Genomic DNA, 56,835 nt, shown 5'->3' with positions numbered 1-56,835 from the left:
GAGACTTGGAATCACGCACCGGCACCACACCGGCCCCCGCGAACGAACGGGACACCTCCACGCACTGCCCGCCGTCGCCACCGCTGTAGGACGACTTGCCCCACTCCCCCTCCTTGACGGCATCGACGAACGACGACCAGCCGCCCGCCCGGAAGACGAGCACGCCCGCGGGGGACTTGGAATCACGCACCGGCACCACACCCGACCCGGCGAACGAACGGGACACCTCCACGCACTGCCCGCCGTCGCCGTCGCTGTAGGAGGACTTGACCCACTCCCCCTCCTTGACGGCGTCGACGAACGACGACCAGCCGCCGGGGCGGAACAGAAGTATGCCGACGGGGGACTTGGAGTCGCGCACCGGCACCGCACCGGAGCCCGCGAACGAAGGGGACACCTCGACGCACTCCCCGCCGTCGCCGTCGCTGTAGGACGACTTGACCCACTCGGCTGCGGAAAGACCGGGCACCTGATCAGCTTTCATGAGCGGTACTCCTTCAACAGGGACTTCACGAAGGCCGCCGAGTCGTCCGGGGACGACGCGTGCGCCCGCAGCCGATCATAGATTTCGGTCGCCGGACCCACCATGGCCGCCGCGTCGTAGACACGGCCGCCGCCGTGCGGCGCGTCCCGGAAGAGCAGCGTGGCGGCGTCCGGCATCCCCAGCAGGGTGAACGGCCGCAGCCGCCCGTCGGGCGCCCCGGAGGCGAAGCGCACGACCTGCAAGTCCACATGCGGCCGCTCCATGGCGCCCAGAAGCTGTTCGAGCTGGGCGGCCATGACGGCCGAACCGCCGACCGCGGTGCGCAGCGCGGCCTCGTGCAGGACGACCCACAGCGCGGGCGGGTCCTCCCGCTTGAAGATCTCCCGCCGCCGCAGCCGGGCCGCGACCTTGCCCTCGATGACGTCCTCCGCGGCACGCGGGTGGGCGGCGCGGAAGATGGCACGCGCGTAGTCCTCGGTCTGGAGCAGTCCCATGACGAGGCTCGGCGAGAAGTCCAGTATCCGCTCGGCCTTCTCCTCCAGCTGGACGTACGGCACGAACCACAGCGGGTGATCGCTCTCTTCGAGCCGCCGCCGCAGCCGCTCGAAGACCCCGTGGGTGCCGAAGACGACATCGCAGCCGCGCGCGAACCGTTCGCTCGGCACCAACTGCCCCTTCTCCACCCTGCTCACGTACGCCTCGGAGTAACCCGAGCCCTTCGCCAGATGCTTCTGAGTCAGCTTCCGCCCCAGACGCACCGCCCTGACCTCGAACCCGAAGCCGTGCAGCGGACTCAAGCTCCCCGAGGGGATGTCCTCCTCCACCCCGATGACCTCCCGATTCCCTCGCGCTCTGCGCCAACTCAGGGCGCAGCGCATTTACTTCGCGAGCTAAAGCACGGTTTCACCCTACATCCTGAGTGACCATCCAGTCACAGTGCGGGTACATCCCGAAAATACTTGCTGATCGGCAGGTGACCCCATGACCACACCAGAGCCGGACCCGACCGTTCCCGAGCCCACCGCGGACACGGACACGGATACGGACACGGACCCGACCGCGGCCCGCACGGCCGAACTCCTGCGGGAGGCCACGCAGCTCGCCGAGGCGGTCCGCGCCCACCTCACAGAGACGGCCGAGACGGAGAGGAGCCCCCGATGAGCCCGGCACCCGGCGTCCGCGTGGCCATAGAGGTCGACGCCGCCACGGTAAGGCGCGGCGACCAACTGATGATCGGCGGCCAGTCGTTCACGGTCCACGACCTCACCACCGTTCAACGCGGCGGCAAACGTCTGCACTTCGCCTCCGGCGAGACGTTCACGATGCAGCGCACCACCGTGCTGTGGGCCGCCCGCCTGGTCGACCCCCGCCTGCGCCGGGGCCGCCCGTGACCGTCAGGGCGGCCAGGGCTCGCGCCGGTGCGGGAAGTGCCGCCGCGCCGCCGCGTAGAGGCAGCAGGCCCCCACCAGGGCGGCGAGGAAGCGCGGGAACCCGGAGAGCACATCGGTGAACAGCAGCCCGCTGCACACCAGCACCACCGCGTAGCAGGCGAGCGCGCCGAACGACACGGTCAGCGGCCACAGCGTCCACGGCGCCCACGGCCGCACCCGCCGCGCCTCTTCGGGCCGCGCCCGCGCCTCCCCGGCCGGGACGCCCGCCGCGGCCGGGTCCTCGGCCGGGGCGAAGCGGACCTCGCCGTGCACCGCCCAGCCGTCGTCAAGGACCAGCACGGCAACCGCGTCCGCGCGCCGGGACTTGGGGTACTCCCGTGCCTTCGCCACGTCCCACAGCACCCAGGCCGCGCGGCCGTCGAGCGCCGGGGAGACGTTGCCGAGCGCCGGGCCGTGCGGGTGGAAGGCGATACTGCCGCCGTCCCCCGTGACCCGGCCCCGCGTGAACGTGCCGCGCAGCGCCCGGACGGTGTCCGAAGGCCCGGTCACCGGCCGGGAGTTGCCGAGCCCGAACCAACTCCCGGCCATGAGGGCGCAGAGAAGGGCCCACGGCACGGCCCAGATCAGCAGCTCGTAGCCGGAGAGCGTCCGGCCGTCGGCCAGCCGGGGCAGATCGGCCTGATAGCCCTCGAAGTTGACGTGGAAGCTCCGGGTGAAGACGCGCGAGTCGTCGCCGATGTAGGCGCCGAGCCCGGTGTCCGAGGGCGCGTAGACGACCTTGATGGTGTCGCCCGCCTGCCTGAGGTGGGAGCTGCGCGTCCTGATGTCCACGCGTTCGGCACGGCCCGCCTCGTCGGTCAGCTCGACCTCCAGCGTCTGGGTCCAGGAGTCCATCCACCGGCTGCGGTTCCCGCGGCCCTGCCCCTCGTTGAGGTCGGTGTCGGCGACGCCGGTGATCGGCACGTCGGCGACGACGCCGCCCGCCCGGTGGATCTCCGCGAGCTTCCCGGGCGGCACCGGATCACCCCAGGCGAGGAAGAAGAAGCCGAAGCCCCAGCCGGACAGGGCGAGCGTGGCCGCTCCCGTCCACAGCCGCAGGCGGCGGCCGGACGGCACCGCGGCGGGCAGCGCGCTCGACCGCGCGCCGCCGCCGGGACCGTCCAGCACGGCCCGCGCCGCATCGGCCGGGTCGACCCTGCCGACGGCCAGCCGGTGGCCGAGGAGCACGAGGAGAGCGGCGGCGGCCAGGCCGAGGCAGCCCGCCAGCAGCCGCAGCCGCTGCCCGGGGTCGCCCCAGACGGCCCACAGCAGCAGCCCCGCCACGGCCGCCACCGGACCGACGGCCGCGATCCGCAGCAGCACGGGTATGCGCCGCACGGCCCTGAGGACCGCGTGGTCACCGTCGTTCGTCAACGCGCCCTCCCTGCCGGAACACCACCGCCCGAAGGGTACGTGCCGGGCAAAACCGTCACCCGTTCGGCCCACCGGGTGCGGCTCTCCGGAACGGGCCAATGGCCCGCGGCGGCAAAGCGGGGGAAGCTGCTGTCAGGAGGAGCGCGGAACGTGCGGCCCGGACGCGAGGAGGACGCAGCCATGATCAGCGAGGGCGGCCACGGGCCTGCCGGGCGCCCCCCGGCCGTGGCGGCGGAGTGGCTGCGCCACCTGCCGGACTTCCCCGACCTGGGGAGCTACGTGGTCGACGACCGGGGGCGGATCATCGAGGTCACCGACCGCGCCGCCCAGCTGCTCGGCCGGGCTCCGGCGGAGCTGCTCGGCCAGGACGCCCACGACCTGCTGCACCGGGGACGCAACGGGGAGCCCGTGCCGGGGACCCGATGCCTGATGAAGCAGGTACTCCTCGCCGGCCGGGCCGCCCAGGGGGACCACGAGTGGTTCGAACGCGGGGACGGCTCGCTGATGCCGGTGGCCTGGGTGGTCGCCCCGTGCCGGGTCGGCGAAGGGCGGACCGGCGCGGTGATGTTCTTCCACGAGCTCGACGAGAGCCAACAGGAATCCTCGGCGGATTCGATGCCGGAGGTCGACCGGCTGGCCTTGCTGGCCGAGACCACCACCACCCTCACCTCGACGCTGAACACCGGCGAGACGTTGCAGCAGCTGGTGCGGCTCGTGGTCCCCCAGCTGGCGGACTGGGCCGTGGTGGACCTCTTCACCGAGGAGGGGAACGTGTCGCGCGCCGCCGTGGTGCACCGCGAGCAGCACACGCTGGTGCACCGGGAGGACCTGGAAGGGCCGCTGCCGCCGGTGCCGCAGGCGTCCCTCATGCCCCTGTCACGAGCGCTGCGCGGGGTGACCGCGACCCTCGCGGGCCCGGAGGACTACCAGGGCCCCCCGGACTCCGGCGTGGCGGTGGTCCAGCGGCAGCTGTTCCGGGCGACGGGCATGCACTCCGCGAGCATCGCGCCGATCCGCGGCGTGCGCGACGTGCTCGGCGCCCTGACCCTGGGGCGTTCCGACCGGCCCGGCTCCTTCACCACGGCGGATCTCCTGCTGGTCGAGGACATCGCCCGCCGGGCCGGGCTCGCCCTGGACAACGCACGCCTGTACGAACGCCAGCGACGCGTCGCCGAGACCATGCAGCGCCATCTCCTGCCGCAACTGCCGCACGTGGCGGGTCTTGAGATGAGCGCCTGCTACGTACCCGCCCTCGACGCCTCGCAGGTCGGCGGCGACTGGTACGACGCGTTCCTCCTCGCCGACGAGACGCCGGCCCTGGTGATCGGCGACGTCGTCGGCCACGACCTCGACGCCGCGGCCGGGATGGCGCAGGTGTGCAACATGCTGCGCGCCTACGCCTGGGACCGCCAGGAGCCGCCGAGCGCCATCGTCAACCGCCTCGACGAGGCCGTGGCGCGCGTGATCGGCACCTCGCTGGCCACCGTGATCTTCGCCCGGGTGGAGCGCACGGCGGGCCCGGGGTGGCGGCTGCGGTGGAGCAACGCCGGGCACCCGCCGCCGCTGCTGATCGAGCACGACGGGCGGGCCCGCTTCCTGGAGGACAGGCAGGGCATGCTGCTGGGGACCGGCCTCGCCCTCGACCGCACCGACGCCGTCACCGAACTGCCGCCGGGCGCCACCCTGGTGCTCTACACGGACGGACTGATCGAGTCCCGCGGCCACTCCCTCGACGAGGGCATGGACCTGCTGAGGCGGCATGCCGGCAGTCTCGCCCGCCGCCCGCTGGCCGGTCTGTGCGACGAGCTGCTCAGCCGCGTGCGCCCGGCCGACAACGATGACGATGTCGCCATGCTCGGGCTGCGCCTCCCCCGGTGACACGCCCTACGCTGGCGGGCGTCATGGAGTTCCGGCTGCTCGGCCCGTTCGAGGCACGTCATGAGGGGCGCCAGGTCCTGACGGGGGCCAGGCGCCAGGAGCGGTGTCTGCTGGCGGTGCTGCTGCTGCGCGCGGGGCGCGTCGTGACGACCGGGCACCTCATCGACCTGCTGTGGTCGGGCGGCGCGCCCGCGAACGCCCGCGGCACCGTGCACACCTACATCGGCCGACTGCGCGCGGCGCTGCGCCCGTTCGGCGGGCCCGAGCTGGCCACCCGGGAGGACGGCTACCGCGTCGTGCCGGGGACGTATCGCCTCGACACGGCCGAGTTCACGGCGCTGGTGCGGCAGGCCGGGGCCGCGCGCGACCCGGGGACGCGCGCCGACCTGTACGACCGGGCGCTCGGCCTGTGGCGCGGCCCGCTGCTGGACGGCACCGCCGACGGCGTGCTGCGGGAACGTCTCGGCGGCGAGCTGGCGGAACTGCGGCTGTCCGCGCTGGAACGACGGGCCGAGGCGCAGCTCGCGATGGGCAGGCACGACCGGGTCGCCGCGGATCTGGCGCCGCACGCCGGGGAGCACCCGGAACGCGAACAGCTGGTCGCCGCGCAGATGACCGCGCTCTACCGCGGCGGCAGGCAGGCAGAGGCGCTGCGGCTGTACCGCGGCACGCGGCGGGCGCTGGTGGACGGGCTCGGCATCGAACCGGGCGCCGCGCTGGCCTCGTTGCACGACCGCATCCTGCGCGGCGACCCGCAGCTGAACCAGCCGCAGGCGCCCGCGCCGGTGTACGCGGTCCGGGTCGGCGAGGAGTGGCTGCCGTGGAGCGCGGGCGGCCACCCCGCGCTCGAACTGTGCAACACCTACGCGGGCTGGGGCGGCCAGGCGCTGCCGGGCGGGGAGTGGCTGCGCCGCTACGCGACGCTCGCGGTGTGGGCCGGGCACCACGATCTGGCGGCGGAACGGCTCGTCGCGCAGTTGCTGGCGCGGGCGGGGCGCGAGCCGGCGGCGGCCGCCGCCGTGCTGGCGGAGGCCCAGGCGTTCCGGGCGCGGCTGTACGCGTGCCTGACCGACCCGGCGGACGCCGCGTCGTTCGCCGCGGTCGCGGCGGTCGTGGAACGGGCCGCGGCCGTCTCGTCGTTCACGCGCGACGAGGACGGTCTCGGGCACTGGCGCCTGACGCCCGCGGCGGGCCTGCGGCTCCCGCTGTACGCGGCGGCGCGCGCCGCGGGCGAACTCCTGGCCGACCCGCGCCGGTTCACGATCCGCGCCTGTCCGGGCGAGAACTGCGGCTGGCTGTTCCTCGACGCGAGCGGACGCCGCAGATGGTGCAGCCTGGCGACCTGCGGCGCCGGCTGCACCGCCCCCTGACGGCGCACGCGCCGCCCGCACCGCGTTGCCATGCCCGGCGCGTCCACCCGCGGGTCAGTCGCGCGACACCTGCCAGTAGGACTCGACCACGCGGTTGCCCGGGTCCCACACGAACGGCTTCCTGCGGTCGCCGTCCTCGTGGTACGCACTCGCGTAGAGCCAGCCCGGGTAATGCGTGTTGTTGAGCCCGATCCGGTCCCCGTCGGCGACGACCGTACTACCGCCGCGCTCCAGGTGACCGGAGACACGGAGGGCGTCGTGGATGCTGACGTCGCAGCCGGACAGCACGTCGACGGAGCTGTTGACGGACAGGTGCGAGCCGTACGGGCCACGCAGCTCACGAATGCGGAAGATCTTGTCGTCGTCGACGGCGGAGACGTTGCCGTGGGCGGTCAGATCGCCGGCGACGGTCAGGTCGCCGGCGACGTTCAGATCGCTGTTGGCGGACAGCACCCCCGAGACGGTCAGGTCCTCGTTCGCCGACAGCGTCCCGGCCACCTCGACCCGCGCCCGCGCGGACAGGAGTCCGGAGACGGTCAGATCCTCGTTCGCCGACAGCGTCCCGGCCACCTCGACGCCCGCTCGCGCGGACAGGTCCCCGGAGACGGTCAGCCGGTCGAGGGTGGGGTCGGTGACGGTGACGGTGAGGGTGGCGTACTGGTAGATCGGTTCGAAGCCGTTGCCGTTCCCCTGGGTTTCGGGGGACATGGACGCCTCAAGGGTGAAGGTGGTGTCGTTGGTGACGCCGTTTTCGAGGGTGAAGAAGGTCTCGGGTCCCTGGTGGACGATGTGGCCGTCGCCGTCGTACAGCCGGAAGAAGGCGCCGTTGCTCTCCCACGAGAGGTGGACAGGGCTGCCGCCGGTGAACTTCGTCCGCGGGGCGGTGGCCTCGGCGCCGCGTGCCAGGAAGCCCTGGAGGTAGAAGACGGGCTCCGTGACCACGAGGGTCAGCTCGGCCTTCTTGTTCGTGTGGCTGCTGCGGTCGGTCGTCGTGCCCGAGTGTTCGAGGATCAGGTAGGTGAGCGAGCCGGTGGACGTGCTGAGTGTGCCGCTGAGCCCGAAGTCCACGGGGTCGCGGATCAGGTCGTACTCCTCCGCCACGGGATGGAAGATGGCGCGCCACCACGTGGTGCCCGCTTCGAGGCCCAGCTCCTGTCCGGCTATCTGGGCGAAGGTCGTGGTGATCCACTTGTCGCTGCTCGTCGAGAAGACCGGCTGTTCGGTGAAGAACGCGCCGCCGCCCTGCTCGTTGGCCGGGACGGCGACCTTGATCTGGTCGCAGTAGACGTCCTGTCCGCCGGGGGGAGGGGCGACCGCGAGGTTGATGGTGCCCTTGACGGGGGTTCCGGGGCTGCTCGCCTGGAGCGGCGCCGGCCTGGTGGCTGTGCGATAGCTGAGCAGGGGATCGGACATGGGCCAAGCCTCCTCGGGTGGAACGGGAAAGGTCTCGGCTACTGCTCCGGCTCGGTGAGGAAGCCGAGCAGGCCGTCTTGGAGCGTCGTGGGGCGGTCCTGGAACGGTGCGTCAGGCAGCGCCTGGATCAGCTCGTACGGGGTCCATGGGCCGGGCACCGGCGCGGGGCGCAGCCACGACCAGGTGCCGTGCTTCTCGGCCGGCCGGGGGAAGGTGACGGTGCGGCCGTGTTCGCTCGTGAGGACGGGGCCAAAGCGGAAGGCGGCCTGAAGGCGGCGGAGGGCGTCGTCCACGTGCCGTGCCGGGACGGTGGCCTTGACGGCCGGGGTGATGCCGCAGGTGGCGTGGACGGCGGCGCGCGGGTCGAGGAGCAGGAGCAGCCCGGTGGGTGCGGTGTCGCCGAAGGTCAGGGGCAGGTAGTTGGCGTCCTGCGGGGCGTTCTCGGCACCGGGCGCGCCGATTCGGGTGATGTAGTCCTGCTCGTCGTCGGGCGCGGTGACGCTGTCGAAGCGGTCGAAATCGTAGCCGCCGCCCGCGGCGGTGCGGTAGAAGCCGACGAGGCCGTCGTCGCGGGCGGGCTGGTCGCCGAGGCGGACCGCGAACTCGTGGGCGGTGAAGGCGGGGGGCGGGGGGTTCAGGGTGGCCGCCCAGCCGGTGTCGCGGATGGGCGGCCCCTGGAGCGTCAGCCGCAGCTGCGCGGGCACCAGTGCCAGGGGCCGCCCGATCAGAACGGACAGGTCCTGGTCGGCGCGGCGGCCGAGGGGGTCGGTGGTCCACAGGGTGGAGTCGATGACGTCGAGGAAGGCGGTGAGGTTGGCCTCGGTGGCGAGCCCAGGGGAACGGAGGAGGCCGGCGATCACCGGGGCGAGGGCCTCGACCTCGTCGAGGGTGGTGAGGGTGCCGTCGGGCGGGGGCTCCCACTGGCCGGTGCGGCGGCCGTCGGTGCCGGTGAGCAGGCGGTAGGTGCCCAGGAGGCGGCCCGTCGGGTGGTACAGCAGCAGGCTGTGGTCGAGGTGGTTGGGCAGGAGCCAGCCGGCGATCGGGCTGGGGTCGGCGGCGGTGCCCACGACGCGGGTGCCGGTGGCGCCGTCGAGGAGGTCGAAGTCGAGCCGGGCGGGCTGGAGGGGGCGCGGCGGCAGTTGGGCGACGGCGGCGACGGTCGGGGTGAACGAGGTGTCGGGGGCGAGGGCGTCGTCGATGACGAGCGGGAAGGAACGGTAGTCGTGCAGGCCGCCGTACTTCGGGTCGGGGCTGACGACGTCGAGGACGCGGCCGAACTTGTCGTACAGGAAGACCTGTTCGAGGTGGATCTGGCCCTGCCGGGTTTCGTGGAAGGGGGCGCTCTCGCCGCCGGGCAGGGCGGGGACGCTGGTGACCCGGCCCCGGTAGCGGGCGGGCAGCCCGTCCTCGGTGGCGGCGTCGGGGTAGCCGGCGAGGCCGGCGATCTCGGGGTGGTCGGTGTCGTCGGGGGTGGGCCGGCGGAAGGCGCCGGTGTCGCGGGCGGCGAGCCGGTCGTTGAAGCCGGTCAGCTCCTGGGCGAGGAAACCCCAGTCGCCGATGGCCGTCAGCCAGGTGTCGAGTTGTTCGCGGTGTCCGGCGGTGCCGTGGTGGGAGACGAACTCCTTCAGCCGGGCGGCGAACAGGGCGCGGGGGTGCGGGCCGAGCGGGGACGTGCCCTTGATGGTGACCGGCTCCGGGTCGATGGCCGCGCCCGGTGCGCAGCGGTAGTCGGTGCCGTCGAAGGTCCAGCAGCGCCGCCCGCCGACGGTGTGGGGGATGTGGTGGTAGGCGGCCTTCCACTCCATGACCAGGGGTTCCCAGGGCTGCGCCCAGGGGTCGAGGCCCAGCGCGGGCAGGGCCCAGCCGTAGTCGGCGGGGCGGTGGGCGGCGAGGGTGGCGGCGATGTCGTCGGCCGGCAGCCCGGTGGCGGCGGCCAGCGCGGGGGCGTTGCCCGGGTCCAGCAGGAAGTACTCCGTCAGCAGCCGCGGCACCTCCGCCGGGAGCGCGTCGAGGCCCGGGAGCACGGGCACCGGACCCTGGCCCGGCGTCGCGGTGACCGCCGTTCCCCCGACCGTGACGGCGGCGGCGGCCGGCCAGGCCGCGTCGGTGAGGGGCCGGACGGGCAGGGGCTCGTCGGAGACGGTGGCGTCGGCCGGGGGCCGGACCCCGGACAGACTCACCACGGGGTTGCCGCTCTGCCAGAACGGCTGTGCGGGCATGGCCTTGAGCCTCGCGCCCCCGGCCAGCCCTCTGGCCCTGGCGAACGCGTCGATCCCGGCGAGCAGCGCGTCGTGCGCGTCGGCGTGGCGCCCGGTGCTCGCCGGCTGGGGGACTTCGGCCGCCAGGGCGAGCGCCTCGGCGGTCTTCGCGCTCACCGTGTGCGCGAGTGAGCCCGGCCGGTCCTGGTCCAGCTCCGCCTGCATCAGCTCCTGGTCAGGCGCGTCGTCGGGGGGCGGGAACAGCACGTCGGCGAGACCGTTCTTCAGCCACAGGGCGTTCAGCTGCCACTGGAGGGCGTGCAGTTCACCGAGGTGCCGGTCGAGCCGGTGCTGGTCGTCGTTGAGGGTGGTCAGCCAGCTCGGCGGGGTGAAGGGCCGCGGCGCCGTTCCCTCGCCCGCCGTGTCGTCGGGCGGTGTGTCGTCGGGCGGCGGTGTCACCGTCCAGCGGTGTCCGCCGGACGAGGCGCCGAAGGCCGCGCCGTGGATGCTGCGGCGTACCCGCGCGTCGCCGCCCTTCTCGTCGGCGAGCGTGAGCAGGTTGTGCAGGAACGCGCGGATCAGTCCCATGTCGGAGCCCGAGGGTTCGCCGCCGCCGGCCCGCAGCGCGTGGCCGACGAGCGCGGTGAAGGAATCCTCCGTGGTGGTGCCGACTGCGACGTTGAGAGCGCCGCTGTCCCGGGTGGCGTGCAGCGGGTCAGGGGCGGGGGCCGCGGTGGCGGCCGGGTCCCAGGGAACGGTCAGGGCCAGGCCGTTGTACAGGCTGCGGGCGGCCGGGACGACCGCGGCGTCGGCGGCGGGGTCGCCGGTCAGGCGCGGGTCCTGCCAGCCGAGGTGCGCGAGCTGGTCGGCGTAGGCGGTGCCGGGCGGACGGGCGGCGAGGATGTCGGCGTCCGGGTCGGAGTACCACCCGATGACCTGGTAGCCGAGCGTGTCCGCCGAGGCGATGTCGGAGAGGTCGTCGAAGAAGGAGAAGACGTTGCTGTTGTGCGGGGCGTAGGTGGCGAAGTACGGGTTCCCGGTGTTCATGGCGGTGAGGAACAGCGGGTCCCGTCCGGCCCGTTCCGTCCAGGGGGTGGCGTCGGTGTGCGGGAAGGCGAGCCCGATGTGGACCTGGTGGGCGTTCGACGTCCTGGCGTTGCGGTGGGGATCGGCGCTGGCGCGCCAGGCGCGGAGGGTGTCGCCGGAGACCAGGTAGGGGCTGGAGCGCTCGACGGGATGGCCGGCCCGGAGGGCGTAGGGCGTGTGCGGGCAGTCGCTCTCGATCACCCAGGCCCTGGCACGGCGCGCGGTGGCGCCGCTGAAGCGGACCACGAGCCACCGGTTGGGCACCAGCGGGTAGGTGGTCTCTCCGGTGTCCTGGTCCTGGACGCCGTGGCGCAGGCCCCTGGGCAGCGTCCAGTGCAGGTGCACGCCGGGGGCGCTGTGGACCGGGTCGTCGCTCTGCCGGTCCCCCTCGCCCGGCTCCGGGCCGGCGAAGTCGTCCAGGGCCAGGTAGTTCTGGCGCCAGATGCGGAAGCCGTCCTGGCGCCGGAGGGCCTCGTTCACGACGAGGGCGTCCAGGGCGACGGGGACGACGAGTGCGGGACGGGCGGTCATCCGCGGTCTCCTTCGGGGCCGTTGAAGCGGATGGCCTCGGGGACCCTGACCAATTGCATGGCCAGGTCGGCGGGGCCGATCGGGCCGACCGCGGTGCCGTGCGCGGCGTTCAGGGCGGCTGCCAGCGCGGGGATGAGCGAGCCGATGTCGAGGGTCCTGACGTTCGGGTCGGGGGTGCGGCGGAGGTGGTCGAGGACGGGGAAGTCGAGGCCGGGGGCGATCTGTTCGCCGAGCGGCAGGCCCCGCGGGGAGCGCGGGGGCCGCAGCACGTTCCGCAGCGGGATCAGGCCGTGGTCCTCGACGCCGAACCGGAAGCCCTCCTGGGGCTCGCTGATTTCGACCGCCGCGGGCAGACCGTTGAACAGGCACAGCAGCACGGTGGGCGAGAGGTGGTCCATCCGCAGGACCGGCAGGAGTTCGCCGGCCGGGTCGTAGGCGCGTACGGCGAGGTTCGGCCAGCCGGAGACGAGTGCCGAGCGCAGCAGCAGGCCGCTGCCGGGCCCGAGGCCGGGAGCCGCGTCCGCCGCGGCACCGCCGCGCCGCGCTTCGCGGTGCCCCGCCGCCGCGTCGGCCGCCGCCGTCCGGATGGCAGCGGTCACGGTCCGGTCCTGAAGGGTGTCGCGGCTGGACTGGGTGCCGATGGCCAGGGCGCCGGAGACCAGGGCGGCCAGCCAGTTGGGGTCGGTGTGGAAGAAGCGCAGCGATTCCTGCGGCAGCATCCGCTGATCGGGCACCAGGTGGCTGAACGGCACGGGTTCGAGCAGCAGAAGCTGTCCGAGCCAGTCGGCGACCCGGCCGAAGTGCTCCCGGAGGCCGTCGTCCCCGGCCAGTGCCGCCGTGAGGGCGGCCCGGGTCGCCTCGGAGCGCAGGAAGGTGTCGAGTTCCCCGGCGGGGTCGGCCGGCGGCGCGGCGGGCGCGGGCGGGGTCCACGGGTCGCGGGGCCTGCCCGGTGGGGCGCCGAGGGCGGTCAGCAGGTGGCCGTCGAGGAGGGTGCCGAACGCCGCGGGCGCGGTCCCCGGCCGCTGCCGCCCGTCGCCGCCCGGGGACAGGTGGGTGCTGGTGGCCTGGTGGTGGAGGGTGTCGACCACCTGCCGGACGGCATGTCTGAAGGCGAGCAGGTGCTGCGCGAAGGCCGCGTCGGCCAGGGCGATGGCCCGCCCGGTTTCGAACGCGGTGGCCAGCGAGGCATCGAAGCTGCCCCGGGCGGGGTCGTAGGCGAGGAGCGCGTCGGCGGTGGTGGCCTGCGCCGCCCGGTCGGTGCGCGGGGGCACGACCGGGGTGAACGGGCCCCGGTACCAGCCGTAGGTGGTCTCGCCCGACCGGATGCGGTAAGGCAGCGGCACGTAACCGTCGTTGAGCCTTCGGGCCACGTGCCGCCGGGGGGCAGGAACGGCGTCGGTGTCCTCGTAGGGGGAGGGCAGCCGCAGCCACATCTCCTCGCGCCCGGCCCGGGAGCCGTCCGGGGTGCGGGTGAGTCCATCGGCGAGGCCGGTGAAGTCGGCCTGCCGGTCGGGGTGGGCCAGGAACGACCAGCTGCACAGGGACAGCAGCGCCACCGACGTGCGGCCCCGGAGGTCAGGGTCGGCCACCAGGACCTTTTCGTGGCCCTCCAGGGAGACCAGGTGCACGACGTTCCTGATCCCGCTGTCGGCGTCGGAGCCGCGCGGGGGCGCGGCCGGGAAGCGGCCCGCGACGACGACGGAGAACAGCCCGTCCTCCTGGATGCCCAGGATGGGCCGGTCCCCGGTGTTGGCGCCCCGGCAGTGCGCCAGGAACCGCAGCTCGTCCAGGCGCGGCGCCACCGCGGGGAACGCCGCGGCCGCGACCTGTATGTACGCGCAAGGGTCGCCGGGCCCGATGTCGCTCTCCACGGTCAGCTCGGGTTTGAGCACGTCGGCGTCGTCGGCCAGGAAGTCCTGGACGGTGGCGGAGATGGTGCGGGTCGGGGCGGCGGTGCCGCCGACCAGCTGGTCGTCTGTGAGGACCAGCAGCGCCAGCCACGGCGTCTCGCGCGACGTGCCGGGTCCGCTCATCGGGCGCTCCCACGGGAGCATCGGGTCGCCCAGCACCACGTGCGGCAGCACCTCGGCGAACCTGCCGCTCGACGCGTCGGGCGGCTGCCTGGCGACCACCGCGTTGGTGTCGATCGCCACCTGCGGGGCACGGACGGTGAACCGCTGCACGGCCCGGAACACGTCGCCGACGACCGGGGCGCCCTCGTTCGGGCCGGTGCGCAGCGCGTGGTCGGCCTCGACGCGGTAGTCGCCCGCGGGGAGGGCGGGCAGGTAGTTGTCGTGCAACTCGACGTCGCCCAGGGGGATCGCGTCGCGGGCCGGATGCTGCGGGCTCGGGCTCATGTCCTGCTCCCTGCGTCCTGCGGCGAAGTCCAGGTCATGGGTGCCTGGCTGTAGAGGTGACCCGCGCCCGCCGCCAGGCCGGTCAGGGCGTCGTTGGCGCCGGAGAGCAGCCCGGCCTCGGCCAGGGCCGCGTACACCTGGTCCCGCCCGTCCTTCGCGGCGCCCCGATCGGCGCGGCCGATGAGTTCCACGCCGGCGGAGTCGGGCGTTCCGGCGAAGTCGCCGTTGACGGCGGGCCGCCCGGGCAGCGGGCAGAGGCCGGGCGGCAGTTCGTCCTCGCTGTACTCACTGAGCGGGAAGACCCCGCGCGAGGGGGCCAGTCGGGGGCGCGGTGCCCGGACATCCCAGCCGACCGGCCGGTCGGCGAGTACATCGGCGCTGGGCGCGGCCGGGGTGTGGCTGAACGGGACCGGCGGGGCGCCCCACAGCGACGCCGGCAGGTTTCTGGTGCGGGCGGTCATCGTCCAGCCGTCCGTCGGCGCGGGCTCGTTCCCGCGGTACAGCTTCAGACGGTGCTCGCCGACGAGCCCGGTGCGGTCCATGGGCCGGATGTCGACCAGCGGGCCGTCGTCGGACCCGGGCGGGGAGAGCGGTGCGTCGCCCACCCGCAGATGGCTGGCCGGCAGGGCGGACTGGGTGAAGAAGCGCAGGTCGCGGGCCCGGACGAGCCACACCGTGCCGCCGTCGCCATGGCCGGCGCCGGCGCCGGGGACGGTGTCGGGGACGGTCTTGTCGACGCCGTTGACCGGCGCGATGGTGACGATGTCCGCCGGCTTGGGCAGCATGCTGCCGAACTCGGACCAGCCCAGTGCCTCGCCGTCGGTGGCGGCGGGCCCGGGGCCGAAGCCGATGGTGATGGAGTGGATGGGGAGATGGACGGTGACCGTGCCGCCGGTCGGCGGCCCCCACAGGTTGAGGGTGGCGCCCACCGAGCCGCTGAACGACACGTGCAGGGGCCCCACGTGGAGACTGTACGAAGCGCCGATGCTGACCGCGACGCGCGCGGTGTAGGAGAACGGCCGCCAGGACAGCAGCAGATCGGCCTGGGCCGTGAACCACGCCTGTATGCCGCCCGCGTGGAAGACGGCGTGCAGCCGGTAGCCCGCCATCACGCACGACGGGGTGAGGGCGAGATACGCCTCCGCCGTGAGGGAGACGGCGTCGCTCACCGCCCAGTCGATGCCGAGCCGCGGCACCACCGGGTAGTGGGAAGGGCGCCGGAACGCCGGATGGTAGCCGCCGAGGCTGATCACGAACTGCCCGGCGTTGGGGCTGGGCCCGAACCACACGGCGCAGGCGAACCCGCCGGTCAGGTGGCAGGAGGGCGTCAGCACGTAGGAGGCGGGGGACAACTGGGCGGACAGCTCGAAGCTGCCGCGGGTGGGCCGGATGACGGCTTCCAGGCCCAGTTCGGCGTAGACGTAGGTGCGGCCGGCGGACTCGGCTGGCAGCGGCAGTTGCAGGGTCGCGATCCCCAGCACGGCGAACGCCAGTTCCTGACCGAACTCGGCGGCCAGCAGCACCTTCGCGTTCACCACCTCGGCCACGGTGAACTCCACGCCGAGGCCCAGCCAGTACGAGCCCTCGCGGGGGGCGATCCACGGCCGGGCGCGGCCGCCGGGGACCGCCGGTTCCCGCCCCTCCAGGACGTCCAGCACGTGGGAGGGCTTGTGCCCGCCCGAATCCGGGCCCTGCTTGTTGAGGCTGAGGAGCGGGAAGCCGGTCACTTCCCCAGGACTGGGCAGGGCCAGCTCCCGGTTGAAGCCGAACCCGGCCATCAGCCCGGTGACCAGCACCGGCGGCGGGCCGCCGAGTGGCGCCTCCAGCTGGGCGAAGACGAACAGCGAGGGTTGGCCGTCCTTCAGCTGTGCGTAGGAGCCGACGGCCGCCAGCGAGAAGCTCGGCAGGGCCACCGTAGCCGTGCCGTCGTACTGGAACGCCACCTCCTGCGGCAGCCGGTCCTCGGGGAGGTGCAGCAGGGCCCCGGAGATCTCCACCGGCGGGGCGGTGTAGGCGATTCCGAGCCCGTCCAGGCGGAACACCGGCGCGAACCTGTCCAGCGGCGAGCCCACCGCCAGGCCGTCGAGCGACAGGGACAGCGGCCCGATCGTGACGCCCGCGTCCAGCGCGAACAGCAGCACGTTGTGCTGGTACAGCACGCCCACGCGGTTGATCTGCACCACGCCGATCTGTTTTTGCACCGACACCCACAGACCGTTCGAGGCCGCGCCGCCCGGTGCGGGCAGCTGGTCGGCGGGCGGGTCGGCGGGCGGGTCGGCGGGCGGCGGTTCCGGTGCCGGGGCCCGCCCGTCTCCGCCCGCTGGCGCGGGGCTCGTCGACGGCACGCCGAGGGCGATGGGAACGGCCTCGCCCCCGATCCGCAGGTCCGCCAGCGCCGCCACCCCCGGCTTCAGCCCGGCCTCCGGGAGCGGCACCACCCCCGCCTGCCCGAGGAGCCCGTTGATCAGGGAGACCGCCTGGCGGTCCAGGTCGCCGGAACTGTAGAGGACTTGGAGGTTCTCCACGGCCATGTCGCCCCCGACCGCCGCCAGGAACCCGCCGACCAGGGGAAGCCGGGAGAGGTCGAAAGCCGCCGCGAGGTCGACACCGACGACGAACCGCGCCGGGCCGTTCGCCGGCTTGGTCCGCACGAACTTGGCGTCCTTCAGACCGATGCGCAGACCGTCGGGGACATCCGCCGCCAGGTCGGCGGAGAAGTGCGCCACCCAGTCCCGCAGCACCAGCTCGGTGCCCTCGGGGGCCCCGTGGAGGGTGGCGGCGAACACGTCGCTGCCGGACCTCTCCCGGTCGAAGACGAGGCCGAGGACGTAGTCGCCGATCTCCAGCGTGCCGCCGTACCGCGCCCCGGAACCGTCCCAGGTGACCGTCGCGCGCAGCGAGGCCGTGATCCCGTCCGCGATCGTGAGGTGTCCCTCGCAGACGAAGTCGAAGTGGGGGGTGCCGACGGTGTGGGAGAGCGAAAGGCCGGTCAGCTCCATGGTCCTGACCGGTTCCGGCACGTCCGCCAGCCCCAGGCCCTGGATCAGCGCGCCGACTTCGAGGGGCCGGCCGGCGGCGAGGCCGCCGCCGAGGACCCATTCGCCCTGCGCACCGCCGCGTCGCGCGGCGACGACGTCGAAGGCGAGGGACGGTCCGAAGGTCACGGTGCCCCGGACGGTGAACGAGAACTTCTCCACGCTGTCGTAGAACAGCTCCAGGGACAGGGACGTGACCGCGAGGGGGCCGATTCCCCACTCCCCCGTGACCCGCGTCCGCAGGACGTACGCGTACCCAAGGTGGGCCGCGAACGAGAGTTCGCTGACGGCGCCGCCCACGTCGGGCACCGCGTCCGCGGGGAGGTGCAGCGACTCCAGCAGCGAACGGACGGGCACCGGCCGCTGATCGCGCAGCGCGCCGGTGACGAACAGGTCGGGAGCCCACAGGGCGATGTCGAGCGGAAGCGCCCCGATGTCGAGTGCGGCCACGACTGCCGCGGACGTCACCCGGTAGGGGCCCACCGGCCCGGTCTCCCCCTCCTTCACGGTGCGCGCGACGCGGAGGTCGAAGCCGGCGACGTTCTTCGGCCCGAACCCGAACTCGCGCAGCCCGTCCTGCACCGTCCGCCATACCTCGTCACCGGCGAAGCGCCTGCCCAGCCCCTCCAACTGGGCGGCGAAGGCGCCCGGTTGGACCGGCCGCACCGCGGCGATCAGCCACCCGGCGGGGTCCGCGGTCACGGTCGAGGTCACCGCGACGCCGTCGAACGCGCCGCTGAGCACGAGGGTGACCACGCCCCGGCTCGTCACGGTCACCGTCACACCCGTCACCGCGACGTTCAGACCCGAACCGGCGGGCCAGGCACAGGAGTCGCAGGCGAGTCGGAGGGTCAGCGTCGCGCGCCCGTCGTCCCACTCCGGTTCCCCGGAACCGGCCGCGCCCCGGCAACTGCCGCCGGGGAACGTGGCGAGCATGTCGCACAGCAGCGCGGGAAGTGCGCCATCCTCCGCGTTCAGCGTCGGGGGGTGCCCCAAACCCAGAATGTGCGCTTCCAGAGCGTCGAGATTGACTGAGCCCTGTCCGGCCGATCGTGGCACTTCGCAACCTCGTCCCTGATCAGACAGGCGGCCAGGACAAGCACGCGGGACTCACCACGCGTCCCCTCCCGGCGGCTCCCGAACCGCCGATCCCCCTGTGGTTCCCGCATGCTCGCGGTCGTCCGACGCGGAACGCAAGCATGTGGCATGGGCAAGAATGCACTTCCGGACACTTTCCCGCGATCCGTTTAACGGACCGTTCCACGGCAACGCCCTTTGCTTCGCGCTTGGCCCTGGACGGAACGGGGTAGTGACTTCCGGATAAGCCGCGCACGCATGATCCCATTCTCACCAGGAGATCCGATGCCGCCTCGGCCGAAGAAGCGCCCCGGCCCGAAATCCTTTGTGTACGCCGTCGTGCACGACGACGACGGCAGGTTCCTCATGGGACGCAAGAATGTGAACGGACACTTCTTCCTGTCCGGATCGGCGATCCTCCGGCAGGGCCAGCGCTTGAACGGCAGCGGCCTCAACGCGCTGCCCGGCGGGGCGCTGGAGGACGAGGACCTGGCGGCGGCGGCGGGAAACCTGTACGCCGCCGTGCGGACGGGGGCGATGCGGGAAATGAGGGAGGAGTTGAACTTCACCTGCGAGGGCTACCAGGGATACCGGATGTGGACTATGGGGAACACGCGGTACTACGGTGCGTTCTTCCGCTGCGCGAATCCCAAGTTCATGGTAGTCCACTGCGCCCAGGCGAACGTCGCCCTTCGGAATGCAAAGAACGCGGTCACCGAAATCAAGCAGGGAACCATCACGGACTACACGCGGTTCCGGGAGAGATTCCCGCTGGCCCCCCTGGACAACGAGCTCGACACCGTTGAGATCTGGAACGTCAACACCCACTGGCCGACCATTGCCGGGTGGCGGAACGACCAGAATCTGAGCTGGTTCTTCGACATCCTGCACGAGCTCAAGGAGCCGTCGGGACGGCTCGTGACCGGCGCGATGGCCGCGGGCTCCAGCATGCCCGGGTGACCGCACCGGCCGACGCGTCACGGCCGAGGGCCGGGGCGAACACGTCCACGGTGACCGTCGGCGGCCACGGCACCCTCTACGTCTGACCGGCGCGCGCGGCGGCGGCACCGGCGCGCGCCCGCGCCAACCGGCGGTGAACAGTTGCCGAAGCCTTCCCCATGCCGCCTGGCGGGCCATGAAATCGGCCATACGTTTGGGCCGTGGTGGACTTCATCCGGTGGGACGTCGCCCTGGCCGTGCTGGGCGTCGTGGTCCCGATCATCGCCGCCCTCTACGAATTTCTTGTCGTCGGCCGCAAACGCCTGGGCTACCGCGTCCAGATGGACACCACGGCCACCGACGAGGTCCACTCCGCCTACGCGGGCGCCCTGGCCCAGCTGCGGCAGGGCAACGGCCGCACGCTGGTGGACCCTTCGTTCGTGCTGCTGCGCATCGAGAACGTCGGCGCCACCCACATCGACGAGAGCGACTACGCCGTCCTCGACGACGACAAGGTCGGCATCCGCGTCAGCTTCCCCGGCCGCCGCGTCGCCGGGATGGTGGTCACGGAGCTGAGCGACGAGTTCCTGCGGCCGTCGTTCGAAGGCGGCTCCGGACTGCACGTCAGGGACGGCGTGATCCAGCTGCCCAAGGTCCCCATGAACCGCGCCGCCCACTACAAGGTGCTGGCCGCCCTGGAGCGTGACGCCGGGGAAACCCGCGAGCCGGGCGCCGAGTTCAAGCCGCCGAAGGTCGTCGGCGGCATCAAGGGCGGCGTCGGCTCCGGCCGCATCCGGGAGACCCGCAGCCGCACCGGCACCTCCCGGCAGGCCGTCGCGCTGGTCTGCTTCCTCGTCGTGGTGATCCTCGCCCAGCTCGTCACCTCCCTCGCCGACGACGACACGGCCGCGCCGCTCGACTGCGCCACCGGCCGCCTCACCGTCACCGGATCGACCGCCTTCGCGCCCGTGCTGCGGGAGGCCGCCGCGTCCTACGGGGACACCTGCCCGGGCGCGCGCGTGACCATCGCGACCGAGGGCAGCGCCGCGGGCCTTGACGAGCTGGACGAGGCCGGCCGCGAACACCCGGACGGGCGCCCCGCGATGGTCGCGTTCTCCGACGGCCCCAAGGGCGGCGACCACCCCGCGCTGCTGCCGCGGCCGATCGCGTTCTCCCTCTTCACCCTCGTCATCAACGAGGAGGCCGGAGTCCAGGACCTGACCGCCGACCAGATCCGCGACCTCTACCTGGGAAACGTCGCCAACTGGAGCGAACTACGCGGCAACGACCTGCCGGTGCGCCTCGTCGCCAGGCACGCCGACTCCGGAACGCGCCGCGCCTTCCAGCAGCGGGTGCTCGGCGGCACCCGCGAACCGGCCACCACCTCCGACAACTGCCGCGACCTCGACCCGGGCGCCGCGAGCGACGTGATCCGCTGCGAACAGGACTCCACGGACGCCGTCCTGGACGCCGTCGCCGAGATCTCGGGCGCCGTCGGCTATGCCGAGGTCGGCGCCGCGACCGGGCGCGGGGACGTGCTGCCGCTGCGCATCGACGGCCAGGCAGCCACGCTCGAAGGCGCCGACCACGGCGCCTACCCGTTCTGGGAGACCGAACTCGCCTACACCTACGGGGAGCCCGCCGCCGACTCGCTCGCCGCGAGCTTCCTGCGCTACCTGACCAACGAGGTCGGCAAGGACATCGTCCGCTCCCACGGGCACCGGCCCTGCGCGGAGCTGGAGAACCCGGTGCTGTGCCGCCCCGAATGAGGCACCGGCCGGACCGCGGCACGCGCGTGGCCCCGCCCAACGGCGGGGCCCGCCACGATCCCTCGTCCGAGGGGAGGGGTCCGGTACGAGCCGGACCACCTCCCAGTGTGGCTCAGCAGGAGTCGAACTTCCAGTCCTCCCCGGCCCTCGACCACAGCTGACCGGCCAGCCGTTCGTCGAACTCCGGAACGCCCACGGTGTACGTCACGTGCGCCTCGTCGCCCGCCAGATGCTCCACCGTGAAGGTCTCGACGGTCAGTTGACCGTGGTCGGCCGCCGCCTGGTCGAGCTGGGCCGCGTAGACCTCCGGGTCGACCAGATCGCGGCAGCGCTGCGAGACCATCGCGTACGCCGCGTCCGCGTCGGGCGCGAAGAACGCGTCGGTGTAGGCCCGGACGGCGGCTTCCAGTTCGGCCGCGGTCTCCTCGTCGACCGGCGGCGGGCTCTCCGCGCCCTCCTCCGTGCCCTCCGGCTCCTGCGTCGGTGTCTCCTCGGCGGCGTTCCCGTTCCCGTTCCCGTTGCTGTCGTCGTCGCCGTCGTCGTCGCCGCTGCACGCGGCGGTGAGGGCGAGCAGACCGGCCGCCGCGAGGGCACAGAGCCTGCCCGCTCGGCGCGGACGGATGTGAAGTGACATGCGCCCAGCGTGGCATGGCCCCGCTGATCCGCACCCCGCCTGTCACTCTTGTCCTCGGAGCACCGCGCGAAGGAGGCATAACCGCTGTGCAGGACATGCGGGTTCAGTGGCAGGCGGGGCGGCAGGACGCGCTGCTGCGCGAGCTGAGACGGTACGTCGTCGGGGAGGCGGCGGACGTGCGGCAGCTGCTCAACTGGCTGCACCGCCAGATCGGCGCCGACCTCGCGCTGGTCGCGGACACCGGCGCGGTCGAGGCCACCAGCGACGGCTTCCCCCCTGGCCTCATCGCCGGTATCCGCGCCCCCCTCGGCCGCGTCTCCGACGGCCGGCTCGCCGCCCTCGCCACCCGGGCGGGCCCGAAGCAGGTGCACCTCGAAGCGCTCGGCCCGCACGCCCCGCGCCCGGTGCTCGTGGCCGCGGGGGACACGCCGCTCAGCCGCGACGCCGCGGCCCTCGCCTCGCACACCGGCAGCGTCATCGCGCTGGTGCGCCGCGCGCGGGAGGCCGACAGGACCGCGCACGGCTACCAGCAGAAGGCGCGGCAGCTGCGGTTCGCCGTGTTCACGGCCCTGATGGCCGGGGACCCCGACCTCGCGCGCCGGATGACGACGGGTGCCGTTCCGCAGGTGCTAGACGCCCGGCAGGTGCGCATATACCTCCTGCACTGCGCGCCCGGCGACCGGGACCGGCTCGCCCAGACCTACCAGGACCCCGCGGGCTACCACGGGGCGGGCCTGATGGTGCCCTGCCCCGTTCACCCGGCCCACCTGATCTGCACCATCGCCGAGGACGACGGCACCGCCGCACCCGACGAACGCGGCGCGGTGCTGCGCCGACTGGTGCGGGACCGACCGCACTACGCGCTCGGCATCAGCGGCCCGCACCCGCTCGGCGCGACGGCCGCGGCGTACGCGGAGGCCGGGCACGCCCTGGCCGTCGCGCGCAACCTGCCGGGCCGGGTGGCGGACTACCGCGGCCGGCTGCCGCTGGCGCGGCTGCTGCCGCGGCCCGAGGCGACGGCGTGGGCCGCCGCGTTCGTGCACCCGCTGGCGTTCGCGCCGAAGCTCACCTCCGACATCGCCCGCCTCGCGGTATCCGTGTCCCGCTCGGGCGTGGCCCGCCTGCTCGGCATCAGCCGCAACACCGTCGGCACCCACATCGGCCGTGCCGAGACGCTGCTCGGCCTCGACCTCGCCGACGTCCACGCCAGGGCCGCCCTTGATCTGGCCCTCACCGTCAACGGCCCCGGCCCCGTGTCCGGCCCCGTGTCCGCGGCGGGCGGCGGCCCCGGCCCCGTGCCCGCGCCGGGCCTCGACGAGCTGCTGAACGCGCCGCCCGTGGTGGCGTGGGCGGCCGACCTGCTCAGGCCCCTCGCGGACCGGCGCGGCTCCGACCTGCTCGCCACGCTGCGGGCCTGGATCGACGCAGGCACCGACGCGCGCGCGACCGGCCGGGCCCTGGGCATCAGCCGCAACACCGTCAGGGCGCGGCTGCGCGCCGCGGAGGCCCTGCTCAACCGCGACCTGCTGACCCTGGCCTCGGGCGTCCACGACGTCGTGCACGCCCTGCGCATCACGGCGGACCCCGAGCGCCGGGGGTGAGCAGCGTGCACGCCCGCGTGCGGGAACTGAGCACGGTGCACATTGGGGCACGCCCGCGCGTCCTTCTACGCTCCGTGCCATGAAGAACACACGGGATATCAATGTCACTTGACGGTTCGCGGGGACGGCGCCGCGCCGGGTCGGTCCGCGACAGCCAGTGAAACCAGTGAAACCGTGCCGGACGTGTACGGGGCAATGTCGATTCCCGTGACACGTCCGGCATCGACCCGGAAGTGGACAAGCGCGTACGGGTGCCCGCCCGGCGCGATGAGCGCGCCGGGGCGGCCGGCGATGAGGACGGGTACCGCGGCGGCGATACGTCCGGCGAACGTCCTTGTCTCTTCCGCGATCGCCGCGGCTCCGCGGACCTCGGTGCGCGAGCCCGCCGGGAGCAGCCGGACATCGGCCGTGCGGACCGCGTCGGGAGCCATCAGCGTGACCAGCCGCGTGATGTCGCCGCCTCGTGCGGCTGCCAGGAAGGCTTCGATGATTTCGACGGTCTCTGCGGTCTCGGCGGTCTCTGCGGTCTCTGCGGTCTCTGCGGTTCTGGCCTGCCGCGCACGGGGCGCGGGCTCGTCCGGGCGGGCGTCGCGGAGCCTGGCGCGCGCCCGGCTGGCCAGCTTCTTCGCCGAGACCGCGTTCGTGTCCAGTACGGCCGCGACCTGATCGAAGGGCACGGCGAAGAGATCGTGCAGCACGTAGGCAGCCCGTTGCCCGGGGGACAGCTCACCGAGAAGCACGAGCAGCGCTCTGGACACCTCTTCGCGGCGGAGGAACGCCTCGTCGGCACTGAGCTGTTCGCTGCGGATGTCGTCGGACAGCAGCGGTAGTTCGCCGCGTCGCTCGCGGGCGCGGAGCAGGTCGATACACAACCGCGTGGTCACCGTGGTGAACCAGCCGTCCAGATTGGTCACAGCGGCCAGATCGGCCGCCTGCACCCGGGTCCAGGCAGTCTGGACCGCGTCCTCGGCATCCTGATACGAGCCCACGATCCGGTGGGCCAGGGACATCAGCCGGGGGCGGGCCGCCTCGAAATATTCAACAAGTTCCACGGAGGGGTCACCTTTGGGGCGTGCTCGGCGTCAGGAGGGGCGAGAGAGACCAGGCACCCGACGACCCCCCTTGAGGAAACCCCCATGAGCGTACAGATCGTCCGATTCAGCACGAGCACCGAGCAGGTCCCGGAAGTCGAGGAAGCCATCAGGAAGCTGTTCGCCGCGGTCGAGGAGGCCGCGCCGACGGGCATCGACTACACGGCGGTGCGCCTGGGTGACGGAGAGAGTGAAGCAACGGAGTTCCTGCTGGCCCTGCGGCTTGCGGACCCCGAGGCCAACCCGCTGCTCGGCATCCGGGAGGCCCTGGACTTCAGGGCCGCGATCGCGGCGTGGGCGGAGGCCCCGGCCGCCCCGCAGCCGGCGACCGTGCTGGGGCGGTACTCCCGTTGAGCACCGCACTGGAAACCGGACTGCTCCTCGCGACCATCGGCTGCGTCCTGGCCAACGCATTCGAGGTGGCCGCCAAGGTGATGCGGGCGCAGTTCGTGATAGAGAACGCGACCGAGGTCGGCGTGGGACGGAAATGGATTCCCCATCTCGCCGTTCTTGAGGGAGCCGGCACCGCGGGGCTCATTCTCGGACTGTTCGGCATGCGACCGGTTGGCCTGGCGGCGGCCGTCGGCCTCGTGCTGTTCTTCGTCGGAGCGGTCGGCGCTCATATGCGGGCCCGGGTGTTCCACAACATCGCTTTCCCCGCGGCCTTCCTCTGCCTGGCCATAGCCGCGCTCGTCCACTTCGCGACCTGACCGGCTGCCCCGATCGGATGGTGTGCCGCGTTTCGGCCGAACGGTCCCGAGGACCGCGACGCCCATGTGGTGGGGTTCTGCCGTGCAACTCACGGAAGCGGAAGTGGAAAAGGCCGTACGGGACGCGATCGGCGCGCCGAAAGGACTTCCCGTACAGGTCACGGACAACACCCAGGGGCTCGTCGATGTCGTCGCCCCGCTCACGACCGCACTGAATGCGGTATTGGACGAGAAGCGGAACAAGCAGAATAAGCAGTAGAAGCAGGACAGGAAGAGGCCATGACGGGAATCGAACCCGTGTAATTCGCTTTGCAGGCGAACCCCTGAACCACTCGGGCACACGGCCGGGTACCCATGACTTTGCCGCCCCGCGCGGGCCGGGTCAACCGGCGCGGGGCGGTCGTCACATCGAATTAAAGCGGGTTCACAGGGCGCAATCGCCGGTCACAGCAGCCCCGCGTCCCGCGCCGTCCACACCGACGGGACCAGCGGGCGGTAGCCCAGCTCGTGACGGATGCGGGTCGTCGACATCACACTGTGCCAGGGGTCCCGGGTCTCCTTGTCGTACGCCTCCTGCGGCACCGGCAGGCCGTGGAGCTGGAAGAGGTCGACCGTGGTGACCGGCGCGTCGTCGGCGATGTTGTACACGCCGTGCGCCCCGGGCGCGTACAGCAGCCGCCGCAGGCCCTGCGCCACATCCACGTGGTGGCCCATGTGCAGGCGCTGCATGGCGGGCCAGTTCGGCGCCCACTCCATGACGTTGACCAGGTGCGGGTCCCCGTCGCCGTATACGAACGGCAGCCGTCCGATGCGGAGGTCGTCGAGGCCGTTCATCTCCCCGAGGGCGCGCTCGGCCTCCCACTTGGACTCGGGGTAGGCGCCCCAGAGATGAGTGCCCGGCACCGTCTCGTCGCCCTCGACCAGCGCCCTGCCCCGTCCCTCGCCGTACACGAGTCCGGTGCTGACCTGCACGAACCGCCGCACGCCCGAGGCCACCGCGGCCCGGCCCAGCTCGATGGCCGCGTCCCGGTTGACCGCCCACGCCTCCTCGTCCGGCACCCCGCGGAACGCGGCGGCGACGTTCACCACCGCGTCCACGCCGGCCGTCGCCTTGCCGAGCGCCTCCGCGTCGCGCAGATCGCCGACGACTACCTGGGCGCCGAGCCCGGCGAACCGCTCGCCGCGCGCCGCGTCCCGCACCAGGACCCGCACCTCGTCGCCGGGCGGCGCGCCTTGCAACAGCCTCGGTACGAACCGCCGCCCGACCTGGCCCGTCGCTCCTGTCACCAATGTCAGCATGGCTGCCTCCTCGTCGTCGTCGCCATGTCCGACAGCGTGCGCGAGCGGCGGCAGGGGCGGGAGAGACGCGGTTATCCAGGGAGCGGCACTCCTTGGATACGAGGTTGGATACGAGTCCGGGTCCGGGGACCCTGGAACCATGGACCGAACCGGACTCGCCGACTATCTGCGCCGCGCCCGCACCCGTCTCGCCCCCTGCGACGTGGGGCTGAACGCGGGTCCGCGACGGCGCACCCCGGGCCTGCGCCGTGAGGAGGTGGCGCACCTCGCCGGGATGTCCACGGACTACTACACGCGCCTGGAACAGCGCCGCGGCTCCCACCCGTCGCGGCAGATGCTCACCGCACTCGCCCGCGCCCTGCGGCTCACGGACGTCGAGCGCGACCACCTGTTCCACCTGGCCGGCGAGGAGCCGCCCCGGCGCGGCATCTCCTCGGACCACGTCCGCCCGGGACTGCTGCTGATCCTGGACCGGCTGCACGACCTCCCGGCATCAGTGCTGAGCGACTGGGGCGGGATGCTCGCGCAGAACGCCATGTCGGTGGCCCTGACCGGAGACCGCACCGGGACGAATCTCATTCGCCACTGGTTCCTGGTGCCGGGCGCACGGGACCTGGCCCCGCCCGAGAACCACGCGCAGCATGCCCGCGCGCACGTGGCGAGCCTGCGGACGGTCACCACGGCCCGCCCCGACGACCCGGGCCCGGCCGCCCTCGTGGCCGAACTCCGCGCCGCCTCTGCGGAGTTCGAGACGCTGTGGGCGGAGCACGACGTCGTGGTGCGCCGTCCGTCGCCGAAACGGTTCCTGCACCCGGTGGTCGGCGTCCTCGACCTCGACTGCGAGGTGCTGCTGAGCGACGGCCACAGCCAGCAGCTCGTCGTGCACTCGGCGCGGCCCGGCACGCAGACGTACGAGCGGCTCGAATTGCTGCGGATCGTCGGCCTCCAGGACCTGACCCCCAGCCGGTAGGACAGACACCGCTCCCGCGCGGTCACGCACGTTCAGGACCGGATGAGCAGTTGCAGCTCGAAGGTGTAGCGCGAAGCGCGGTACAGGTGGGTGCCGTACTCGACCGCGTGCCCCTGGTCGTCGAACGCGGTGCGCTGCATGCTCAGCAGCGGCGCGCCCGGCGGCTCCGTCAGCAGCGCCGCCTCCTCCTCGGTGGCCGCGCGGGCCCCGATCGACTGGCGGGCGCTGTGCAGCGTCGTACCGGCAGCCCGCAGCAGGCGGTACAGGCCGGTGGCCTCCAGATCCGGCCGCGAGGGCGCCGCGGCGGGCGGCGGCAGGTAGTTGCGGAGGAACGCTATCGGGTCCTCGTGCGTCAGGCGCAGCCGTTCTATCCGCTGCACGCCGGTGCCCTCGGCGATGCCGAGGGCAGCGGCCACCTCGGGCGGCGCGGGCAGCTGGGTCACATCCAGCACGCGCGTCGCAGGCCGCTGCCCCGCCGCCTCCAAGTCGTCGTACAGGCTGCTCAGTTCCAGTGGACGCTTGACCTGGCTGCGCACCACCTGGGTACCGATCCCGCGCCGGCGCACCACCAGCCCCTTGTCCACCAGCGCCTGGATGGCCTGCCGCACCGTGGGCCGGGACAGGCCGAGGCGGCCGGCGAGGTCGATCTCGTTGCCCAGCAGCGTCCCCGGCCGCAACTGGCCGTGCTCGATGGCGGCTTCGAGCTGCTGGGACAGCTGGAAGTACAGCGGCACCGGGCTGGTCCGGTCGATGCTGAACCTCACGTCCATCGGCGTCACCGTCCGTAGAAGGCGGGGCGTTCGATCATCTCCACCGGCACCCGCCGGCCCGTGCGCTGCGCCTCGATGCCCGCGGCGCAGGCGGCGACGGCGGCGTAGCCGTCCCACACGCCGGGCCCTGTGACCTCGTCGCGCCTGGCAGCGTCCACCCAGTCCTGGACCTCGCGGTCGTAGGCGTCGGCGAAGCGCGTGATGAAGTCGGGTGCGATGGCGCCGCCCCAGCGGCCCGCCGTGTTGGTGAGCAGGCCGTGGGCCTCCCCGATGCGGGCCGTGCCGTGCGCGCACACGGCTTCGGCCTGCACCTGGTAGCCGAAACCGGAGTTGACGAAGATCTCGACGTCCACCACCACGCCGCCGTCGGTCTCGAAGACGACGAACTGCGGGTCGCTGAGACCGGTGTCCGTGACGGACGCCGGGGTGGGGCGGTAGACGCGCACCGCGGTGATCTCCTCGCCGAGCAGCCAGCGGGCGGCGTCGAACTCGTGGGAGACGGAGTCGTTGATGAGCATCTCGTTGGTGAAGTACGGGTGGACCGACAGGTTGCGGTGACGGCAGTGCAGCATCAGGGGGCGGCCCAGGTCGCCGTCGGCGAGCAGCCGCGCGAGCTGGATGTACTCCGCATCGTAGCGGCGCATGAACCCGACCTGGATGCGGCGGCGGCCCAGCTTCCGCTCCGCCGCCAGCACCCGCAACGCCGCCTCGGCATCCGGGGTCAGTGGCTTCTCGCACAGCACCGGGAGGTCCCGTTCGAGCGCGGCGAGCAGCGCGGCCTCGTGCGCCGGGCCGGGCGAGGCGATGAGGACGGCGCCGACGCCGGGCGCGGCCATCGCCGCGACCGGGTCGGTGTGCACGGTGCAGCCCTCGATGCGGGCCGCCGCCGCGGCGGCCCGGTCGCGGTCCGGGTCGGCGACCGCGGCGACCCGCGCCCCGCTGATGACCTCCTCGATCCGGCGGACATGGTCGGCGCCCATCTTGCCGATGCCTATGACGGCTACGCCGAGTTGGGCGATGGTGCTCATGCGTACTGCTCCTCGTGCTCGGTACGTGCGCGATGCGTGCGCGATGTGGTGCAGGTGCCCGCGACCGGGACGGCGGGCAGTGAACGGCGGGCGGCGGACGGCGGACGGCGGACGGCGGGCAGTGGTGACCTAGGCGGAGTGGGATTTCAGGTACTGGCGGGTGCGGCGGGCGATCGGGAGGGGCTGGTCGGGCGGGCAGGGGTACATGTCCTGCTCGACGATGGCGAACAGCTCGACGCCCAGGCCGCGGGCCGCCGCCAGGATCGGCGGCAGTTCCGGGACCCCGTTCGGCGGCTCGGTCATGACGCCGCGCCGGACGGCGGTGCCGAACGGCAGCTGCTGGGCGGTCACTTCGGCGAGGATCGCGGGGTCGACCTGCTTGAGGTGCAGGTAGCCGATGCGTTCGCCGTAGGTCTCGATGAGGCGGAGGCTGTCGCCGCCGCAGTACGCGTAGTGCCCGGTGTCCAGGCACAGGCTGACGCTGTCCGCGTCCGTCGCGTCCAGGAAGCGGGTGACGGTCTCCTCGTCACCCACGTGCGTGTCGGCGTGCGGGTGGACGACCATGCGCAGGCCGAAGTCGTCGCGCAGCCGCTCCCCGAGACGCTCCGAGCCACTGATCAGGTTGGCGAACTGCTGCGGCCCGAGGCGGCCGGACTCCAGGCGTTCGCCGCTGGCCGGGTCGCGCCAGAACTCGGGTATGACGACGAGGTGTTCGCCGCCCGTGGCCCGGGTGAGGGCGGCGACCCGCCGCACCTCCTCCCAGGTCGCGTCCCACACGGCCGGGCCGCGGTGCAGCGCGGTGAACACGGTGCCCGCCGAGACGCGCAGCTCGCGGCGGGCCAACTCGTCGGCCAGCACGGCCGGGTCGGTGGGCAGATAGCCGAAGGGGCCCAGCTCGATCCACGGGTAGCCGGCCTCGGCCACCTCGTCCAGGAAACGGCTCCACGGCGTCTGCCGCGGGTCGTCGGGGAACCAGACGCCCCACGAGCAGGGGGCCGAGCCGACGCGAAGGGTCATCGCTGCCTCACTTCCTCTCCGTTGAGGTTGAGCGTTCACTCGCTTCCGGGAGCTGCCCGGTGTCCACGCCGGTGACACGCGCCAGTTCGTGCTTGAGGGCGGCCAGTTCGGCGCCGCCCGCCATGTGCAGGGTCAGCTCCTCCAGGGTCACCTCGGCGCGCGGCGCGCTCAGCTCCACCGTGCCGAGCCGCAGCACCGTGAAGTGGTCGCCGACCATGTAGGCGTGGTGCGGGTTGTGCGTGATGAACACGACGCCCAGGCCGCGTTCGCGGGCGGCGGCGATGTACTTGAGGACGACGCCCGACTGTTTGACGCCGAGCGCCGCGGTCGGCTCGTCCAGGATGAGGACCCGGGCGCCGAAGTGGACGGCGCGGGCGATGGCGACGGACTGCCGCTGTCCGCCGGAGAGCGAGCCGACCGGCTGCGAGAGGTCGTCGAGCGCGATGCCCATGGCGCGCAGCGCCTCGTCCGCGGTCCGCTTCATGCGGTCGATGTCGAGCCGTTTGAACGGGCCGCGCCCACGGGTGAGTTCGGAGCCGAGCCAGAAGTTTCGCCAGACCGGCATCAGGGTGACGGTGGCCAGGTCCTGGTAGACGGCGGCGATCCCGCGGGCCAGCGGCTCGCGCGGCGAGGACGGCCGCACCGGCTCGCCGTCGATGCGGAACTCGCCCTCGGTGTGCCGGTGCAGCCCGGTGACGATCTTGATGAGGGTGGACTTGCCCGCGCCGTTGTCGCCGAGCACGCAGGACACTTCGCCCGCGTTGACCGCCAGGTCGACGCCGTGCAGGGCGCGGATGGTGCCGTAGCTCTTGCCGATGCCGGTGAGCTGGACGAGGGGAACGGGAGGGACGAGGGGGGCGGCCTGCTCGGTCATGTCCTTCGCCTCCGGGTGGCCTGCTTGCGGACGTACAGGTTGAGGAGCGTGGCCAGCAGCAGCATCGCGCCGAGGAAGAACATGAACCAGTCCGGGTCCCAGTCGGCGTACACGATGCCCTGGGAGACCATGCCGAAGAGGAACGCGCCGATGACGGGCCCCGCGATGGAGCCGTAGCCACCGGTGAGCAGGCAGCCGCCGATGACCGCGGCCGCGATGTACAGCAGCTCGTTGCCGACGCCGCCACCCGACTGCATCGTGTTGAACGCGAACAGCTGGTGCATGCCGACGAACCAGGCGGCGAAGCCGACCAGCATGAACAGGCTGATCTTGACGAACGTCACGGGCACGCCGACCGCCCGCGCGCTGTCCTGGCTGCCGCCGACGGCGAAGATCCAGTTCCCGTAGGGCGTGCGCAGCAGCACCCAGGAGGCCAGCGCGGCGAAGCCGAGCCACCACAGCACGGTGATACGGATGTCGGTGCCGCCGATGCCGATGGTGGCCGAGAAAACGTTCCTGGCCTGGTCGAAGCCGTCCATGTCGCGGATGGAGTCGGTGGCGACATTGCCGGTGACGGCCTTGGTGATCGCCAGGTTGAGCCCCTGGAGCATCAGGAACGTGCCGAGCGTGACGAGGAAGCTGGGCAGCTTCGTGCGCACCAGCAGGAAGCCGTTGAACGCGCCGATGGCCAGCGACAGCGCGAGGGCGACCAGGACGCCCGACCAGACGTTCAGCGTGAACTGGAACGCGACCATGCTCGCGGTCAGCGCCGAGGACGTCACCGCGACGCCGGCCGACAGGTCGAACTCGCCGCCGATCATCAGCAGCGCCACGGCCAGGCCCATGATGCCCAGCGTCGAGGACTGGTACAGCACCGTCGACAGCGAGTCCAGCTGCCGGAAGGACGGGGCGACGGCCCAGAAGAGGACGTAGACGGCCAGCGCGCCGATCAGCGCGCCCATCTCCGGCCGGGACAGCGCCCGGCGCGGCAGCGAGGGCAGGGTGGCCGCGGTCACCGGGTGCCCCGCTCGGCGAACTCGGCGACCGCCTCGATGTTCTCGCCGTCGACGAACGCGGGCCCGGTGAGCACCGGTTCGGCGCCGCCGCCGCTGAAGTTGCCGTTGTTGTGGTAGAGCCACAGGCTGTCGATCGCCAAGTAGCCCTGGAGGTACGGCTGCTGGTCGACGGCGAACTCGACCTGGCCCTCCTCGATGGCCGGGACGATCTCGGTGTTGAGGTCGAACGTCGCGATCGTGGCCTCGCTGCCCGCGTCGGCGACCGCGTCCACGGCCGTCAGCGCGAACGGCGCGCCCAGCGCCACCACGTAGTCGACGGAGGAGTCCTGCCGCAGCTTCGCCTCGATGGTGGCGCGCACCGAGGGCATGTCGGCACCCTCGACGTACAGGATCTCCGTCTCGCCCTCGAAGGTTTCGGCGACGCCCGCGCAGCGCGCCTCGTGCCCCACGTTGCCCTGCTCGTGGATGACGCAGACATTGTGCTCGGCGCCCTCCTCGTTCAGCCGCTCGCCGAACGCCCGGCCGGAGACGGTCTCGTCCTGGCCGAAGAACGACAGCAGGCCCAGCTCCTGCCAGGCGTCCATGCCCGAGTTGAGGCCGACGACGGGGATGCCCGCGTCCGTGGCCGCCCGGATCGCCTCCGACAGGCCCTCGGGGTTGGCCAGGGAGACGGCGATGCCGTCCACGTCCTGGTCGATCGCGTTCTGGATGAGGTTGGCCTGCCCGGCGACCGCCGGATCGCTCGCGTAGATCAGCTCCGCGTTGCTCTTCTGCGCGCCGGCCTCGGCCCCCTTGCGGACGGTGTCCCAGAACGTGTCGCCCGGCGCGCCGTGCGTGATCAGCGCGACCTCCATGCGGGGCGTGTCCGCCTGCCCCGCGGCGGCCGCCTCCTCGGCGCGCTCCCTGGCGGCCTTGCCGCCGGAGCTGCTCGAACAGGCCGCCGTGAGCAGCAGCCCCGCCGCACAGGCGGCCGCGCAGGCGGCGCGATACACACGATTCATCGTCCGGTACCTCACTTCGGTGTGAGAGCTGGGGCCGTGGCGCGGATTCGGTAGTGCACGATGCGCAGCAAACTCCCCATCCGGCGAGCATGTCAATACTTTGTCCTGACAATACATTGACAGGCGCTCGTGCCGCGCCTACACCTGAGGGGTATGGCCGGACCGTTGGACCTCATCACCATGGGACGCATCGGCGTTGACATCTACCCGCTCCAGACCGGCGTGCCCCTGCCGCGCGTGGAGACTTTCGGGAAGTTCCTCGGCGGCTCCCCGACGAACGTGGCGGTCGCCGCCGCCCGCCTCGGCCGCGCGGCGGCCGTCATCAGCAGGACCGGGCAGGACCCGTTCGGCGAGTACTGCCACCAGGCGCTGCGCGAGTTCGGCGTGGACGACCGGTGGGTGACCGCCGTTCCCGGGCTGCCGACGCCCGTCACGTTCTGCGAGATCTTCCCGCCGGACGACTTCCCGCTGTACTTCTACCGGCTGCCGAAGGCGCCGGATCTGGTGATCAGACCCGAGGAACTTGACCTGCCCGCCATCGCGGCGGCCCGCGTCTTCTGGATCAGCGGCACGGGGCTGTGCGACGAGCCGAGCCGCGGCGCGACGCTGGCCGCGCTGCGGGCGCGCGCCGACGCGGGCCGCGGGGGCCGCGGGGGTCGCGCGCGGCAGGTCGCCACGGTCTTCGACCTCGACTGGCGGCCGATGTTCTGGCCCGAGGGCTCGCCCGACGCGGCGCGCGAGCACTACCGGGCCGCGCTGGCGCACGCCACCGTCGCGGTGGGCAACCTGGCGGAGTGCGCCGTCGCCACCGGCGCGACGGAGCCGCGCGCCTGCGCCGACGCGCTGCTCGCCGCCGGGGTTGAGCTGGCCGTCGTCAAACAGGGCCCGGCCGGAGTGCTGCTCGCACACCGCGACGGCACCACCGCGGAAGTGCCGCCGCACCCCGTGGAGGTGGTCAACGGGCTCGGCGCGGGCGACGCGTTCGGCGGGGCCCTGTGCCACGGGCTGCTCGCCGGCTGGCCGCCCGAGCGGCTCGCCCGGTACGCCAACGCGGCCGGCGCGCTCGTCGCGGGGCGCCTGGCCTGCTCCGCCGCCATGCCGTACGCCGACGAGGTGGACGCACTGCTCGCCGAGTCGGGCACCGAGTCGGGCGCCGAACCGGGCGCCGAACCGGGCACCGAGTCGGGCAACGCACCCCAGGGGAGCCCTTCGTGACCATCAGCGTCTCCGACCTCGTCACCGTGCGCAGCCGCCACCCCGAGGCGATAGCCGAGGCCGCCGCCCGGCGGGCGCGCCGCCCGCTGCTGGGCGAACGCGGCCGGCTGCTGATCATCGCCGCCGACCACCCGGCGCGCGGCGCGCTGGCCGTCGGCGGCCGGAAGATGGCCATGGGCAACCGGCTCGACCTGCTGGAACGGCTGACGCTCGCGCTGTCGCGGCCCGGCGTCGACGGGGTGCTCGCCACCGCGGACGTGCTGGACGACCTGCTGCTGCTCGGCGCCCTGGAGCACAAGGTGGTCATCGGCTCGATGAACCGCGGCGGCCTCGCCGGGGCCGCGTTCGAGCTGGACGACCGGTTCACCGGCCACCGCCCCCGCGACATCGAACGGCTGGGCTTCGACGCGGGCAAACTGCTGCTGCGCATCGACTACTCGGACGCCGGTTCGCTGGCCACCCTCGACGCGGCGGCCCGCGCGGTCGACGAGATGGCCCGGCGGCGGCTGCCCGTGTTCGTCGAGCCGTTCCTGTGCCGCCGCGTCGAGGGCAAGGTCACCAGCGACCTCGGTGCCGAGGCCGTCGCCACCTCCCTCGCCATCGCCTCCGGGCTCGGCGGCACCTCCGCCTACACCTGGCTGAAGGTGCCGGTCGGCCCCGATCCGGCGGCGACGGAACGGGCCCTGGCCGCCTCGACCCTGCCGGCCGTACTGCTCGGCGGCGAGGTGACCGGCGACCAGGAGGCCACGTACGGCAGGTGGCGCGCCGCGCTGCGCCTGCCCACCGTCCGCGGCCTGGTCGTGGGCCGCACGCTCCTCTACCCGCCCGACGGGGACGTGGCACGAGCCGTGGACACCGCCGCGGGGCTGCTGTGAGCCGGCGGACCGGCCCGCCCGCGCACCTGCCCCCGGCGGCCACGGCCCGTACGCGTCGTTCCCCCGCCGCCTGCCGTCCACTGACCGACTGCCGTGAGGACGTGACCCGTTGACTCCACGCATCCGAACCGCCGACCGTGGCCATCTGCCCGCCGGCTCCGCCGCGGCCGGACCCTACGCCCTGGAGGTCTCGCCGGAGAGCGCCGGCTGGACGCACTCCTCGCTGCGCGTGCTGCCGCTGGCTCCCGGCGGCCGGCACACGTTCGCCACCGGTGACAGCGAGTGGATCGTGCTGCCGCTGTCCGGCTCCTGCACCGTCGCCAGCGGCGGCGAGACATTCGAACTGCGGGGCCGCGGCGGCGTGTTCGCCGCCGTCTCCGACTTCGCGTACGTGCCGCGCGACGCCGAGGCAACGCTGGTCTCGGCGGCAGGCGGCAGGTTCGCCCTGGCCGGGGCGCGCTGCACCCGCCGCCTGCCCGCCCGCTACGGGCCCGCGGACAGCGTGCCGGTGGAGCTGCGCGGCGCGGGCGGCTGCTCCCGCCAGGTCAACAACTTCGCCGCCGCCGGGGTGTTCGAGGCCGACCGGCTGATCGCCGTCGAGGTGCTGACGCCCGGCGGCAACTGGTCCTCCTACCCGCCGCACAAACACGATCAGCCGCGGCCGGGCGAGGAGTCGGTCCTTGAGGAGATCTACTACTACGAGATCGCGGACGCGCCCGCCCAGCCGACCGCCGAGGGCGTCGGCTACCAGCGCGTGACGCCCTCCGGGCACGGCACCGGGACGGACATCCTGGCCGAAGTGCGCACCGGCGACGCGGTGCTCATCCCCGACGGCTGGCACGGCCCGTCCATCGCCGCGCCGGGACACGACATGTACTACCTCAACGTCATGGCGGGCCCGGGCGCCGAGCGCGACTGGCTGATCAGCGACCACCCCGACCACGCCTGGATCAGGGACCGCTGGCGCGAGGAAACGACCGACCCCAGGCTGCCCTTCTACCGGCCGGGGGCGTGACATGACGGCTCACCTGACCGTGGCGCAGGCCCTGGTCCGCTTCCTCGCCCGCCAGTACACCGAACGTGACGGCCGGCGGCACCGGCTGATCGAGTCCTGCTGGGGCATCTTCGGACACGGCAACGTGGCGGGCATCGGCCAGGCCCTCGTGCAGAGCGGCCACGCCCCGGGGGCCGAACTGCCGTTCCACCAGGGCCGGAACGAGCAGGCGATGGTGCACGCGGCCGTCGGTTTCGCGCGGCAGCGGAACCGGCTCTCGGCCCAGGCCGTCACCACCTCCATCGGCCCGGGCGCCACCAATCTCGTCACCGGCGCCGCGCTCGCCACCGTCAACCGGCTGCCCGTGCTGCTGCTCCCGGGCGACACGTTCGCCACCAGGCCCGCGGACCCCGTGCTCCAGCAGCTCGAACACCCGGGCGCGGGCGACGTGTCGGTGAACGACGCGCTGCGGCCGGTCAGCCGCTGGTTCGACCGGGTGCACCGTCCCGAGGCGCTGATCCCGGCCGCGCTCCAGGCGATGCGGGTGCTCGCCGACCCGGCCGCCACCGGCGCCGTCACGCTGGCGCTGCCGCAGGACGTGCAGGCCGAAGCGCACGACTGGCCGGAGGAGTTCTTCGCCGTGCGGGTCTGGCCGGTGCCGCGCCCGGCGCCCGACCCGGCCGCGCTCGCCGCCGCCGCGCACGCGGTGCGGGCGGCCCGCAGGCCGCTGCTCGTGGCGGGCGGCGGCGTGCACCACAGCGAGGCCGAGGACGCGCTGCGGGCACTGGCCGACGCCACCGGCATCCCGGTGGCCACCACGCAGGCCGGCAAGGGCGCCCTGCGCCACGACCACCCCTGCGAGGTGGGCGGCATCGGCCACACCGGCACCGCGGTCGCCGACGAACTGGCCCGCCGCGCCGATCTGGTGATCGGCGTGGGCACCCGCTGGACGGACTTCACCACCGCGTCCGGCACGCTGTTCGCCGCGCGGGACGTCCGTTTCGTCAACCTCGCCATCGACGGCCACGACGCGCACAAGATGGGCGGCCTGCCGCTGGTCGCCGACGCGCGCGCCGGCCTCGCCGCCCTGACCGAGGCGCTGGCCGGGTACCGGGTGGACGAGGCGTACGCGGCGGAGTACGCGGCCGGGAAGAAGCGCTGGCAATCGGTCACGCGCGCCGCGTTCACCCCGCACGCCGAGAGCGCACGCCCCACCCAGACCCAGGTGATCGGCGCGCTGGACGCCCTCGTCGAGGACACGGACGTCGTCATCAACGCGGCCGGCTCCATGCCGGGCGACCTGCACAAACTGTGGCGTGCCAGGTCCCCGCGCCAGTACCACCTGGAGTACGGCTACTCCTGCATGGGCTACGAGATCCCCGCCGCGATCGGCGTGGCCCTGGCCGCGCCCACCCGCACCGTGTGGGCGCTGGTCGGCGACGGCACCTACCTGATGATGCCGACCGAGCTGGTCACGGCCGTCCAGGAGGGCATCCCCATCAAGCTGGTGCTGGTCCAGAACCACGGCTACGCCTCCATCGGCGGCCTGTCCGAGGCGACGGGCGCGGAGGGCTTCGGCACCGCCTACCGCTACCGCGCGGCCGACGGCACCTACACCGGCGACCCGCTGCCGGTCGACCTGGCGGCGAACGCCGCCTCGCTCGGCCTGACCGTCTTCCGCGCCGCGACCAGTGCGGAGCTGCGCGGCGCGCTGGCCGCGGCGCGCGCCGCGCAGGGGCCCGCCTGCGTCTACGTTGAGACCGATCCGGCGCCCACCGCGCCGCCTGCCGCGGCGTGGTGGGACGTGCCGGTCGCGGCGACCGCCGCCCGGCCGGCCGCCCGCAGGGCCCGCGCCGCGTACGAACGCCACGCCGCCACCCGCCGCCGCCACCTGTGACCACCGCCACCTGTGACCACCGGCATCCGTGACCACCGGCATCCCGAAAGAGGGCAACGCATGAGGACCATCGGCCACTTCGTCGACAATGAGCCCGTCGCGGGCGCCTCGGGCCGCTTCGGGCCCGTGTGGGACCCGGCCACGGGCGAGCAGTCGGGGCGCGTCGCGCTCGCCTCCGCCGCCGAGGTCGACACGGCCGTCGCCGCGGCGGCGCGGGCCGCCCGTTCCTGGGGCACGGCCTCGCTGGCGCGGCGCACCTCGCTGCTGTTCCGCTACCGCGAGCTGCTGACGGCCCGCCGGGAGGAGCTGGCCGCGCTGATCACCGCGGAGCACGGCAAGGTGCCGGGGGACGCGCTGGGGGAGGTGGCGCGCGGCCTGGAGATCGTGGAGCTGGCGTGCGGCATCACGCAGCAGCTGAAGGGCGAACTGTCCACGGAGGCGTCCACCGGGGTGGACGTCGCGTCGTTCCGCGCACCGCTGGGCGTGGTCGCCGGGATCACGCCGTTCAACTTCCCCGCGATGGTGCCGCTGTGGATGTTCCCGGTGGCCGTCGCCTGCGGGAACGCGTTCGTGCTGAAGCCGAGCGAGAAGGACCCCTCGGCGGCGCTGCGGCTCGCGGAGCTGGCCGCGGAGGCCGGGTTCCCGCCCGGCGTGCTCAATGTCGTCAACGGCGACCGGGAGGCCGTCGACCGGCTGCTGGCCCACCCGGACGTGGCCGCGGTGAGCTTCGTCGGCTCCACGCCGGTGGCCCGCGCCGTGCAGCAGGGCGCGGTCGCGCACGGCAAGCGCGTCCAGGCGCTCGGCGGCGCGAAGAACCACATGCTGGTCCTGCCGGACGCCGACCTCGACATGGCCGCGGACAGCGCGATCGGCGCCGCGTACGGTTCCGCGGGCGAACGCTGCATGGCCGTCTCGGTGGTGGTGGCGGTCGGCGACGACACCGCGGACGCGCTGGTCGCCCGGCTCGCGACGCGGGCCGCCGCGGTGCGCATCGGCCCCGGCACGGACCCGGACGCGGAGATGGGGCCGCTGATCACGGCCGAGCACAGGGACCGGGTCGCGGCCTACGTCCGCGGCGCGGCCGACCAGGGCGCGGAGGTCGTGCTGGACGGAACGGGGTACGCGGTGCCGGGCCACGAGGCGGGCTTCTTCCTCGGGGTCTCCCTGCTCGACCGCGTGACGCGGGAGATGGACGCCTACCGGGACGAGATCTTCGGCCCCGTGCTGTGCGTGGTGCGCGCCGCGTCCTACGAGGAGGGGCTGGAGCTGATCAACTCATCGCCGTGGGGCAACGGTTCCGCCGTGTTCACCCGCGACGGGGGCGCGGCCCGGCGCTTCCAACTGGACGTCGAGACGGGCATGGTCGGGGTGAACGTGCCGATCCCCGTGCCGGTGGGCTACCACTCCTTCGGTGGCTGGAAGGCATCCCTGTTCGGCGAGCACCACATCTACGGCCCCGACGGCGTGCGGTTCTTCACCCGCGGAAAGGTGGTCACCACCCGCTGGCCCGAACCGGCGGACAGCGGCGTCAGCCTGGGCTTCCCCCGCAACCACTAGGTGTATTGACCCGCGTTAACAACGTCGCGGGTCAATACACCTAGGTGCACCCGCAGGGTTGTTCACGCGGCTGATGGGGGGTTGTCCTCAGGGAGTGGGTGTCACGCCGCCAGGGCCGTCGCGGCCGGTCGCGCTGAGGCCGCCGCCCCGCGCCGGGCGGGCGGCGCGGCTCAGCAGTTGCGCGACGCCCGCGACGACCAGGGACACGCCCCAGCCGATGAGCATGGCGGACCAGGTACTGCCCAGCGCCGAGCCGCCCCAGTACCCGAGGGCGACGCTGTAGGAGGCCCACACCGCCTCGGCGATGCCGGCGCCCAGCAGGTAACGGGGCGCCCCGTAGCGGACCAGGGCGGCGGTGAGCCCGCCGATGAGCCGGCCGCTCGGCACGAATCTGACGCCGATGACGAACGGCAGCCCGTGGGCGTGTATGCGGTCCGCGGTCCAGGTGAGCGCCGCCTTGCGCCGCGGGGTGCGGTCCAGCCAGGCGTGGGCCCGGCGGCTGCCGATCCGGCCGAGGCCGTAGACCGCCGCGTCGCCCGCGAGGGCGCTGCCCGCCACGACGAGCAGCACGAGGATCAGACTGAGGTCCCCCGCCTCCGCGAGCGCGCCGGCGGAGGCGATGAGTGCCGCGTTCGGCACCAGCGGGGGGAACGTGGTGAGCGCGAGCATGCCGTACATCCACAGCGTGCCGTCCATGCCGTCACTCATTCCCTCCCCGCGGGGCGCCGTGACACCCGCCTCAACCTGTCAGTAAAAGCTGACACGTTGGCATCTCAACGCGAAAGGGTGTTTCCGGCATTCCCGGGGCGGCCCCGGGTCTCCCCTAAGGGCCCGCGGGGGGCACCCCGAGAGCACCCGGACCGCTGGCCCCTATACCCCAAGGGGGTATACACTCGGCGGCACGCGAGGCCACCGGACGAGCAAGGAGAGACACACATCATGAGCACGATCACGTACAAGGTTTCCGGCATGACCTGCGGCCACTGCGAAGGCGCGGTCAAGCAGGAGGTCGCGGGGCTCCCCGGCGTCACCGGGGTGACGGCCGCCGCGGGCACGGGCCTGGTCACCGTGACGGCCGAGGCGCCGCTCGACGACGACGCGGTGCGGGCGGCCGTCGACGAGGCCGGATACGAACTTGTCGGACGCGCCGAGTAGTTCGCCGCAGAGCGGGCAGACGACAGACGGGCGAACGACAGAGCAGGCGAACGAGAACGGAAAAGCGCCCCGCCGGCGGGTCCCCCCACAGGGCCCGGCGCGGGGCGCTTCCTGCCGTTCGTTCAGAGCGTCCCCCCACGGGACCCCGGTCGAACGGCCGTCGGCGTGAATCCAGCCGAATCCGCGCCAACGTCGACCGGTTAGACCCACGACTCCATCAAAGGTTGCACACCAGTTGATGTGACCTGCGTCACACCCTCATCGCTGCTCGACCGGCCGGTAGTCGCGCTCGGCGACACCGGTGTAGATCTGCCGCGGACGGCCGATCCTGGTGGTCGGGTCGGTGATCATCTCGTGCCACTGGGCGATCCAGCCCGGCAGCCGGCCCATCGCGAACAGCACGGTGAACATGCTGGTCGGGAAGCCCATCGCCCGGTAGATCAGACCCGTGTAGAAGTCCACGTTCGGGTACAGGTTGCGCGAGACGAAGTAGTCGTCGCTGAGGGCGTGCTCCTCCAGGCGGAGCGCGATGTCCAGCAGCTCGTCCGATTTGCCGAGCGCAGAAAGGACGTCGTGCGCCGCCGCCTTGATGATCTTCGCCCGCGGGTCGAAGCTCTTGTAGACGCGGTGCCCGAAGCCCATCAGGCGGACACCCTGCTCCTTGTTCTTCACCTTGCGGATGAAGCTGTCGACGTCGCCGCCCTGCCGCTGGATGTCCTCCAGCATCTCCAGGACCGCCGCGTTCGCCCCGCCGTGCAGCGGACCCCAGAGCGCGTTGATGCCCGCGGAGATGGAGACGAACAGGTTGGCCTGGGAGGAGCCGACGATCCGCACGGTGGACGCCGAACAATTCTGCTCGTGGTCCGCGTGCAGGATCAGCAGCTTGTCCAGCGCGTTCGTCACGACCGGGTTGACGTCGTACTCGGCGGCCGGCACCGAGAACGTCATCCGCAGGAAGTTCTCCACGTAACCGAGGTCGTTGCGCGGGTAGACGATGGGGTGCCCCATCGCCTTCTTGTACGCGTAGGCCGCGATCGTCGGCAGCTTGGCGAGCAGCCGGATCGTGGAGATGTGCCGCTGCCGCTCGTCGAACGGATTGTGGCTGTCCTGGTAGAACGTCGACAGCGCGCTCACCACGGAGGTCAGCATCGCCATCGGGTGGGCGTCCGAGGGGAAGCCGTCGAAGAAGCGCTTCACGTCCTCATGAAGCAGCGTGTGCTGGGTGATCTCGTCGCGGAACGTCGCCAGCTCGTCCACCGTCGGCAGCTCGCCGTTGATCAGGAGGTAGGCCGTCTCCAGGAACGTGCCGTGCTCCGCCACCTGCTCGATCGGGTAACCCCGGTACCGGAGAATCCCCTGTTCCCCGTCGAGGTAGGTGACGGCCGAGGTGCAACCGGCCGTGTTGCCGTAACCGGAATCCAGGGTCACCAGACCGGTCTGCGCCCGCAGCTTGCCGATGTCGAAGCCCCGGTCGCCGACCGAGCTGTTCACCAGCGGGTAGCGATACTCGTCGCCGCCGTGCCGCACTACTACTGCATCGTCTGCATTGTCGCCGTAGCGGTTTTCGCTCACGTCATCCCTCACCGACGTAGTGCCTCTTCTTCGAGGTGCCCTGACTCCCTCCACTGTCCCCCATCTGGCGCCAGGATGTGCACTCGGGGTCGGCCATTGGGCCATTTTCTGGCACGGGGTGCCGCGAAAATCAGGGCATCAGGGAACTATCGCCCCGGACAGCCGCGCGTCGAGCGCCGTGCACCGGCGCCCCGCGGAAACGTTGCGCACCGCCTGCCCCAGCGCGCGCCGGGACCCCACCAGCACGACGAGGCGCTTGGCGCGCGTCACCGCCGTGTACAGCAGGTTGCGCTGGAGCATCATCCATGCGCTCGTCGTCACCGGCACGACCACGCACGGATACTCACTGCCCTGCGAACGGTGGATCGTGACGGCATAGGCGTGGGCCAGCTCGTCCAGCTCCGCGAAGTCGTACGCCACCTCCTCGTCCTCGTCCGTGCGCACGGTCAGCGACTGGTCCACCTCGTCCAGGGCAGTCACGACGCCGACCGTGCCGTTGAACACCCCGTTCGCGCCCTTGTCGTAGTTGTTACGGATCTGCGTGACCTTGTCTCCCACCCGGAAGACCCGCCCGCCGAAGCGCTTCTCCGCCAGCCCCGGCCTGGCCGGGGTGACGGCCTGCTGGAGCAGCCCGTTGAGCACGCCCGCACCCGCGGGACCGCGGTGCATCGGGGCGAGCACCTGCACGTCACGCCGCGGATCGAGACCGAATCTGGCCGGGATTCTGCGGGCCGCCACGTCCACGGTGAGCCGGCCCGCCTCCTCGGTGTCGTCCTCCACGAAGAGGAAGAAGTCCGCCAGGCCCTGCGTCACCGGCGGCAGGCCCGAATTGATCCGGTGCGCGTTCGTCACCACGCCGGACTGCTGCGCCTGCCGGAAGATCTTGGTCAGCCGCACCGCGGGCACCGGGCTGCCGGGCGCGAGCAGATCCCGCAGCACCTCCCCCGCGCCGACCGAGGGCAGCTGGTCCACATCCCCCACCAGCAGCAGGTGCGCGCCCGGCGCCACCGCCTTCACCAGCTTGTTGGCCAGCAGCAGGTCCAGCATCGACGCCTCGTCCACCACCACCAGGTCCGCGTCGAGCGGCCGCTCCCTGTCGTAGGCCGCGTCCCCGCCCGGCTTCAGCTCCAGCAGGCGGTGCACCGTGGACGCCTCGGCGCCCGTCAACTCCGACAGCCGCTTGGCCGCCCGGCCCGTCGGGGCGGCCAGCACCACCTTGGCGCGCTTGGCGCGCGCCAGCTCCACCACGGACCGCACGGTGAACGACTTGCCGCAGCCGGGGCCGCCGGTCAGCACCGCCACCTTCTCCGTCAGCGCGAGCCGGACGGCCTGCTCCTGCTCCTCGGCCAGCTCGGCGCCCGTCTGCCGGGCCAGCCAGCCGAGCGCCTTCGCCCAGTCCACGTCCCCGAACGCCGAGAGCCGGTCCCCCTCCGCGCCGAGCAGCCGCCGCACCTGCCCGGCCAGGGACAGCTCCGCGCGGTGGAACGGCACCAGGTAGACCGCCGTGACCGACTCCTCGGCGCCCTCCGGGTCCGGCACCCGCTCGCGCACCACGCCCCCGCCCCCGGCCTCGCCGTCCGGCTCGGCGGCCAGCTCGCCCAGGCAGTCGATCACCAGGCCCGTGTCCACCTGGAGCAGCTTCACCGCGTCCGAGATCAGCCGCTCCTCGGGCAGGTAGCAGTGCCCCTGGTCGGTCGCCTGCGAAAGCGCGTACGCCAGACCGGCCTTGACCCGGTCGGGGCTGTCGTGCGGAATGCCGACCGCCCGCGCGATCCGGTCCGCGGTCAGGAAGCCGATGCCCCACACATCGGCGGCCAGCCGGTACGGCTGGTTCTTCACGACGGAGATCGACGCGTCGCCGTACTTCTTGTAGATCCGCACGGCGATGGAGGTGGAGACCTCCACGCTCTGCAGGAAGACCATCACCTCCTTGATGGCCTTCTGCTCCTCCCAGGCCCCGGCGATCAGCGCCGTCCGCTTGGGGCCGAGCCCCGGCACCGCGATCAGCTTGCTCGCGTCCTCCTCGATCACGTCGAGCGTCTCCGTGCCGAAGTGGTCCACGATGCGCTCGGCCGTTTTCGGACCGATTCCCTTGATCAGCCCCGAGCCCAGATAGCGGCGGATGCCCTGGACGGTGGCCGGCAGCACCGTCGTGTAGTTCTCCACGGTGAACTGGCGCCCGTACTGCGGATGGGAACCCCAACGGCCCTGCATGCGCAGGGACTCCCCCACCTGCGCGCCGAGCAGCGAGCCGACCACGGTCAGCAGCTCACCGCCGCCGTGCCCGGTGTCGACGCGCGCCACCGTGTAGCCGTTCTCCTCATTGGCATAGGTGATGCGCTCAAGGACGCCCTCGACCACCGCGCTCTGCGACATGGCCCCGACGTTAGCGCCGCCCACCGACATGCGGGGGGCGCAGGGGGGTGCGGAGCGGGAGCGCACCGAAGGGCCTGCCCCCCGCCAGGCCCTTCGCTCCCCTCCTCACCTCCATACGACCCGTCGCGCCTCCATTCGGTTGCACCGCGGTGCACAACTCCCTGCGATCCGCCGCATGCATATGCACAGGGCCGGTGACGGTCCGCGACAGCGACAGCGACAGCGACATCGAGATCGACATCGACATCGGCAGCGACACCCATTGGCCGAATTTCTGACACATCCCGTTTTGCTGTCAGGCACCGGCGCTTTCCCGGCGTCTCCCTTCAGGGCCGCAGGGATTGCAGGAGGCGGGCGATGCGCACATCAGACATCGAAGTCCACGACGACGCTCCGCTCGGCACGTTGGCGGACGTCGCCCTCGCACTGAACGACCCGCGCGCCACGCGCGCGGAGCTCACGGGAAACAAGGCCGCGGCCCTCGCCAGGGCCGCCGGCGCCCGGCTGCCGGTGCTGCCGGGCTTCGTGGTCCTGCCGGCGGGCACCGCCCACCGAGGCCGCGATCTGCACGAGTGCTGGCGGGAGTTGAGCGACGAGGGGCGCACGCCGCTGGTCGTGCGTTCCTCCTCGGCTGCGGAGGACACCGCGGACTCCTCCATGGCCGGCCGGTTCGCCTCCGTGCTCGACGTACGCGGCTGGGACGCGTTCCGCGAGGCCCTGCACACCGTACGGGCCTCGGGCGAAGGCCACTTGGCCGTCCTGGTCCAGCCGCTGCTGCGCTCGCGGGTCGGCGGCGTGCTGTTCGGCGCCGACCCGGTCGCGGGCCGCACCGACCGGCTGCGCCTGAGCGCCGTGCCCGGCGGCCCTGACCGCCTGGTCGGCGGCGCGCTGCCCGGCACCGACCTCACGCTCACCCCGCACGGCCGCCCGGTCGCCGCCCCCGGCACCGCGGGCGGGCCGCTGCTCACCGGCGCGGAACTGCGGCGCCTCGCCGCGCTGGCGCGGCGCGCGCGGCGCCTGTTCGGCGGGCCGCAGGACATCGAGTTCGGCTTCGCGGAACGCGGCGGCCGGCTCTGGCTGTTCCAGTCCCGGCCCATCACGGCGATGGCCGCGCGCCCTCCGCGCGGCGCCCGGCTGCTCGGCCCCGGGCCGATCGCCGAAACCCTGCCGGGCGTGCTGCGCCCGCTGGAGGAGGACCTGTGGGTCGTGCCGATGGCGCACGGCCTGGCCACCGCGCTCGACCTGGCCGGGGCCGCGCCCCGCCGCACGCTGCGCGGCGTGCCCGCGGTGACCACCGTGAACGGCCGGGCCGTGGCCGACCTGGCGCTGCTCGGCCTGGTGCCGCCGCGCCGCGGGCTCGTGGCCTGGCTCAACCCGGGCCCGCCGCTGCGGCGGCTGCGCGCCGCCTGGCGCGTGGGCCGGCTGCGGGTCGTCCTGCCGCAGCTGGCGACCGCACTCCAGGCGGACGTGGACCGGCAGCTCGCCGAGGCCCCCGCGCCCGCGGGGCTCACGCCCGCGGCGCTGGTGTCCGCGCTGCGCTGGTCGCGGGCCACGCTGGTCGCCCTGCACGCCCAGGAGGCGCTCGCGGGCGCGCTCCTCGCCGAGGACCGGCCCGGCGGCGGGGCCGCCGCGGGCCTCGCCGCCCTGCACTACGGGCGGGCCGAGGGGCTGACCGACGCCCAGCTGACGGCCGCGCGGCCCGAGGTCCTGGCGCTGGTGCCACCCAGCCTGACCGAGCCGCTGCGGCTGCCCGCCCGCGGCGCCGCCGGGACCGGGCCCGGCACCGGCACCCTCGGCACCCGGGAGGCGCTGCGGCTGCGTATCCGGTGGGTGCACGCCTTCCAGGTGGCGGTGGTCCGGGAGGCCGCGGTGCGCAGCGTCGGGGCGGAACGGATGGCGCTGTTGCGCTGGCCCGAGCTGCTGTCCGTGGCCCGTGGCGGCCCGCTGCCCGCCGACCTGGCGCAGCGCCGCCCGCCGCGGGACGGGCCGCCGCTGCCCGACGCGTTCCGGCTGGGCGAGGGCGGCGTCGTGATCGCCCTGCCCGCGGCCGGACCGCAGGCAGGGCAGGGCGTCTCCGGCGGCCGGGTGCTCGGCGTGGCCTGGGACGGCACGGGCGAGCCGCCGCGGGACGCGGTGCTCGTGACGCGCACCCTGGACCCGGCGCTGGCGCCGCTGCTGCCCCGGCTCGCGGGGCTCGTGGCGCAGACCGGCAGTCCGCTGTCCCATCTTGCGCTGCTGGCCCGGGAGTTGAGGCTTGCCGTGGTCACGGGGACGGCGGGCGCGGTGGACCGTTTCCCGCCGGGAACGCCGGTGCTGCTCGACGGCGCCACCGGCGAGGTCACGGCGACAGGCCAGGCGGCGGACGCGGCGACGGACGCGGCGGCGGACGCGGCGACCGGCTCGACGGCGGCGGACGCGGCGACCGGCTCGACGGCGGAGGTGCGGCCGTGAGAACCGCGCGCCTGGCCGCGTACGCCTTCGGCGGCGCCGCGGCGCTGGGCGCCGCGGTCTACCTGGTGATCTACCTCTACCGCTGGCAATGGCAGCGCACGCTGATCTGCGGCGTGCTGCTGCTCATCGTCGAGGTGCTGCTGCTCGGCCTCGCCGCGCTGGACCGGCTGGGGCGGCTGGAAGCCCGGATGCGGGACGGCGACCGGCGGCAGGAGGAGATCCTCGCGCAGCTGCGCGCGGCGGACCGCGCGGCGGACCGCGCGGCCGAGGCGGGACGGCGGCCGGTCGCGGGCGGGCCGCGGTTCGCCTGGCTGGACGGCGACCACAGCCGCACGTTCGTGTTCGTTCCGGTGCTCATGGTGACCGGCGTGGTGTTGTCCGGCCTCGCCTGGGTAGTGGAACGCATCGCCCGCGCCACCGTGCGCCCCACCGCACGCCGGCGCCTCGCCGGTCGCCTCGCGCCGCTGGCGGCGCCGCCGGGCGGGCCGTGGGCCGGCGAGGACCCGCCGGAGCTGCCGCCGCGCCCCGGCCTCGGCGCCGGGCCGCCGCGCCGCAGGCTGCTGCGCGCCGGGGCGGCGGCGGTGGCCGTCGCCCTGGCCGCGGGGCTGTTCCTCGGCCTGTCCGCGATGACCGCCACCAAACCGCCGGAGCGCGGCGGCGACACGGCCACCTCGGTGCTGTTCACCGTGGACGGCCGGGGCGTCGACGGGCGCCGCGCCGCCCTCGCCGCGCACCAGGTCTGGGAACGCTGCCGGGACGCCACCGCGGTGCCGCTGCTCCGGGCCGGGCTCGCCGAGCTGGACGACGGCCTGTACGCCGCGACCGTTCACCCCTCGCTCAGCGCGCACGACGAGCACCGCCTGCTCGGCTGTCTCCAGGACACCACCGTCGACCGCGCCCGGCTCAGCGTGCTCGGCACCGGCGCGGTCAACGCCGCGGACGCCCCTTGAGAGAGGGCCCAAAAGGAGCCGCATACATCCGGCGAGTCTGGGTAGCCGCGCGGCCATGGCTCCACCAGAGAGAAAGTATCCGACATACACACGAAGAGCCGGAGGGGTCAGCCGCCGTTCGCTTCTCGCGGGGGCTGCGGCTCTGGGCGCGCTCGGGGCGGCCGGCTGCAGCCGGGTCGCCGCCGAGGGCACGGTCGAGGGGGGTGATCTGCTGGAGCGGCTGCGTGACCGCGGCAGCGTCAAGGTCGGCATCGCCAACGAACCGCCGTTCGGCTACATCGACGACGAGGGCGAGGCAACAGGCCAGGCGCCGGCCATCGCCAAGGTGATCTTCCCGAAGCTCGGCGTGGACAACATCATCCCGGTATCAGTCGATTTCAGCGCGTTGATTCCCGGGCTGAAGGCGCAGCAGTTCGACGTGGTGTCCGCCGGCATGTTCATCAATCCGACCCGCTGCGCCCAGGTGCTGTTCGCGGACCCGGACTACCTGATGCTGGACGCGTTCATCGTGGAGGCGGGCAACCCCGAGAACATCACCTCCTACGAGGACGTCGCCGAACGGGGGCTCCGGCTCGCCACCGGCCAGGCATACGCCGAGATCGCATACGCCGAGGACGCGGGCATCGACGACCTGCTGATCCTCCCCGACCAGGTGGCCGGCCTCGAAGCCGTCGCGCAGGGCCGCGTCCACGCGTTCGCCGGCACCAACGTCACCGTCAAGGGCGCGGTCGAGGGCAACAACCGGGTGGAGGCCACCGAGCCGTTCCAGCCGACCCTCGGCGGGGAGCCCGCGTTCGGCGCGGGCGGCTTCGCGTTCCGCCAGACGGAGAAGAACCTCAGGGACGCCTTCAACGAGGAACTGCACCGGCTCAAGGACAGCGGAGAACTGCTGGACATCGTCGCCCCGTTCGGCTTCACCGAGCAGGAGATGACGGATCTCACGGCAGAGGAGCTTTGCTGATGATGACCGAAGGGATGTTCAGCAACTACTTCCTGCCGGGTATCTGGATCACCATTCAGGTCACCGTCTTCAGCGCCCTGCTCGCCGTGGTCGTCGCCTTCATCATCGGCACGTTGCGCACCTCCCGGCTGTGGATCGTGCGCTTCCTGTCCGGCATCTACTTCGAGCTGTTCCGCGGCACGTCGTCCCTGGTCCTGATGTTCTGGCTGGTGTTCGCCGTCCCCCTGATGTTCCGGTGGCAGTTCGTCCCGATGTACGCGGGCGTGCTGGCCCTGGGGCTGACGTACGGGGCCTACGGCTCCGAAGTGGTGCGCGGCGCGCTCGCCGCCGTACCGGCCGCCCAGCGCGAAGCGGGAGTCGCGCTGGGCTTCACCAAGTTCCAGCGGCTGCGGCGCATCGAGATTCCGCAGGCGTGGCCCGAGATGGTGCCGCCGTTCAACAACCTGCTGATCGAGCTGCTCAAGGGCACCGCGCTGGTGTCCACCATCATGGTCGCCGACATGACCTACGCGGCGAACCTGGTCCGCATCGGAAGCAACGAGAGCGCCCCGGTGTACACCCTGCTGCTGGTGCTCTACTTCGTCTTCGCGTTCGTCCTGACCCGCGGGATGCGTGTGCTGGAACGGCACGCCAAATCCCGCATCGGCCAGGCCCCGCCGCGCGGCGGCGGCCTGTGGTCGCGGCTCACGCTGCGGTCGAACGCCGGTGAGGGCACCGGCGCACTGACGGCGGGGGGCACGAGCCGATGACCTGGGACTGGAACGTCGTCGACGACTTCATGCCGCGGTTCTGGGACGGGGTGCTGCTCACCCTCCAGGCCCTGATCCTCGGCAGCCTCATCGCCTTCAGCCTCGGCCTGGTGTGGGCCATCGCGCAGCGCTCGCGGTTCGCCGCGATCCGCTGGCCGGTCAACATCATCACGGAGTTCATCCGCAACACGCCGCTGCTGGTGCAGCTCTTCTTCCTCTACTACGTGGTGCCGGAGTGGGGCCCGTCCCTGACGTCGCTGACGACCGGGATCATCGGCCTCGGCCTGCACTACTCGACGTACACCGCCGAGGTGTACCGGGCCGGCATCGGCGGTGTGCCGGGCGGCCAGTGGGAGGCGGCCACCGCGCTGAGCCTCCCGCGCAGCCGCACCTGGGCCGCGGTGATCCTGCCGCAGGCCATCCGCCGGGTGGTGCCCGCACTGGGCAACTACGTCATCGCGATGCTGAAGGACTCCCCGCTGATCGCCATCATCGGGGCGCTGGAGATGTTCGGAGAGGCCGAAAGCTTCAGCAACGAAACGTTCACGTTCGAGGCATACACGATCGTCGGCATCGCCTTCATCCTCATCGCCTACCCGGCCTCTCTGCTCATCCGCCTTCTGGAGCGTCGTCTTGCCATCACCAGCTGACATCCCGAGAGACAGCAACTCCGCCAGCCGCGCCAACGGCGCCGAACTGGTCCGCTTCGACAAGGTCACCAAGCGCTTCGGCGACGTGACCGTCCTCGACCAGCTCGACTTCTCCGTCGACACCGGAAAACACGTCACCCTGATCGGGCCCTCCGGCTCCGGCAAGACCACCATCCTGCGGCTGCTCATGACGCTGCTCACGCCCGACGAGGGCACGATCAAGGTGGACGGGGACTACCTCAACCACGAGGAGCGGAACGGCACGCTGGCCAAGGCCGGCGAAAAGCACGTCCGCGAGGTGCGCAAGAAGATCGGCATGGTCTTCCAGCAGTTCAACCTCTTCCCCAACATGAAGGTGCTGCGCAACGTCACCGAGGCGCCGGTGCACGTCCTCGGCATGTCCAAGGACGAGGCGGATCAGCGGGCCAGGGAACTGATCGAGCTGGTCGGCCTCTCCGAACAGCTCGACAAGTACCCCAGCCAGCTCTCCGGCGGCCAGCAGCAGCGCGTGGCCATCGCCCGCGCGCTGGCGATGCGCCCGCAGGTGCTGCTGCTCGACGAGGTCACCTCGGCACTCGACCCCGAACTCGTCGCCGGTGTACTCGACGTGCTGCGCGACATCGCGCACACCACGGACATCACCATGCTCGTCGTCACCCACGAGATGAGCTTCGCCCGCGACATCTCGGACGCGGTGCTCATGTTCGACAAGGGAAAGATCGTCGAGTCCGGGCCGCCGGACAAGATGTTCAGCGAGCCGGAACACGAAAGGACACGGGAGTTCCTGAGCACGGTGCTGTAACGGACGCGGGGCGGCCCGCGCGGCTCGTCGCGGACCACACCGGACCACACCGGACCGCGCCAACCCGCCGCCCCGCAACGCCGCCTGTCGCTAGGCTGGTTCCATCCGCTGCCCACGTGGAGGCGAGCAGGAGGAGGACGAATTGGCGACCACGTCCGGGCGGACCGCCCCGTTGCAGTCCGTGCGCCAGGCTCTGCGGCTGCTGGAGGCCATCGCGAGCCGGCCCGACGGCATGTCCGAGGAGGAGCTGGCCCGGCGCTCGGGCCTGCCGCCCGCGGACCTGCCCGAGCTGCTCGGCCTGCTGTGCCGCGACGGCTACCTCAGACGGCTCACCGACGGCGGATACGCCGCGGGACAGACCCTGCTCGCCCTCGGCTCCGCCGAGGAGCGGCGGGAGGTCCGGCAGCGGAAGCTCCAGGCCGCACTCGACGCGCTGCGCGACTCCATCGGCGCCGCGATCTACCTGGCCAGGTACACCGACGGCGAGCTGATCGTCACCCACACCTCGGACACCCCGCAGACGCCGCTGGTCAACGAGTGGGTGGACTTCCGTTCCGCCGCCCACGCCACCGCGATCGGCAAGTGCCTGCTCGGCCAGCTCGACCACGACGGACGGCAGGACCACCTCACCCGCCACCGCGCCGCCCGGCTCACCTCCCGCACGATCACCGACCGGCGGACGCTCCTCAGCTCCCTGGACCGGCAGCCGGCGAGCATGCCGGTCCTCGACCTCCAGGAGTACGCCGTCGGCACCCTGTGCGCCGCCGTCCCCCTGACCGCCGGCTCGTCCGTCGCGTGCCTGGCCCTCTCCCTGCCCGTCGGCCAGGCCCACCGGCTCCGCCGCGCCGCCGAATCCCTCAACTGCCAGGCGGCACCGACCCTGCTCTCCCTCGCGCTGTAGCGAAAGCGAGCAGCGGGCCACGGGCAGCGGGCCACGGGCAGCGGGGTCAGCCCGCCGCCCGTGGCCCGGCCTGCTGCACCACCTCGAACGACCACAGCTCGGCCCCCGACGCCGCCGGCCGGCCGCCACCACCCCGGTGCGCGTCCCGCATCGGCCCGTTGAGCCAGTTCTGGAAGTCCTCCTCGCTGCGCCAGCGCGTGTACACGAGGTAGGTGTCGATCCCCTCGACCGGCCGCAGCAGCTCGAACCACTCGAACCCGTCCTGCCCCTCGACCGCCCCGGCCCGCGCCCCGAACCGCTCCTCCAGCACCTCCCGCTGCTCCTCGGGAACCGTCAGCACATTGATCTTCACCACGGACACGGGACACCACCTCGCCCACGACGGAGGCCGGACTTCCCGGCCAGATGCGAGCAGTCTGCTACATCGCCCACCCGCGGCCGTGGCGCGGGTGTCAGCCGACGACGTACGACTCGTCACCGAAGTCGGCGACGATCTTCAGCTTGCCGCCGAGCGCCTGCACGTAGGCCGCGAGGGTCTCCACCTCGCTGCGCTCGACCTGCCCCTTTTCGATGCGGGACACCCGTGCCTGGGTGACGCCCATCGCCTTGGCGACTTCCACCTGCGTGGTGTGCTGGCGCTTCCGCAACTCGGCGAGCCGGTGCACGCGGGAAGCGGTGATCATCGCCTGGGCTCCGCGGTCGATCTCGTCCTTCTCCGCGGTGGTGAAGCCGAACTCCTCGCTCAGCGTCTCCCAGGAGACGGCCTGCGGGTCCTTCGAGTGGTCCGGTGCCATCACGCCTCGTCCTCTCCCTCGATGCGTTTCAGGTGATCTGCGTATGCCTCTTCGGCCCGCGGTACGGCCTCCCGGTACCAACCGGACCAGTTGCCCGCCTTATCGCCACCGACCAGGATGACCGCCTGCCGGAAGGGATCGAAGACGAACAGCAGCCGAACCTCGCTGGAGCCAGCCAGGGCGCAACTCCTTGAGGTTCGGCAGACGCGACCCCTTGATCGTGTCCACGAGGGGCCGCCCGAGGGCGGGCCCCTCTTCCTGCAACGCCGTGATCACCTTGCTGACCTGTATCAACGTGGACCGATCGGTGCGCCGGAGAGCGTGCAGCCACGACAGGGCCGGCTCGACGACGACGATCTCCCACGGCATGCGGCACCTTCGCTTCCCACCAGCACACTATTACACAGCCAGCATACAACATGAGCATTATGTATCGCTCTGCCGACGGACACCCGGGAACAGGCCGAACAGTTGGGGCCCGCCCGCCGCCGGGCACCGGCGGCTACCCGTGCCGGTCCGTGCCGGGGAGGGGGGTCGTGGACGCGTCCGCGAGCCGCGGGAGTGCGGCCGGGTCCGGGATCTCCGTTCCGCACAGTGCCAAGTTCAAGTGCTGGACCAGCGCGGCGTCGGCCGGGTGCGGCTCCAGCGTGCCGTCCTCGTTGACCGTCTGGTACTTGGTCAGCGTGCTGCCGACCGCCGCCTGCCGCCCGCCGTCCGGGGCGGCGAACGCCATGGTGCCGGCGCCCCACACCACACCGTCGTGCCCCCAGAATGTGCCGCACGTGAACTGCACCGGGTAAAGGCCAAGGCCGTACGCGCCGACCACCTGCCCCGCCGCGTCCTCGACGGGCACGGTGCGCCGCATCTCGGCCAGTTGCTCAGGCGGCAGCAGCGTGCCGTCGAAGAGAGCGGCGTAGAAGGCGTCGAGGTCCGCCGCGGTGGACACCAGCGCCCCGGCGGTCCAGAACCACGACGGGTCGTAGGTGCGGTAGTCCCGCGGCGGGTCGAACAGCCCGTACATCGCCTCGTACATGCCCGCGTGCGGCCCGCGTATCGCGGCCGTCCGCGGCAGCGAGGTGTGGCGCAGGCCCGCGGGGGCGATGACCCGTTCCGCGAGGTAGTCCTCGACGTCCTGGCCGGTGACTTCCTCCATCAGGAGCCCGGCGATGATGTAGTTGGTGTTCGAGTAGGCGTGCCGCTCGCCGGGGGCGCCCGTGGGCGGCGCGGCGAGCCCGATCCGCACCAGCTCCTCCGGCGCGACACGGTCGAGGCGGTTCTCGTCGAGGCTGGCCCCGGAGCCCTCGCCCAGGGAGGGGAACGCGCCCGCGACGTAATCCCCGATGCCGCTGGTGTGGTTCAGCAGCATGCGCACGGTGACCGCGCTGCCCTGCGCCTCCGGCAGCAGCCCGGGCAGGTACGCGCCGACCGGGGCGTCCAGGTCCACCCGGCCCGCCGCCACCTGCTGGAGCACGGCGACGGCGACGAAGCTCTTGGTGACGCTGCCGACGCGGTGCCGCATCTGGGGCGTGGCGGGCCGGCCCGTCGTGACGTCGGCGACTCCGGCGGCCCCCCGCCAGCGTTCCCCGGCCCCGGTGTCGGCGGCCGAGTAGAGGCCGTAGATGCCCGCCTCGTGCACGGCCTGAAGGGACGCGTCCAGCGCCGCTTCGTCCAGCGCGGGCGACGGCGCCGGTTGGGCGTGGGCGGGCGCGGCGACGAGCAGGCCGGCGAGCAGGGCCCCGGCCGTCACACCGCCGATGGTGTGGCGCCGCGTGATACGTCGAGCTGTCATGTCTCCCGTTTCGGCAGGGGTGGATCTTGTCCAGCTCATCATGTGGCACCCCGACGGCATCCGGCGTCCCCCGGCAGGAGGAGCTCCTGCCCCCGCGCGCCGGGCGGAACGACGGACGTCCCGGCTCCTGGTGGCGGGGCCGGGACGTCGGAAATGGCGTGATCAGTCGAGCAGTTCGGCTTCGAGGCTGATCGGGGCGCCGGCCAGGGCCTTGCTCACCGGGCAGTTCTCCTTGGCGGCCTGGGCGGCCGTCTGGAAGTCCTCGGCGGAGAGCCCGGGCACCCGCGCCTTGACGGACAGCACGATGCCGGTGATCCCCTCACCGGGCTGGAACGTGACGCTGGCCTGCGTCCGCACCGACTCCGGAGGGGTGCCCGCACCGGCGAGGCCGTGCGAGAGGGCCATCGAGAAGCACGAGGAGTGGGCCGCGGCGATCAGCTCCTCGGGGCTGGTGCGCCCGCCCGGCTCCTCGGCACGGGACGGCCAGGAGACGTCGAACTTCCCGACACCCGAGGAGTCGAGCTCGACGGTGCCGGCCCCCTCCATGAGAGAGCCTTCCCAGTTCGTGGTCGCGATGCGTGTGGTTGCCATGATCGATCCTCCTGGAGGAACCCGAGCAGCAGGTCACGTAAGGGTGGTACGGGTACACGCTATCGCTGCCCCACCACCACCCGACGCGTCCCCGGCCCCCGACGGCGAACGGTGCGGCCGGAGGGATTCGAACCCTCACGCGCGCGAGGCGCACTGGGACCTAAACCCAGCATGACTGCCAATTCCATCACGGCCGCTCGGCGGTCAATCCTACCGGGCGAAGCGGGACATCAGCCGCCGGCCGCGCTGGTGACCGCGTGGATCACGAGGCCGGCGAGGGCGCCGATGACCGTTCCGTTGAGGCGGATGAACTGGAGGTCGCGGCCGATGTGCAGCTCGATCTTCCGCGAGGTGGTGCGCGCGTCCCAGCCGGCGACGGTGTCCGAGATCAGGGAGGTGATCTCGGCGCGGTAGCCGGAGACGATGTGCACCGTGGCGTCCGCGACCCAGCCGTCCAGTTTGGCGCGGAGGCGGTCGTCCGTCGCCAGCCGGTTGCCGATGCCGAGGACCGCGGTGCGGGCCCGGCGGCGCAGGGCGCTGCGCTCGTCCTCGGCCGCGGTGAGGATCATGGCGCGAACGTTCGCCCAGGCGGAGGCGATCAGCTCCTGCACCTCGGGGCGGGTGAGGAAGTCGGACTTGAGCCGTTCGACGCGGGCGCGGGTCTCCTCGTCGTGCTGGAGCTTGTGCGCGAAATCGGCCAGGAAGCGGTCCAGGGCGCCGCGCGCCGGGTGGTCGGGCGCGTCGCGCATCTCCGTGACGAAGCGCAGGAGTTCGCGGTAGACGCGGTCGCCGACGCGGCGGTCGACGAACCGCGGGGTCCAGCCGGGGGCGCCGCCCTCGACGGCGGTGAGGACGGCGTCGCGGTGTTTGACCAGCCAGTCGTGGGCCTGGGCGCACATCAGGTCGACGAACCTGCGGTGCCCGTCGTCGGCGACGGTCTTCTCCAGCAGCCGCCCGATGCCGGGCGAGATGTCCTGCGCCTCGGCCCTGCGCGTGATCGTTTCGGCGAGGACCGCCTGCACGTCCGCGTCCCGCAGCACCCGCAGGCCGCCGCGCACGGCGGTGGCCAGCTCGGCGGTGACGCGGTCCGCGTTCTCGGGGCGGGCGAGCCAGTGGCCGAGGCGGTGGGCCAGGGCGACGGAACGCAGCTTGTCGCGCACGACCTGCTCGGACAGGAAGTTCTCCCCGACGAAGTCGCCGAGGGACTGGCCGAGCTGGTCCTTCTTGGTGGGGATGATCGCCGTGTGCGGGATGCGGAGGCCGAGCGGGTGACGGAACAGGGCGGTGACGGCGAACCAGTCGGCCAGCGCGCCGACCATGCCGGCCTCGGCGGCGGCGGCCACGTAGCCCGCCCAGGCACCCGCGCCCCTGTGCTCCGCCCAGGTGGCCAGGGCGTAGACGACGGCCACGGCCACCAGCAGGCCCGTGGCCAGTGCCTTCATCCGGCGCAGGCCGCGCAGCTTCTCGGCGTCGGCCTCGGTGAGGAGGCCGGCTCCGGCCGGGGAGCGTGTCGTCGTCATGCCTCCCATTGTCGCGGTTCCGGCCGCTTCACCCGGACGAGTCGGCCGGGGTAGTCCGATCGTGGGATCATGTGCGGGTGGGAG

General features: G+C 72.8%; 48 protein-coding genes, 2 tRNA genes and 1 pseudogene (1 of these 51 cut by a window edge). 24 read left to right on the top strand and 27 right to left on the bottom strand.

The window, feature by feature from the left end:
* A protein-coding gene (locus RM779_RS23800; protein WP_311619775.1) for a DUF397 domain-containing protein crosses the window boundary here: on the bottom strand, positions 1-484 show its 5' portion. The gene continues 80 nt to the left of window position 1, outside the view; only the first 484 of its 564 coding nucleotides appear in the window; the start codon lies at positions 482-484; the stop codon falls past the left edge of the window.
* Positions 481-1,308: a helix-turn-helix domain-containing protein gene (locus RM779_RS23795; RefSeq protein ID WP_311619774.1), complete on the bottom strand. Its 828-nt coding sequence runs from the start codon at positions 1,306-1,308 to the stop codon at positions 481-483. Before RM779_RS23795 ends, RM779_RS23800 begins: the two co-directional genes overlap by 4 nt.
* A 157-nt stretch (positions 1,309-1,465) precedes the next feature.
* Here RM779_RS23795 and RM779_RS23790 point away from each other — a divergent pair, with 157 nt between their 5' ends.
* Positions 1,466-1,645: a hypothetical protein gene (locus RM779_RS23790; RefSeq protein ID WP_311619773.1), complete on the top strand. Its 180-nt coding sequence runs from the start codon at positions 1,466-1,468 to the stop codon at positions 1,643-1,645.
* Positions 1,642-1,875, top strand: coding sequence for a hypothetical protein (locus tag RM779_RS23785; protein ID WP_311619772.1), 234 nt, complete (start codon positions 1,642-1,644; stop codon positions 1,873-1,875). Before RM779_RS23790 ends, RM779_RS23785 begins: the two co-directional genes overlap by 4 nt.
* Before the next feature lie 3 nt (positions 1,876-1,878).
* Here the strand turns inward: RM779_RS23785 and RM779_RS23780 are convergent, their stop codons facing one another.
* Positions 1,879-3,288 (bottom strand): hypothetical protein, encoded by a 1,410-nt coding sequence (locus RM779_RS23780; RefSeq protein ID WP_311619771.1) that lies wholly within the window; start codon positions 3,286-3,288, stop codon positions 1,879-1,881.
* A gap of 180 nt (positions 3,289-3,468) precedes the next feature.
* Here RM779_RS23780 and RM779_RS23775 point away from each other — a divergent pair, with 180 nt between their 5' ends.
* Both RM779_RS23775 and RM779_RS23770 read left to right on the top strand, forming a co-directional pair.
* On the top strand, positions 3,469-5,166 hold the full coding sequence (locus tag RM779_RS23775) for a SpoIIE family protein phosphatase (protein ID WP_311619830.1): 1,698 nt from the start codon (positions 3,469-3,471) through the stop codon (positions 5,164-5,166).
* Positions 5,163-6,536: a BTAD domain-containing putative transcriptional regulator gene (locus RM779_RS23770; RefSeq protein ID WP_449657305.1), complete on the top strand. Its 1,374-nt coding sequence runs from the start codon at positions 5,163-5,165 to the stop codon at positions 6,534-6,536. The genes RM779_RS23775 and RM779_RS23770 overlap by 4 nt, the downstream gene beginning before the upstream one ends.
* Positions 6,537-6,590: 54 nt before the next feature.
* On the opposite strand, the gene RM779_RS23765 is transcribed toward RM779_RS23770, so the two are convergent.
* From RM779_RS23765 to RM779_RS23750, 4 genes are read right to left on the bottom strand one after another with little or no spacing between them, the layout of a single operon-like run.
* The gene (locus RM779_RS23765) at positions 6,591-7,949 is read right to left on the bottom strand and encodes a hypothetical protein (protein WP_311619770.1); all 1,359 of its coding nucleotides are present in this window, start codon (positions 7,947-7,949) and stop codon (positions 6,591-6,593) included.
* A 38-nt stretch (positions 7,950-7,987) separates the two neighbouring features.
* Positions 7,988-11,764, bottom strand: coding sequence for a hypothetical protein (locus RM779_RS23760; protein WP_311619769.1), 3,777 nt, complete (start codon positions 11,762-11,764; stop codon positions 7,988-7,990).
* The gene (locus tag RM779_RS23755) at positions 11,761-14,121 is read right to left on the bottom strand and encodes a hypothetical protein (protein ID WP_311619768.1); all 2,361 of its coding nucleotides are present in this window, start codon (positions 14,119-14,121) and stop codon (positions 11,761-11,763) included. The genes RM779_RS23760 and RM779_RS23755 overlap by 4 nt, the downstream gene beginning before the upstream one ends.
* Complete coding sequence (locus RM779_RS23750) at positions 14,118-18,152, bottom strand: DUF6603 domain-containing protein (protein ID WP_311619767.1); 4,035 nt, start codon at positions 18,150-18,152, stop codon at positions 14,118-14,120. Before RM779_RS23750 ends, RM779_RS23755 begins: the two co-directional genes overlap by 4 nt.
* A gap of 420 nt (positions 18,153-18,572) precedes the next feature.
* Here RM779_RS23750 and RM779_RS23745 point away from each other — a divergent pair, with 420 nt between their 5' ends.
* Positions 18,573-19,193: a hypothetical protein gene (locus RM779_RS23745; protein WP_311619766.1), complete on the top strand. Its 621-nt coding sequence runs from the start codon at positions 18,573-18,575 to the stop codon at positions 19,191-19,193.
* Positions 19,194-19,393: 200 nt separating this feature from the next.
* Positions 19,394-20,941, top strand: a complete 1,548-nt coding sequence (locus RM779_RS23740; protein ID WP_311619765.1) for a substrate-binding domain-containing protein — start codon at positions 19,394-19,396, stop codon at positions 20,939-20,941.
* 112 nt (positions 20,942-21,053) lie between these two features.
* On the opposite strand, the gene RM779_RS23735 is transcribed toward RM779_RS23740, so the two are convergent.
* Positions 21,054-21,575 carry a hypothetical protein gene (locus tag RM779_RS23735; protein WP_311619764.1) on the bottom strand — a complete coding sequence of 174 codons (522 nt, stop codon included), beginning with the start codon at positions 21,573-21,575 and terminating at the stop codon, positions 21,054-21,056.
* Between the two features lie 95 nt (positions 21,576-21,670).
* On the opposite strand from RM779_RS23735, the gene RM779_RS23730 reads away from it, so the two are divergent.
* A complete protein-coding gene (locus RM779_RS23730; protein ID WP_311619828.1) occupies positions 21,671-23,176 on the top strand; it encodes a helix-turn-helix domain-containing protein in 1,506 nt (501 codons plus the stop codon).
* A gap of 104 nt (positions 23,177-23,280) precedes the next feature.
* Here the strand turns inward: RM779_RS23730 and RM779_RS23725 are convergent, their stop codons facing one another.
* The gene (locus RM779_RS23725; protein WP_311619763.1) at positions 23,281-24,228 is read right to left on the bottom strand and encodes a sigma-70 family RNA polymerase sigma factor; all 948 of its coding nucleotides are present in this window, start codon (positions 24,226-24,228) and stop codon (positions 23,281-23,283) included.
* A gap of 84 nt (positions 24,229-24,312) precedes the next feature.
* Here RM779_RS23725 and RM779_RS23720 point away from each other — a divergent pair, with 84 nt between their 5' ends.
* The 3 genes from RM779_RS23720 (at position 24,313) to RM779_RS23710 (ending at position 25,236) form a co-directional block, all read left to right on the top strand.
* Positions 24,313-24,621, top strand: a complete 309-nt coding sequence (locus tag RM779_RS23720) for a hypothetical protein (protein ID WP_311619762.1) — start codon at positions 24,313-24,315, stop codon at positions 24,619-24,621.
* Complete coding sequence (locus RM779_RS23715; protein ID WP_311619761.1) at positions 24,618-24,977, top strand: DoxX family protein; 360 nt, start codon at positions 24,618-24,620, stop codon at positions 24,975-24,977. The genes RM779_RS23720 and RM779_RS23715 overlap by 4 nt, the downstream gene beginning before the upstream one ends.
* An 82-nt stretch (positions 24,978-25,059) precedes the next feature.
* Positions 25,060-25,236, top strand: coding sequence for a hypothetical protein (locus tag RM779_RS23710; RefSeq protein WP_311619760.1), 177 nt, complete (start codon positions 25,060-25,062; stop codon positions 25,234-25,236).
* 15 nt (positions 25,237-25,251) lie between these two features.
* Here RM779_RS23710 and RM779_RS23705 read toward each other — a convergent pair.
* A tRNA-Cys gene (locus RM779_RS23705) sits at positions 25,252-25,323 on the bottom strand.
* Between the two features lie 98 nt (positions 25,324-25,421).
* Complete coding sequence (locus RM779_RS23700) at positions 25,422-26,276, bottom strand: NAD-dependent epimerase/dehydratase family protein (RefSeq protein ID WP_311619759.1); 855 nt, start codon at positions 26,274-26,276, stop codon at positions 25,422-25,424.
* 139 nt (positions 26,277-26,415) lie between these two features.
* On the opposite strand from RM779_RS23700, the gene RM779_RS23695 reads away from it, so the two are divergent.
* On the top strand, positions 26,416-27,246 hold the full coding sequence (locus tag RM779_RS23695) for a helix-turn-helix transcriptional regulator (protein ID WP_311619758.1): 831 nt from the start codon (positions 26,416-26,418) through the stop codon (positions 27,244-27,246).
* Positions 27,247-27,278: 32 nt separating this feature from the next.
* On the opposite strand, the gene RM779_RS23690 is transcribed toward RM779_RS23695, so the two are convergent.
* The 6 genes from RM779_RS23690 to RM779_RS23665 form a co-directional block, all read right to left on the bottom strand.
* Positions 27,279-28,016: a GntR family transcriptional regulator gene (locus RM779_RS23690; RefSeq protein WP_311619757.1), complete on the bottom strand. Its 738-nt coding sequence runs from the start codon at positions 28,014-28,016 to the stop codon at positions 27,279-27,281.
* Positions 28,017-28,021: 5 nt separating this feature from the next.
* On the bottom strand, positions 28,022-29,044 hold the full coding sequence (locus tag RM779_RS23685; RefSeq protein WP_311619756.1) for a Gfo/Idh/MocA family protein: 1,023 nt from the start codon (positions 29,042-29,044) through the stop codon (positions 28,022-28,024).
* A gap of 129 nt (positions 29,045-29,173) precedes the next feature.
* On the bottom strand, positions 29,174-30,061 hold the full coding sequence (locus tag RM779_RS23680; protein ID WP_311619755.1) for a sugar phosphate isomerase/epimerase family protein: 888 nt from the start codon (positions 30,059-30,061) through the stop codon (positions 29,174-29,176).
* Positions 30,062-30,068: 7 nt separating this feature from the next.
* Positions 30,069-30,935 carry an ATP-binding cassette domain-containing protein gene (locus tag RM779_RS23675; protein ID WP_311619754.1) on the bottom strand — a complete coding sequence of 289 codons (867 nt, stop codon included), beginning with the start codon at positions 30,933-30,935 and terminating at the stop codon, positions 30,069-30,071.
* A complete protein-coding gene (locus tag RM779_RS23670; protein WP_394813375.1) occupies positions 30,932-31,897 on the bottom strand; it encodes an ABC transporter permease in 966 nt (321 codons plus the stop codon). Before RM779_RS23670 ends, RM779_RS23675 begins: the two co-directional genes overlap by 4 nt.
* A gap of 50 nt (positions 31,898-31,947) precedes the next feature.
* On the bottom strand, positions 31,948-32,952 hold the full coding sequence (locus tag RM779_RS23665; protein ID WP_077061172.1) for a sugar ABC transporter substrate-binding protein: 1,005 nt from the start codon (positions 32,950-32,952) through the stop codon (positions 31,948-31,950).
* 153 nt (positions 32,953-33,105) lie between these two features.
* Here RM779_RS23665 and iolC point away from each other — a divergent pair, with 153 nt between their 5' ends.
* From iolC to RM779_RS23640, 5 genes are all read left to right on the top strand, one after another.
* Positions 33,106-34,167: a 5-dehydro-2-deoxygluconokinase gene (gene iolC, locus RM779_RS23660; protein WP_311619752.1), complete on the top strand. Its 1,062-nt coding sequence runs from the start codon at positions 33,106-33,108 to the stop codon at positions 34,165-34,167.
* The gene (locus tag RM779_RS23655) at positions 34,164-35,042 is read left to right on the top strand and encodes a Cgl0159 family (beta/alpha)8-fold protein (protein WP_311619751.1); all 879 of its coding nucleotides are present in this window, start codon (positions 34,164-34,166) and stop codon (positions 35,040-35,042) included. Before iolC ends, RM779_RS23655 begins: the two co-directional genes overlap by 4 nt.
* 109 nt (positions 35,043-35,151) lie before the next feature.
* Positions 35,152-36,057, top strand: coding sequence for a 5-deoxy-glucuronate isomerase (iolB, locus tag RM779_RS23650; protein WP_311619750.1), 906 nt, complete (start codon positions 35,152-35,154; stop codon positions 36,055-36,057).
* Position 36,058: 1 nt separating this feature from the next.
* Entirely contained in the window at positions 36,059-37,933 is a 1,875-nt protein-coding gene (iolD, locus tag RM779_RS23645; RefSeq protein WP_311619749.1) for a 3D-(3,5/4)-trihydroxycyclohexane-1,2-dione acylhydrolase (decyclizing), read from the top strand.
* A 60-nt stretch (positions 37,934-37,993) separates the two neighbouring features.
* Positions 37,994-39,490: a CoA-acylating methylmalonate-semialdehyde dehydrogenase gene (locus tag RM779_RS23640; protein ID WP_311619748.1), complete on the top strand. Its 1,497-nt coding sequence runs from the start codon at positions 37,994-37,996 to the stop codon at positions 39,488-39,490.
* An 87-nt stretch (positions 39,491-39,577) separates the two neighbouring features.
* On the opposite strand, the gene RM779_RS23635 is transcribed toward RM779_RS23640, so the two are convergent.
* Complete coding sequence (locus RM779_RS23635; RefSeq protein ID WP_311619747.1) at positions 39,578-40,198, bottom strand: DedA family protein; 621 nt, start codon at positions 40,196-40,198, stop codon at positions 39,578-39,580.
* A 231-nt stretch (positions 40,199-40,429) separates the two neighbouring features.
* On the opposite strand from RM779_RS23635, the gene RM779_RS23630 reads away from it, so the two are divergent.
* A complete protein-coding gene (locus RM779_RS23630) occupies positions 40,430-40,645 on the top strand; it encodes a heavy-metal-associated domain-containing protein (protein WP_077061166.1) in 216 nt (71 codons plus the stop codon).
* Positions 40,646-40,903: 258 nt separating this feature from the next.
* Here RM779_RS23630 and RM779_RS23625 read toward each other — a convergent pair whose 3' ends face one another.
* Together RM779_RS23625 and recD2 are read right to left on the bottom strand one after the other, a co-directional pair.
* Positions 40,904-42,229, bottom strand: coding sequence for a citrate synthase (locus RM779_RS23625; protein ID WP_107485101.1), 1,326 nt, complete (start codon positions 42,227-42,229; stop codon positions 40,904-40,906).
* A gap of 126 nt (positions 42,230-42,355) precedes the next feature.
* Positions 42,356-44,593, bottom strand: coding sequence for an SF1B family DNA helicase RecD2 (recD2, locus tag RM779_RS23620; RefSeq protein WP_311619746.1), 2,238 nt, complete (start codon positions 44,591-44,593; stop codon positions 42,356-42,358).
* A 357-nt stretch (positions 44,594-44,950) separates the two neighbouring features.
* On the opposite strand from recD2, the gene RM779_RS23615 reads away from it, so the two are divergent.
* From RM779_RS23615 to RM779_RS23585, 7 genes are all read left to right on the top strand, one after another.
* Entirely contained in the window at positions 44,951-47,044 is a 2,094-nt protein-coding gene (locus tag RM779_RS23615; protein WP_311619745.1) for a PEP/pyruvate-binding domain-containing protein, read from the top strand.
* Complete coding sequence (locus tag RM779_RS23610) at positions 47,041-47,994, top strand: hypothetical protein (protein ID WP_311619744.1); 954 nt, start codon at positions 47,041-47,043, stop codon at positions 47,992-47,994. Before RM779_RS23615 ends, RM779_RS23610 begins: the two co-directional genes overlap by 4 nt.
* 55 nt (positions 47,995-48,049) lie before the next feature.
* Complete coding sequence (gene ehuB, locus RM779_RS23605) at positions 48,050-48,955, top strand: ectoine/hydroxyectoine ABC transporter substrate-binding protein EhuB (RefSeq protein ID WP_311619743.1); 906 nt, start codon at positions 48,050-48,052, stop codon at positions 48,953-48,955.
* Positions 48,955-49,704, top strand: a complete 750-nt coding sequence (gene ehuC / locus RM779_RS23600; protein ID WP_394813373.1) for an ectoine/hydroxyectoine ABC transporter permease subunit EhuC — start codon at positions 48,955-48,957, stop codon at positions 49,702-49,704. The genes ehuB and ehuC overlap by 1 nt, the downstream gene beginning before the upstream one ends.
* Positions 49,701-50,354 (top strand): ectoine/hydroxyectoine ABC transporter permease subunit EhuD, encoded by a 654-nt coding sequence (ehuD, locus tag RM779_RS23595; protein WP_311619742.1) that lies wholly within the window; start codon positions 49,701-49,703, stop codon positions 50,352-50,354. Before ehuC ends, ehuD begins: the two co-directional genes overlap by 4 nt.
* Positions 50,338-51,156 carry an ectoine/hydroxyectoine ABC transporter ATP-binding protein EhuA gene (gene ehuA, locus RM779_RS23590; RefSeq protein ID WP_311619741.1) on the top strand — a complete coding sequence of 273 codons (819 nt, stop codon included), beginning with the start codon at positions 50,338-50,340 and terminating at the stop codon, positions 51,154-51,156. The genes ehuD and ehuA overlap by 17 nt, the downstream gene beginning before the upstream one ends.
* A 142-nt stretch (positions 51,157-51,298) precedes the next feature.
* Positions 51,299-52,057, top strand: coding sequence for an IclR family transcriptional regulator (locus RM779_RS23585; protein ID WP_311619740.1), 759 nt, complete (start codon positions 51,299-51,301; stop codon positions 52,055-52,057).
* A 46-nt stretch (positions 52,058-52,103) separates the two neighbouring features.
* Here RM779_RS23585 and RM779_RS23580 read toward each other — a convergent pair whose 3' ends face one another.
* The 7 genes and pseudogenes from RM779_RS23580 to RM779_RS23550 all read right to left on the bottom strand — a co-directional run bounded on the left by RM779_RS23580 (position 52,104) and on the right by RM779_RS23550 (position 56,760).
* Positions 52,104-52,418 carry an antibiotic biosynthesis monooxygenase family protein gene (locus RM779_RS23580; RefSeq protein ID WP_077061157.1) on the bottom strand — a complete coding sequence of 105 codons (315 nt, stop codon included), beginning with the start codon at positions 52,416-52,418 and terminating at the stop codon, positions 52,104-52,106.
* A gap of 91 nt (positions 52,419-52,509) precedes the next feature.
* Positions 52,510-52,851 carry a helix-turn-helix domain-containing protein gene (locus RM779_RS23575; RefSeq protein ID WP_311619739.1) on the bottom strand — a complete coding sequence of 114 codons (342 nt, stop codon included), beginning with the start codon at positions 52,849-52,851 and terminating at the stop codon, positions 52,510-52,512.
* Positions 52,851-53,220: pseudogene (locus RM779_RS23570) on the bottom strand (type II toxin-antitoxin system RelE/ParE family toxin). The gene RM779_RS23575 and the pseudogene RM779_RS23570 overlap by 1 nt, the downstream one beginning before the upstream one ends.
* A 133-nt stretch (positions 53,221-53,353) precedes the next feature.
* Complete coding sequence (locus tag RM779_RS23565; RefSeq protein WP_311619738.1) at positions 53,354-54,640, bottom strand: serine hydrolase domain-containing protein; 1,287 nt, start codon at positions 54,638-54,640, stop codon at positions 53,354-53,356.
* A 162-nt stretch (positions 54,641-54,802) separates the two neighbouring features.
* Positions 54,803-55,231: an OsmC family protein gene (locus RM779_RS23560; RefSeq protein ID WP_311619737.1), complete on the bottom strand. Its 429-nt coding sequence runs from the start codon at positions 55,229-55,231 to the stop codon at positions 54,803-54,805.
* Between the two features lie 112 nt (positions 55,232-55,343).
* Positions 55,344-55,428: transfer RNA gene (locus RM779_RS23555), tRNA-Leu, on the bottom strand.
* Positions 55,429-55,461: 33 nt separating this feature from the next.
* Positions 55,462-56,760, bottom strand: coding sequence for a DUF445 domain-containing protein (locus tag RM779_RS23550; RefSeq protein ID WP_394813372.1), 1,299 nt, complete (start codon positions 56,758-56,760; stop codon positions 55,462-55,464).
* Positions 56,761-56,835 lie beyond the last annotated feature (75 nt).

Source organism: Streptomyces johnsoniae, assembly GCF_031845565.1.
GTDB lineage: Bacteria > Actinomycetota > Actinomycetes > Streptomycetales > Streptomycetaceae > Streptomyces > Streptomyces johnsoniae.
Note: the sequence above shows the minus strand (reverse complement) of the source record. Positions and strands in the feature narration are given on the sequence as shown.

What these genes read in the sequence shown, in the direction of transcription:
- RM779_RS23630 (WP_077061166.1), top strand. Translation starts at nt 40,430, where the DNA reads ATGAGCACGATCACGTACAAGGTTTCCGGCATGACCTGCGGCCACTGC.
- RM779_RS23760 (WP_311619769.1), bottom strand. Translation starts at nt 11,764, where the DNA reads ATGACCGCCCGTCCCGCACTCGTCGTCCCCGTCGCCCTGGACGCCCTC.
- RM779_RS23785 (WP_311619772.1), top strand. Translation starts at nt 1,642, where the DNA reads ATGAGCCCGGCACCCGGCGTCCGCGTGGCCATAGAGGTCGACGCCGCC.
- RM779_RS23765 (WP_311619770.1), bottom strand. Translation starts at nt 7,949, where the DNA reads ATGTCCGATCCCCTGCTCAGCTATCGCACAGCCACCAGGCCGGCGCCG.
- RM779_RS23720 (WP_311619762.1), top strand. Translation starts at nt 24,313, where the DNA reads ATGAGCGTACAGATCGTCCGATTCAGCACGAGCACCGAGCAGGTCCCG.
- RM779_RS23685 (WP_311619756.1), bottom strand. Translation starts at nt 29,044, where the DNA reads ATGAGCACCATCGCCCAACTCGGCGTAGCCGTCATAGGCATCGGCAAG.
- ehuC (WP_394813373.1), top strand. Translation starts at nt 48,955, where the DNA reads ATGATGACCGAAGGGATGTTCAGCAACTACTTCCTGCCGGGTATCTGG.
- RM779_RS23575 (WP_311619739.1), bottom strand. Translation starts at nt 52,851, where the DNA reads ATGGCACCGGACCACTCGAAGGACCCGCAGGCCGTCTCCTGGGAGACG.
- RM779_RS23790 (WP_311619773.1), top strand. Translation starts at nt 1,466, where the DNA reads ATGACCACACCAGAGCCGGACCCGACCGTTCCCGAGCCCACCGCGGAC.
- iolC (WP_311619752.1), top strand. Translation starts at nt 33,106, where the DNA reads ATGGCCGGACCGTTGGACCTCATCACCATGGGACGCATCGGCGTTGAC.
- RM779_RS23670 (WP_394813375.1), bottom strand. Translation starts at nt 31,897, where the DNA reads ATGGGCGCGCTGATCGGCGCGCTGGCCGTCTACGTCCTCTTCTGGGCC.
- iolD (WP_311619749.1), top strand. Translation starts at nt 36,059, where the DNA reads ATGACGGCTCACCTGACCGTGGCGCAGGCCCTGGTCCGCTTCCTCGCC.
- RM779_RS23735 (WP_311619764.1), bottom strand. Translation starts at nt 21,575, where the DNA reads ATGTCACTTCACATCCGTCCGCGCCGAGCGGGCAGGCTCTGTGCCCTC.
- ehuB (WP_311619743.1), top strand. Translation starts at nt 48,050, where the DNA reads ATGGCTCCACCAGAGAGAAAGTATCCGACATACACACGAAGAGCCGGA.
- RM779_RS23615 (WP_311619745.1), top strand. Translation starts at nt 44,951, where the DNA reads ATGCGCACATCAGACATCGAAGTCCACGACGACGCTCCGCTCGGCACG.
- RM779_RS23665 (WP_077061172.1), bottom strand. Translation starts at nt 32,952, where the DNA reads ATGAATCGTGTGTATCGCGCCGCCTGCGCGGCCGCCTGTGCGGCGGGG.
- RM779_RS23565 (WP_311619738.1), bottom strand. Translation starts at nt 54,640, where the DNA reads ATGACAGCTCGACGTATCACGCGGCGCCACACCATCGGCGGTGTGACG.
- recD2 (WP_311619746.1), bottom strand. Translation starts at nt 44,593, where the DNA reads ATGTCGCAGAGCGCGGTGGTCGAGGGCGTCCTTGAGCGCATCACCTAT.
- RM779_RS23700 (WP_311619759.1), bottom strand. Translation starts at nt 26,276, where the DNA reads ATGCTGACATTGGTGACAGGAGCGACGGGCCAGGTCGGGCGGCGGTTC.
- RM779_RS23550 (WP_394813372.1), bottom strand. Translation starts at nt 56,760, where the DNA reads ATGGGAGGCATGACGACGACACGCTCCCCGGCCGGAGCCGGCCTCCTC.
- RM779_RS23730 (WP_311619828.1), top strand. Translation starts at nt 21,671, where the DNA reads ATGCGGGTTCAGTGGCAGGCGGGGCGGCAGGACGCGCTGCTGCGCGAG.
- RM779_RS23675 (WP_311619754.1), bottom strand. Translation starts at nt 30,935, where the DNA reads ATGACCGAGCAGGCCGCCCCCCTCGTCCCTCCCGTTCCCCTCGTCCAG.
- RM779_RS23635 (WP_311619747.1), bottom strand. Translation starts at nt 40,198, where the DNA reads ATGAGTGACGGCATGGACGGCACGCTGTGGATGTACGGCATGCTCGCG.
- RM779_RS23695 (WP_311619758.1), top strand. Translation starts at nt 26,416, where the DNA reads ATGGACCGAACCGGACTCGCCGACTATCTGCGCCGCGCCCGCACCCGT.
- RM779_RS23690 (WP_311619757.1), bottom strand. Translation starts at nt 28,016, where the DNA reads ATGGACGTGAGGTTCAGCATCGACCGGACCAGCCCGGTGCCGCTGTAC.
- RM779_RS23640 (WP_311619748.1), top strand. Translation starts at nt 37,994, where the DNA reads ATGAGGACCATCGGCCACTTCGTCGACAATGAGCCCGTCGCGGGCGCC.
- RM779_RS23775 (WP_311619830.1), top strand. Translation starts at nt 3,469, where the DNA reads ATGATCAGCGAGGGCGGCCACGGGCCTGCCGGGCGCCCCCCGGCCGTG.
- RM779_RS23680 (WP_311619755.1), bottom strand. Translation starts at nt 30,061, where the DNA reads ATGACCCTTCGCGTCGGCTCGGCCCCCTGCTCGTGGGGCGTCTGGTTC.
- RM779_RS23755 (WP_311619768.1), bottom strand. Translation starts at nt 14,121, where the DNA reads ATGAGCCCGAGCCCGCAGCATCCGGCCCGCGACGCGATCCCCCTGGGC.
- ehuD (WP_311619742.1), top strand. Translation starts at nt 49,701, where the DNA reads ATGACCTGGGACTGGAACGTCGTCGACGACTTCATGCCGCGGTTCTGG.
- RM779_RS23560 (WP_311619737.1), bottom strand. Translation starts at nt 55,231, where the DNA reads ATGGCAACCACACGCATCGCGACCACGAACTGGGAAGGCTCTCTCATG.